48 protein-coding genes and 1 pseudogene are annotated in these 52,608 nt (G+C 44.0%); 42 read left to right on the top strand and 7 right to left on the bottom strand.

What is annotated here, in order from left to right:
• The first annotated feature begins 645 nt into the window (after window positions 1–645).
• From DW025_RS09630 to hisF, 19 genes and pseudogenes are all read left to right on the top strand, one after another.
• The gene (locus DW025_RS09630; RefSeq protein ID WP_119999684.1) at window positions 646–1,059 is read left to right on the top strand and encodes a hypothetical protein; all 414 of its coding nucleotides are present in this window, start codon (window positions 646–648) and stop codon (window positions 1,057–1,059) included.
• Between the two features lie 136 nt (window positions 1,060–1,195).
• Window positions 1,196–6,739 carry a DUF4132 domain-containing protein gene (locus DW025_RS09625; protein ID WP_119999682.1) on the top strand — a complete coding sequence of 1,848 codons (5,544 nt, stop codon included), beginning with the start codon at window positions 1,196–1,198 and terminating at the stop codon, window positions 6,737–6,739.
• Window positions 6,740–6,825: 86 nt separating this feature from the next.
• Window positions 6,826–7,071, top strand: coding sequence for a hypothetical protein (locus DW025_RS09620; RefSeq protein WP_330522047.1), 246 nt, complete (start codon window positions 6,826–6,828; stop codon window positions 7,069–7,071).
• A 218-nt stretch (window positions 7,072–7,289) separates the two neighbouring features.
• Window positions 7,290–7,508 (top strand): annotated as a pseudogene (locus tag DW025_RS09615) (ATP-binding protein); the annotation flags it as partial.
• A 188-nt stretch (window positions 7,509–7,696) separates the two neighbouring features.
• Entirely contained in the window at window positions 7,697–8,053 is a 357-nt protein-coding gene (ylxM, locus tag DW025_RS09605; protein WP_022059475.1) for a YlxM family DNA-binding protein, read from the top strand.
• A 30-nt stretch (window positions 8,054–8,083) separates the two neighbouring features.
• On the top strand, window positions 8,084–9,430 hold the full coding sequence (gene ffh, locus DW025_RS09600; protein WP_015534850.1) for a signal recognition particle protein: 1,347 nt from the start codon (window positions 8,084–8,086) through the stop codon (window positions 9,428–9,430).
• Between the two features lie 25 nt (window positions 9,431–9,455).
• Window positions 9,456–9,701 carry a 30S ribosomal protein S16 gene (gene rpsP / locus DW025_RS09595; protein WP_004851225.1) on the top strand — a complete coding sequence of 82 codons (246 nt, stop codon included), beginning with the start codon at window positions 9,456–9,458 and terminating at the stop codon, window positions 9,699–9,701.
• Between the two features lie 102 nt (window positions 9,702–9,803).
• A complete protein-coding gene (locus DW025_RS09590) occupies window positions 9,804–10,031 on the top strand; it encodes a KH domain-containing protein (protein ID WP_004851223.1) in 228 nt (75 codons plus the stop codon).
• Between the two features lie 223 nt (window positions 10,032–10,254).
• Window positions 10,255–10,797 carry a ribosome maturation factor RimM gene (gene rimM, locus DW025_RS09585; RefSeq protein ID WP_119999680.1) on the top strand — a complete coding sequence of 181 codons (543 nt, stop codon included), beginning with the start codon at window positions 10,255–10,257 and terminating at the stop codon, window positions 10,795–10,797.
• Window positions 10,798–10,846: 49 nt separating this feature from the next.
• Window positions 10,847–11,572, top strand: a complete 726-nt coding sequence (gene trmD, locus DW025_RS09580) for a tRNA (guanosine(37)-N1)-methyltransferase TrmD (protein ID WP_015534852.1) — start codon at window positions 10,847–10,849, stop codon at window positions 11,570–11,572.
• A 138-nt stretch (window positions 11,573–11,710) separates the two neighbouring features.
• Window positions 11,711–12,355: a hypothetical protein gene (locus DW025_RS09575; RefSeq protein ID WP_119999678.1), complete on the top strand. Its 645-nt coding sequence runs from the start codon at window positions 11,711–11,713 to the stop codon at window positions 12,353–12,355.
• A gap of 165 nt (window positions 12,356–12,520) precedes the next feature.
• The gene (locus tag DW025_RS09570; RefSeq protein WP_117874256.1) at window positions 12,521–13,198 is read left to right on the top strand and encodes a response regulator transcription factor; all 678 of its coding nucleotides are present in this window, start codon (window positions 12,521–12,523) and stop codon (window positions 13,196–13,198) included.
• On the top strand, window positions 13,198–14,808 hold the full coding sequence (locus tag DW025_RS09565; protein WP_117874255.1) for a sensor histidine kinase: 1,611 nt from the start codon (window positions 13,198–13,200) through the stop codon (window positions 14,806–14,808). The genes DW025_RS09570 and DW025_RS09565 overlap by 1 nt, the downstream gene beginning before the upstream one ends.
• A 101-nt stretch (window positions 14,809–14,909) precedes the next feature.
• Complete coding sequence (locus DW025_RS09560) at window positions 14,910–16,811, top strand: DNA gyrase/topoisomerase IV subunit B (protein WP_118017514.1); 1,902 nt, start codon at window positions 14,910–14,912, stop codon at window positions 16,809–16,811.
• A gap of 62 nt (window positions 16,812–16,873) precedes the next feature.
• Entirely contained in the window at window positions 16,874–19,150 is a 2,277-nt protein-coding gene (locus tag DW025_RS09555; protein WP_117549035.1) for a DNA gyrase/topoisomerase IV subunit A, read from the top strand.
• 130 nt (window positions 19,151–19,280) lie between these two features.
• A complete protein-coding gene (locus DW025_RS09550; protein ID WP_117549034.1) occupies window positions 19,281–19,547 on the top strand; it encodes a type II toxin-antitoxin system Phd/YefM family antitoxin in 267 nt (88 codons plus the stop codon).
• Window positions 19,540–19,803, top strand: coding sequence for a Txe/YoeB family addiction module toxin (locus DW025_RS09545; RefSeq protein WP_117874254.1), 264 nt, complete (start codon window positions 19,540–19,542; stop codon window positions 19,801–19,803). The genes DW025_RS09550 and DW025_RS09545 overlap by 8 nt, the downstream gene beginning before the upstream one ends.
• 69 nt (window positions 19,804–19,872) lie before the next feature.
• Window positions 19,873–20,484, top strand: a complete 612-nt coding sequence (gene hisH, locus DW025_RS09540; protein WP_119999676.1) for an imidazole glycerol phosphate synthase subunit HisH — start codon at window positions 19,873–19,875, stop codon at window positions 20,482–20,484.
• Between the two features lie 3 nt (window positions 20,485–20,487).
• Window positions 20,488–21,249, top strand: coding sequence for an imidazole glycerol phosphate synthase subunit HisF (gene hisF, locus DW025_RS09535; RefSeq protein WP_119999674.1), 762 nt, complete (start codon window positions 20,488–20,490; stop codon window positions 21,247–21,249).
• Between the two features lie 249 nt (window positions 21,250–21,498).
• Here the strand turns inward: hisF and DW025_RS09530 are convergent, their stop codons facing one another.
• Window positions 21,499–22,224 carry a hypothetical protein gene (locus DW025_RS09530; RefSeq protein ID WP_243104957.1) on the bottom strand — a complete coding sequence of 242 codons (726 nt, stop codon included), beginning with the start codon at window positions 22,222–22,224 and terminating at the stop codon, window positions 21,499–21,501.
• Window positions 22,225–22,227: 3 nt separating this feature from the next.
• Window positions 22,228–22,701 (bottom strand): RNA polymerase sigma factor, encoded by a 474-nt coding sequence (locus DW025_RS09525; protein WP_117874252.1) that lies wholly within the window; start codon window positions 22,699–22,701, stop codon window positions 22,228–22,230.
• Between the two features lie 276 nt (window positions 22,702–22,977).
• On the opposite strand from DW025_RS09525, the gene DW025_RS09520 reads away from it, so the two are divergent.
• The 3 genes from DW025_RS09520 (at window position 22,978) to DW025_RS09510 (ending at window position 24,994) form a co-directional block, all read left to right on the top strand.
• Window positions 22,978–23,928, top strand: a complete 951-nt coding sequence (locus tag DW025_RS09520) for a DUF1848 domain-containing protein (RefSeq protein WP_119999672.1) — start codon at window positions 22,978–22,980, stop codon at window positions 23,926–23,928.
• Window positions 23,929–23,963: 35 nt separating this feature from the next.
• Window positions 23,964–24,638 (top strand): hypothetical protein, encoded by a 675-nt coding sequence (locus DW025_RS09515; protein WP_117874250.1) that lies wholly within the window; start codon window positions 23,964–23,966, stop codon window positions 24,636–24,638.
• A gap of 143 nt (window positions 24,639–24,781) precedes the next feature.
• Window positions 24,782–24,994: a hypothetical protein gene (locus tag DW025_RS09510; RefSeq protein WP_119999670.1), complete on the top strand. Its 213-nt coding sequence runs from the start codon at window positions 24,782–24,784 to the stop codon at window positions 24,992–24,994.
• Between the two features lie 212 nt (window positions 24,995–25,206).
• Here DW025_RS09510 and DW025_RS09505 read toward each other — a convergent pair whose 3' ends face one another.
• On the bottom strand, window positions 25,207–29,427 hold the full coding sequence (locus tag DW025_RS09505; RefSeq protein ID WP_119999669.1) for a 2-hydroxyacyl-CoA dehydratase: 4,221 nt from the start codon (window positions 29,425–29,427) through the stop codon (window positions 25,207–25,209).
• A 214-nt stretch (window positions 29,428–29,641) separates the two neighbouring features.
• Here DW025_RS09505 and DW025_RS09500 point away from each other — a divergent pair, with 214 nt between their 5' ends.
• The 6 genes from DW025_RS09500 (at window position 29,642) to DW025_RS09475 (ending at window position 34,166) form a co-directional block, all read left to right on the top strand.
• Window positions 29,642–29,977: a LysM peptidoglycan-binding domain-containing protein gene (locus tag DW025_RS09500; protein ID WP_117549022.1), complete on the top strand. Its 336-nt coding sequence runs from the start codon at window positions 29,642–29,644 to the stop codon at window positions 29,975–29,977.
• A 173-nt stretch (window positions 29,978–30,150) separates the two neighbouring features.
• Complete coding sequence (locus DW025_RS09495; RefSeq protein ID WP_165854776.1) at window positions 30,151–30,996, top strand: hypothetical protein; 846 nt, start codon at window positions 30,151–30,153, stop codon at window positions 30,994–30,996.
• A 47-nt stretch (window positions 30,997–31,043) separates the two neighbouring features.
• Window positions 31,044–32,471: a hypothetical protein gene (locus DW025_RS09490; protein WP_119999667.1), complete on the top strand. Its 1,428-nt coding sequence runs from the start codon at window positions 31,044–31,046 to the stop codon at window positions 32,469–32,471.
• 24 nt (window positions 32,472–32,495) lie between these two features.
• Window positions 32,496–32,819, top strand: a complete 324-nt coding sequence (locus DW025_RS09485; RefSeq protein ID WP_015534869.1) for a hypothetical protein — start codon at window positions 32,496–32,498, stop codon at window positions 32,817–32,819.
• A 32-nt stretch (window positions 32,820–32,851) separates the two neighbouring features.
• Window positions 32,852–33,748 carry a DUF2953 domain-containing protein gene (locus tag DW025_RS09480; RefSeq protein WP_119999665.1) on the top strand — a complete coding sequence of 299 codons (897 nt, stop codon included), beginning with the start codon at window positions 32,852–32,854 and terminating at the stop codon, window positions 33,746–33,748.
• 1 nt (window position 33,749) lies between these two features.
• Entirely contained in the window at window positions 33,750–34,166 is a 417-nt protein-coding gene (locus tag DW025_RS09475) for a GerW family sporulation protein (protein ID WP_117549019.1), read from the top strand.
• Window positions 34,167–34,486: 320 nt separating this feature from the next.
• Here DW025_RS09475 and rpmB read toward each other — a convergent pair whose 3' ends face one another.
• On the bottom strand, window positions 34,487–34,672 hold the full coding sequence (rpmB, locus tag DW025_RS09470) for a 50S ribosomal protein L28 (RefSeq protein WP_015534872.1): 186 nt from the start codon (window positions 34,670–34,672) through the stop codon (window positions 34,487–34,489).
• A 224-nt stretch (window positions 34,673–34,896) separates the two neighbouring features.
• On the opposite strand from rpmB, the gene DW025_RS09465 reads away from it, so the two are divergent.
• The 7 genes from DW025_RS09465 (at window position 34,897) to DW025_RS09435 (ending at window position 42,601) form a co-directional block, all read left to right on the top strand.
• Window positions 34,897–35,256, top strand: a complete 360-nt coding sequence (locus DW025_RS09465; RefSeq protein ID WP_015534873.1) for an Asp23/Gls24 family envelope stress response protein — start codon at window positions 34,897–34,899, stop codon at window positions 35,254–35,256.
• A gap of 18 nt (window positions 35,257–35,274) precedes the next feature.
• Window positions 35,275–36,966: a DAK2 domain-containing protein gene (locus DW025_RS09460; RefSeq protein WP_055144575.1), complete on the top strand. Its 1,692-nt coding sequence runs from the start codon at window positions 35,275–35,277 to the stop codon at window positions 36,964–36,966.
• 42 nt (window positions 36,967–37,008) lie between these two features.
• Window positions 37,009–39,045: an ATP-dependent DNA helicase RecG gene (gene recG / locus DW025_RS09455; RefSeq protein ID WP_118757784.1), complete on the top strand. Its 2,037-nt coding sequence runs from the start codon at window positions 37,009–37,011 to the stop codon at window positions 39,043–39,045.
• 21 nt (window positions 39,046–39,066) lie between these two features.
• Window positions 39,067–40,659, top strand: coding sequence for a cellulase family glycosylhydrolase (locus DW025_RS09450; protein ID WP_119999663.1), 1,593 nt, complete (start codon window positions 39,067–39,069; stop codon window positions 40,657–40,659).
• 104 nt (window positions 40,660–40,763) lie between these two features.
• A complete protein-coding gene (rsmD, locus tag DW025_RS09445) occupies window positions 40,764–41,330 on the top strand; it encodes a 16S rRNA (guanine(966)-N(2))-methyltransferase RsmD (RefSeq protein WP_117874244.1) in 567 nt (188 codons plus the stop codon).
• Complete coding sequence (gene coaD / locus DW025_RS09440) at window positions 41,323–41,811, top strand: pantetheine-phosphate adenylyltransferase (protein ID WP_117549014.1); 489 nt, start codon at window positions 41,323–41,325, stop codon at window positions 41,809–41,811. Before rsmD ends, coaD begins: the two co-directional genes overlap by 8 nt.
• 46 nt (window positions 41,812–41,857) lie before the next feature.
• Complete coding sequence (locus DW025_RS09435; RefSeq protein WP_117549013.1) at window positions 41,858–42,601, top strand: hypothetical protein; 744 nt, start codon at window positions 41,858–41,860, stop codon at window positions 42,599–42,601.
• Window positions 42,602–42,626: 25 nt separating this feature from the next.
• Here the strand turns inward: DW025_RS09435 and DW025_RS09430 are convergent, their stop codons facing one another.
• Window positions 42,627–43,169 carry a hypothetical protein gene (locus DW025_RS09430; RefSeq protein ID WP_133302886.1) on the bottom strand — a complete coding sequence of 181 codons (543 nt, stop codon included), beginning with the start codon at window positions 43,167–43,169 and terminating at the stop codon, window positions 42,627–42,629.
• A gap of 115 nt (window positions 43,170–43,284) precedes the next feature.
• On the opposite strand from DW025_RS09430, the gene DW025_RS09425 reads away from it, so the two are divergent.
• A complete protein-coding gene (locus tag DW025_RS09425) occupies window positions 43,285–43,530 on the top strand; it encodes a hypothetical protein (RefSeq protein ID WP_133302885.1) in 246 nt (81 codons plus the stop codon).
• Between the two features lie 63 nt (window positions 43,531–43,593).
• On the opposite strand, the gene DW025_RS09420 is transcribed toward DW025_RS09425, so the two are convergent.
• Entirely contained in the window at window positions 43,594–44,838 is a 1,245-nt protein-coding gene (locus DW025_RS09420) for a tRNA(Met) cytidine acetate ligase (RefSeq protein ID WP_119999659.1), read from the bottom strand.
• Window positions 44,839–45,128: 290 nt separating this feature from the next.
• Here DW025_RS09420 and recA point away from each other — a divergent pair, with 290 nt between their 5' ends.
• The 6 genes from recA (at window position 45,129) to DW025_RS09390 (ending at window position 51,127) form a co-directional block, all read left to right on the top strand.
• The gene (recA, locus tag DW025_RS09415) at window positions 45,129–46,187 is read left to right on the top strand and encodes a recombinase RecA (RefSeq protein WP_022216537.1); all 1,059 of its coding nucleotides are present in this window, start codon (window positions 45,129–45,131) and stop codon (window positions 46,185–46,187) included.
• A complete protein-coding gene (locus DW025_RS09410) occupies window positions 46,180–46,800 on the top strand; it encodes a regulatory protein RecX (RefSeq protein ID WP_119999704.1) in 621 nt (206 codons plus the stop codon). Before recA ends, DW025_RS09410 begins: the two co-directional genes overlap by 8 nt.
• Window positions 46,801–46,874: 74 nt before the next feature.
• Window positions 46,875–48,428: a ribonuclease Y gene (gene rny / locus DW025_RS09405; protein ID WP_022216535.1), complete on the top strand. Its 1,554-nt coding sequence runs from the start codon at window positions 46,875–46,877 to the stop codon at window positions 48,426–48,428.
• 157 nt (window positions 48,429–48,585) lie between these two features.
• Window positions 48,586–49,140 carry an NUDIX hydrolase gene (locus DW025_RS09400; protein WP_117874241.1) on the top strand — a complete coding sequence of 185 codons (555 nt, stop codon included), beginning with the start codon at window positions 48,586–48,588 and terminating at the stop codon, window positions 49,138–49,140.
• 225 nt (window positions 49,141–49,365) lie between these two features.
• Window positions 49,366–50,244: a site-specific tyrosine recombinase XerD gene (gene xerD / locus DW025_RS09395; protein WP_119999657.1), complete on the top strand. Its 879-nt coding sequence runs from the start codon at window positions 49,366–49,368 to the stop codon at window positions 50,242–50,244.
• Window positions 50,245–50,278: 34 nt separating this feature from the next.
• On the top strand, window positions 50,279–51,127 hold the full coding sequence (locus DW025_RS09390; protein ID WP_055222574.1) for a formate/nitrite transporter family protein: 849 nt from the start codon (window positions 50,279–50,281) through the stop codon (window positions 51,125–51,127).
• Between the two features lie 195 nt (window positions 51,128–51,322).
• Here DW025_RS09390 and aroC read toward each other — a convergent pair whose 3' ends face one another.
• Window positions 51,323–52,420 (bottom strand): chorismate synthase, encoded by a 1,098-nt coding sequence (aroC, locus tag DW025_RS09385; protein WP_022216531.1) that lies wholly within the window; start codon window positions 52,418–52,420, stop codon window positions 51,323–51,325.
• Window positions 52,421–52,608 lie beyond the last annotated feature (188 nt).

The raw sequence follows: 52,608 nt of genomic DNA, 5'->3' as shown, positions 1-52,608 counted from the left end.
ATGTGTTCAGCCTAGTTCATAAATATGTGTCCAGGATTCTGGGTACATATCAATGATTGGGTGGAGTTTTATTTGTTTGCTTTTGATATTACGTGGTGTATAATTTATAGCATGATAAATAAGTGTTTATGATTATACTTAAATAATAAAAACGATATATTTGACATAAAAGCGGTTGAATGTTAATATAAGTGTAAAGAGGTGCTACCGATAGACGGTTAGCCCTGATATTGCAATTACAAAAAAGTAACCGCCAAGTTTTGTCAGGACAGGGCGGTTACTTTTTTGTCTTATTTCTTATCATTGCTCTTAGAGCCAACGGCATAACCAAGAGCAAAGCATGTTATGCATAAGCTGATGATGGCTATAAAAAGTTCCGTTGTAAGCATAAGCACAAACCTCCGTAATAGATTTCCGTAAATGGATGTATCTATGTAAACACAGGCTATAAACTCCTGTGGCGAAGGCTAACCGCCTACCGAATAGGGTAGCACCTCTTATATTATAACAAACATACGTTCGATAATCAATATACATGAAAAGATAAATTTTTATTTGCTCTACAAAACACTTAGACCATATAAGTTCAAAGAAAGTGCTAATGTGGCTTAACAGACACTAAGTAAAACTTTCGGGGGGAATCACATGACTTTATACATGAACATAAAACAGCTTGGCAAGCGGAAGAACACAGTGCACAAGGTCCCATTTGAATATGACACAGCACCGAGCACACTGCGGGAACTCATAACAGAGACTGTAAAGATCTGCGTAGCACAGTACATATCCCGCATGGAGCACGGCGATGCAGTGCTGACAGATGAACAGATCGATGATATGGGAAGAATAGGAAAGATAGCGTTCGGGATCGTCTATGGGGAGAAGAAACCAGATGTGGATGAGGCAGTGAAGACAGCCATTCAGGGATTTGAGGATGGGCTGTTCAGAGTGTTCCGCGGTATGGATGAATTAACGGAGCTGAACAGGAAAGAGGAGTTTAACGAAGGGGATGAGATCACATTTATCCGCCTCACAATGCTGGCGGGCAGAATGTGGTAAGTAAAAGATCGTAGATTCAAAGTATTGGTCAAAGACTACTAGCGAACAGGAACGCGAACAGTGTATGCGCAAAATATGGGAATATGCAAGGGCATGATTTGCGTAGATGATACGTGGACAAAAGAAAGGGGTTACAATGGCAGAGGACAAGAAGACAAGGCTTGAGCTTGAGGAGCAGAAGAGAATCGCAGATGAAGTGAGAGAGGTATTTGACGAGAATTCCACGAAGCTCAGAAAGAGCTACAGTGCGGATGCGCAGAAGCTTCTTAAGGAGATGGATAATTACTATGGAGATGTAAAAGAGTCAACGATCGGCAAGAGACTTGAGACATTTCTTGAGAATGAAAAGAATATACCCTCGGAATTCTTCAGGAAGGAGCTGAAGCATTTGCCGGGGTGGGTGCCGGATCATCTGATGGAGGATTTCTACACTTCTATAGACAGCATAATCAAGTGGCAGACAAGCCAGTATTATTACAGAAGAACCATGCGTACGAAGAGGTATGGGGCATTTCTTGACAGATATTTCAGGATCATGAATGAATATCACTCCATGGGGATATACGGATGCGACATAGTATCTCTCTACAGGGAGAAATTGCCGCAGGATATATTGTGCTATTACAGGGATGGCAACAGCAATGGGTATAGAATAGTATCTGAATATTGGATACAGGCGGAGCTCGACAGGGGGAATGCAGAGCTTGAGGAAGTGCTCATGGACATCATGTTCGGTGAGAGTGCGCAGTCAAGGCTCACGACAAATATCCTCAGGGGAATATATATGAGCTCCAACACAAGACTCCATGAGGCTGTAGGCAAGCTGCTCGTTGCGGCAAAGCTTCAGGAGGGGCTTAGGCAGGCGATATGTGAGAATATGGATTATGGAACGGCAGGTGCATTTATGACCCTGTTCCATGTAATAAAGGAGAATGATCTTCTGAGATTCTCGTCTGTCATGAGGGCTGTAGCCACCTGGACAGGACTTGTGGCTGACGAGGAGAGCAAGCTTGACCGCATACAGAAGAAACAGCTGCTTCTTATAGATACATATCTGAATGATGAAAATGCAAGGCGTGAAGCTTTATCCGGCGAGGATGCCATGCAGATCTATCTTGCGCTGTGGAGCTATGGTTTCTTTGATGTGGACGAGGCATGCCATGTGATGAACAAGCTGGCGCTTGATGGCAGCAGACACCAAAGACTGGTATTTGGCACATATATCAGGGCAATGAGTCTGGGAAAGGTGTACACACACAGCGTTGCAAAGGAATTTATCAAGAGATTCCCAGACGAGATGGACACCATGGCGGTCATCATGCCAAGCTTCATGTCGGATTACCAGCCTTATATGAATAGTCTCATATATAAAGACGGCAGATCGTACAACAATGAACTTAAGAAAATGACATTTGCCGAGGTGGACAAATATTTTGACAGCAGGAAAGAATGTCAGGAGATGTACGATATCCTCATGGGCATACTTGAGCGCATGCCAAAGAAGAGGCTTGAGTTTGATCCGTGTGTATTTCCATGGAATGCCGAATATCTGGACAGATCTGCAATCATCATGAGACTTGCGGTCTGTGCAAGCGCTCTCAGGGATGAGGACAAGATCACTTACATAGCGGAGATGGTTCCTGAGATAGATTCCGCAAGGTACAGCAGAGATGCGCTTTTGCTTCTGCTTGTAAGGCAGCCGGCAAATGACAGACAGCGTGCCATACTGGTGGATGCGGTTGCCGACAAGGAGACATATACCAGAAACAAGGCGGCGATGATCGTTAAGGATATGAAACTTTCGCCGGAGAATTATGTACAGCTTGAGAATATGCTCAAGTACAAGAAGTCAGACATAAGGGAGACTGTACTGTCTATACTTTATAAACTTGACGGTGATGACATGGACGATCTCATCGGAAGACTTCTCGCAGATTCCAAGGAGGAGAAGAGAACAGCGGGACTTGATCTGCTGCTCCAGCTCAAAAATGACGAGAACAGGCAGAACCTTTTTACAGATTGTGTTGGTCATATAGACGCTATGCAGAGGGAGTCTGCGAATGGAAGATCCAGTGTTACAACTAAGGAGCAGATTCTTATACGTGAGATAAAAAATGTTGGCACAGACCGGGCTGGTGCAGATGAGGGGTATGGACTTTATGATGTAAATGCGGACTATGAGCCGATATTTGACAAGAGTTATCTGGCTGAGTGCCTTGAGCTGTACAAAAAGTATTTCCCTGAAAGCGGGATTGCAAATGATAATCTGTGCAAGACTGCCAAGAGCGAGGGTGCATTTGCAAAACTCAAATCAAAGATTGTGCCTAAAAAGAAAGACACGACATCTGATTCAGAAGTTATAAATATATTAAGAAAATTTGATGCATTTGTGGATGAGCACAAAAATGATGAGTATGAGATGGCTGACGGAGAGATCGGCCTGCTTGGTGAGGCAGGTGGAAACATATATGTGAACCGTGACAAAGTGGCATGTGAGGAATTGTGGGTAGATTTCTACGAGAAAAATATTCAGACTCCGTATATGTGCATGCAACTCTATGTGTATCTGAATGGCTACAACAGTGACAAACAGGATTTCAAGAAGTACTGTGAGAGCTTTATGGCGGATATGTTTGGAAATATATATATAGAAGAATGTCCGGCATTCGGATATCTTGCCATTGTCAGAGCTGTAATTGGATTCCTGTATAGAAGATATGTGATGGATAGTGACAAGATGCGACTTGCCGTTGTGGCAGCAGACTATCTGCTTGGAAGAAACGATGAGCTCATATATACATTTGGCGGGAATAAAGGTGGCAACAGTATATCTGGTGATGATTCAAAGGTATATCACAGAAGTGTGCTCACAAATGAGCAGATCATGATAATAACAAGGTGGCTTGCGATCGATGGTGACAGCGATATATTGGACGTAAAAGAAGATTCTGACGAGGCAAGGCAGAATGAAGAGGATTTCAGGCATTTGTTTCCATACAACTATGCCCTTGCAAAGTGTCATAACTTTAATATACCTTCAGACGTTGTAAATGATAGAAATTCATATTACTGGGTACACACAGGAAGTGTCATGCCGGTTCCTGGTCTCCTGAACTATATTGCCGCATACAGTCGTGGCATTATATCCAGGGATTATATGTACAAGATGGCATTTGAGGGGAATTCCCTGGATAGGAGCCTCAAATGTGTATCTGACGTGATGCGTTTTATAACGGAGCGCAACAGGAAGGTGCAGACCAGAGGCTATGAGTGGGGATATACGGAGCGTGAAAGGCTGAGAAGTGTGCGGCAGATACTTCTTCACAGTCCGGAAGGAGAGTTCTCAGAGACGGACGAGAAAAGGCTGGATATAGCTAAGAAGCTGTACACTGATATGTCAGAGCTTGTGCTTTCTGCAGAGCTCACAAGGGGAGACACGGAGACAGAATTCTCTCCATATATATACGGGCTTACAAGAATATTCGGAGCGGAGTATTTTGTCAGGATACTGTCAGCCCTAGGCAAGGAGACGTTGGAGAGATCAACGTATTTCAATACCGGTTATTACTATAACCGTCAGAAGGTCAGCAAGAAGAATAGTATGTCGCATCTTCTTCAGGCGTGTGTGCCTGATGCAAATGACAGTGCGGAGACTCTCAAGACATATCTTACAGGTACGGATATAAGTGATGCCAGGCTTATAGAGGCAGCTATGTATTCTCCGGAGTGGATAGATATAGTTGGAGAGTATCTTGGATGGGATGGATTTACTGCGGGATGCTATTACTTCATGGCGCATATGAACGAGTCATTTGATGACAAGAGAAAGGCTATGATAGCGAGATTTACACCGCTTGAGGTGGATGAGCTGAACGACGGCGCATTTGACAGGACGTGGTTTACCGAAGTCTATGACAGATTGGGTGACAAGCGATTCCAGCTTATATACAAGGCGGCGAAATACATTTCAGATGGTGCAAAGCACACCAGAGCGAGAAAATATGCGGATGCGGCGCTTGGCAAATACAATGAGTCCGAGCTGGTGGCTGAGATCGAGGCAAAGAGAAACAAAGATCTGCTCATGGCGGTGGGAATCCTGCCGATAGAGAATGAGGAGCAGATAAAGGACAGGTACATGTTCCTTCAGAAGTTCAAGAAGGAGAGCAAGCAGTTCGGAGCACAGAGGAGAGCCAGCGAGGCGGCAGCAGTTTCTACAGCTATGCGCAATATGGCGATCAATGCCGGATATCAGGACGTGACGAGACTTACCCTACGTATGGAAAGCCTTGTAGTTCAGGGCATGAGGGAATATTTTCAGCCGCATGAGGTCGGAGAAGTGACCGTATGGCTTGAGATGGAGGACGGCGGCAAATGCGCTGTCATCTGTGAGAAGAACGGCAAACAGTTAAAGTCCGTTCCGGCAAAGATCAAGAAGGATGAGTATGTATTGGCTCTGATGGATGCCAAGAAGCAGATGGCGGAGCAGTCAAGGCGTACAAAGGCGATGCTTGAGGATGCGATGGAGAGTCAGGAGGAATACACCTGGGCTGAGATCAGGGGCATGCTGGAGAATCCTGTTATACATGACATGGTAGCTGCGCTGGTGTTCAAGGTGGCGGAGCCGGATGGCGTGAATGCGGAGCTGGGTAATACGGCTGATAACATTACATCAGTGGCAAGTGATCTTGATGATAGCAAGAATATTGATTTGAGGAATAACAGCGATGCTGGTGATGTGCAGTTAGATAATGCAGGAGGCGAAAGTGCTGGTGTACCTAGTCAGAATGTAGTTCTTGGATTTGCAACTGAGGATGGATTCAATGTGTTTGTTGAAACAACCGCTGGTGATGAAAACAAACATTTGTCAGACGACACCAAGCTCACAGTTGCACACCCATTCCACATGTATACAGCAGGCAGGTGGCACGACATACAAAAGTATGTATTTGACAACAAGATCGTCCAGCCGTTCAAGCAGGTGTTCAGAGAACTCTACGTGAAGACCGAAGAGGAGATGAACATGGAGCATTCTCTCAGATACGCGGGCAATCAGATCCAGCCGAAGAAAACTCTGGGCTGCCTGAAGTCAAGACACTGGGTAGCTGATATAGAGGACGGTCTTCAGAAGGTGTACTACAAGGAGAATATAGTGGCGCAGATCTACGCTCTTGCAGATTGGTTCTCACCTGCAGATATAGAATCACCGACGCTTGAATGGGTGGTATTTTCGGATAGAAAGACAGGAAAGGATATAAGTATCAAGGACATCCCGGATATCATATTCTCCGAGGTCATGAGGGATGTGGACATGGCGGTTTCCGTGGCACATGCCGGAGGCGTGGATCCAGAGACCTCACACTCAACTGTTGAGATGCGAAAGGCGATAGCAGAATTCACCATGCCGCTTTTCAGGCTGACAAATGTCACATTTACAAAGAACCATGCGGTGATAGAGGGCAAGCGCGCCAATTATACAGTCCACCTTGGAAGCGGAGTGGTGCATCAGGAGGCAGGCCCTATGATAAATGTACTTCCTGTGCATTCGCAGAGGCGAGGCAGAATATTCCTGCCATTTGTGGATGACGATCCAAAGACATCGGAAGTACTCACGAAGATACTGTTCTTTGCGGAGGACAATAAGATCAAGGATCCGTATATACTGGGACAGATCGAGCAGTGAGTGTGAAGATAATACTGCTGCCTGTGACAAGTAAGTGATGTGATGTTTGACAGACAGATTTCCGGACAGAGAAAGAAGATGACATAATGGGAATCAGGAATATAATAACAAGGCTTAAAATTGGACGTGGTGATGCAGATAACAGGTTCCCATATGATGAGAACATGCATGAGGCTGTCATCAGGTGTTCTATCTGCACCGGCGAGCAGGTCGCAGGTTTTAAGAACAGACAGGACGGCAGCTTTGTGGGTGTGATGGTGATAAAGTCGGATGACGATCTGGAATACTTCAAAGAGCTTTATGGCGTGGAGAAGGTTAGGAAGATATATTAAACAAATATTCAAACTATTCAATGTAGAATAGTTTGGGATGGCATGCAACATATCGTGATAGACACTTACATCAGCATATTAGTCAAGCAAAATAGTAGTTGGTATTTATTAAATAGACACGGAATAGTAAAACAAAATTACTAAAAAATGTGTCTATACACAAAAACAAGGAGTACAACGATGGAGATCAAGAGAGCTGCCTACCTTGAACAGCTGAAGATGAAGTACAGTTTATGCCACGATTTGAGGAAGTGCTGAATAGTTTGCTTAGGATTAGCAATATTGATGTATATGTGACCGGAAGTAAATCAAGATTCATATCCAGTGATATTGTAACTGAATTTAGAGGCAGAGGTGATGAGATAAGAATTTATCCATTATCTTTCGCTGAGTTCTATAGTGCGTATGATGGAGATTGTTATAGTAAATGGAACGAAAAAGCCGTATAGAAATGATGAAGGATTTGTGATTATGGGAATGAAATATTTTTTACTTAATGCAGATAGTTTAGAATTTTAGTGAGGTTGTCAAGAAAAAACACTTGACAACCCATCCCGCCTGTATTAGAATAGCCCATGGTAAAGCAAAAACACTTTACATGCAAGTGCGTTACGGAGAGTTTGTTATGGAGAAGATAGTCAGACAGTCTATGTTATATGATTTTTATGGTGAGCTGCTCACAGAGCATCAGAAGAGCGTGTACGAGGATGTCGTGAACAATGACATGTCTTACTCAGAGATAGCGAGACTCAACAACATAAGCAGACAGGGCGTATATGATATGGTAAGGCGCTGTGACAAGATCCTCGAGGAGTATGAGGAGAAGCTTATGCTGGTACATAAGTTCATGAAGGCACAGGAACAGGTTCAGAAGATCAAGGAATGTGCGGATGAGCTCAAGGCGATGAACTCGGATGAACGGCTTGCGGGCAGAATTGAAGATATAGTGAATTATTCAGATAAGATACTCGAAGATTTCTGATGATAGATAATATCAGAAGGGAGAATGTCTATGGCATTTGACAGTTTATCAGATAAACTGCAGAACGTTTTTAAGAAGCTGAGAAGCAAGGGCGTACTTACTGAGGATGATGTCAAGGAGGCTATGAAGGAAGTCAAGAGAGCACTTCTCGAGGCGGATGTCAACTTCAAGGTCGTAAAGTCATTTGTCAAGTCGGTGAGTGACAGAGCTGTAGGAGAGGAAGTTCTCAAGGGTCTGAATCCTGGACACATGGTCATCAAGATCGTTAAGGAAGAGATGGATAAGCTCATGGGCTCTGAGATGACAGAGATCAAGCTCAGACCATCCAATGAGATCACGATCATCATGATGTGTGGACTTCAGGGAGCAGGTAAGACCACAACGGCGGCAAAGCTTGCGTATCAGTTCAAGAACAAAGGCAAGAAGCCACTTCTTGTGGCATGTGATGTATACAGACCGGCGGCTATCAAGCAGCTGCAGGTGAATGGTGAGAAGGTTGGAGTTCCTGTGTTTGCCATGGGAGACAACAACAAGCCACTGGATATTGCGAAGGCGGCTGTACAGCATGCAGCCAAGAACAATATCAATCTGGTGTTCCTTGACACCGCAGGACGTCTTCATGTTGATGAGGACATGATGAACGAGCTTGCAGAGATAAAGGAGAATCTGGACATTGCCTACACCATACTGACTGTGGATTCCATGACAGGTCAGGATGCGGTAAATGTAGCGACAACGTTCAATGATAAGATAGGTATAGACGGTGTCATCCTCACAAAGCTGGATGGTGATACCAGAGGCGGTGCCGCACTGTCGATCAAGGCAGTAACGGGCAAGCCAATCCTGTACTCAGGTATGGGAGAGAAGCTTACCGATCTGGAGCCATTTTACCCGGATCGTATGGCGAGCCGAATCCTCGGAATGGGTGATGTAGAGTCACTTATTGAGAAAGCCCAGTCGGCCATTGACGAGGAGAAGGCCAAAGAGATGGAACAGAAGTTCCGCAAAGCAAGTTTTGATTTCAACGATTTTCTTGATCAGATGGCTCAGCTTGAGCAGATGGGCGGCATGCAGGAGATCCTTTCTATGATGCCTGGCATGGCAAGTCAGATGAAGAATGTTGAGATAGATGAGAACGCTGCTAAAACACCAAAAGCAATCGTTCTGTCCATGACACCTAGAGAGCGTTCACTCCAGGATCCGATATCGCCATCCAGAAAGAAGCGTATCGCAGATGGAGCCGGTGTCCAGATAGCAGATGTCAATCGTTTCCTTAAACAGTTTGAACAGTCTAAGAAGATGATGAAGCAGATGTCAGGCATGATGGGCGGAAAGAGAAGACGCGGTGGTTTTAAAATGCCTTTTGGCTTAAGATAATTAATATTTAGGAGGAACAAGAACAATGGCAGTAAAGATTAGATTAAGAAGAATGGGTTATAAGAAGCATCCTTTCTACAGAGTAATCGTAGCAGATTCAAGATCACCAAGAGATGGTAGATTCATCGAGGAGATCGGAACATATGATCCTAACCAGGAGCCATCTGTAGTAAAGATCGACGAGGAGGCTGCTAAGAAGTGGTTAGCTACAGGAGCACAGCCAACTGAGTCAGTTGCAAAGTTATTAAAGCAGGCAGGTATCGAGAAGTAATTTTACGGATGTATCAGCTTTTCTATGAAAAGCTGATATGCAGCGCCAGCCATCGACGAAGTCGATTTTGCATGGCTGGTGTTCCATTTGGGAGGTATAGAGATGAAAGATTTAGTAGAAATCATTGCAAAGTCCCTAGTAGATCATCCTGAGCAGATAGCTGTAACCGAGACTGAAGAAGACGGCATAATAAAGATAGACCTTACAGTCGCACCAGAAGACATGGGTAAGGTAATCGGCAAGCAGGGCAGAATAGCCAAATCCATCCGTACAGTTGTCAAGGCAGCTGCTTCAAAGGGTGATAAGAAGGTTGTCGTTGATATTAAGTAGAACTGCATAGGCAGGATAAGTGGTATTTCTTAATCTTCATATGACAGAGGATTTATTACCGAGTTAAGAGGGGGAGTTTATACTCCCCCTTATATTATATGTCACAGGCGTAGGCCTGATGACCTACGCGCGCCTCAGCGCGCTACCACTTAATATGTCACAGGCGTAGGCCTGATGACCTGCGCGCGCCTCAGCGTGCTACCATATTTATATAGGAGAGAGCATGGAACACAACACAGAAGACAGACTCAGAGTAGGAGTGATAACCTCAAGCCATGGTATAAAGGGCGAGGTTAAGGTATATCCGACAACGGATGACAATGATCGTTTCAAGACCTTGAAGAAGTGCTATCTGTCAAATGGCAGAGAGACTTTGGAGGTTAATTGTACATCTTGCAAATTTTTGAAAAATATGGTTATTCTTAAGTTCAAAGAATACGATAACATAAATGATATAGAGCGTTTTAAGAACTATGACATACTTGTTGACAGGGAGGATGCAGTTCCTCTCATGGATGGAGAGTTCTTCATCTGTGATGTCCTTGACGCTGATGTATATGATCAGAATGACGAGCGCATAGGAATCCTTGACGACGTGCTGGAGACTCCGGCAAATGATGTATTTGTCGTTAAGAAGGATGATGGCAGCGAGATCCTTATACCTGTAGTACCGGATTTCGTGTTCGATGTTGACACAGAGAATAAGAAGGTCAAGGTCAGAACATTTGAGATGGTAGAAGCAGATGATTCAGATGACGAGGATTGATCGCATACAGACGTTTGGTGAGATGATGAACATATACTAGGAGCGGACTATGAATTTTTATATTTTGACACTTTTCCCCGAGATGGTTATGAATGGACTTTCAACGAGTATCACGGGAAGGGCCATAGAGTCGGGAAAACTTCATATAGAAGCTATAAATATAAGAGATTACACCCAGGATAAACACAATCATGTGGATGATTACCCATATGGGGGAGGCGCAGGCATGGTCATGCAGGCGCAGCCTGTGTATGATGCATACACGGCACTGGTGGAGAAGCTTGGCAGAAAACCATGGGTCATATATATGACTCCGCAGGGAAGAACCTTCAATCAGGGTATTGCACAGGAGCTCTCGGAGAAGGAGGACATAGTTCTTCTGTGTGGCCATTACGAGGGAATAGATGAGAGGGTCCTTGAGATGATAGTCGATGACTATATGTCCATAGGCGATTTTGTGCTGACTGGCGGAGAACTTCCAGCCATGGCTATCGTGGATGCTGTGTCTCGTCTTGTCCCAGGGGTTCTGAATAACGAGGACAGTGCTGAGATAGAGACTTTTTATAACAATCTGCTTGAGTATCCGCAGTATACCAGACCTCCTGAATTCATGGGGAAGAAGGTTCCGGATGTACTGCTTTCGGGCAACCATAAGCTCATAAATGAGTGGCGACTTGAACAGTCTATCACCAGGACGAAGGAGCACAGGCCGGACATGTACGAGAAGTATATGATCGAGAATCCTCCTAAGGAGAAAAAGAAACGAAGAAAATAGCAGGTTGCCACCTGTGGTCTTAAGGTGGTATACTAAGAGATGGCAGAATTCGAGGTTATTCGAATTCTGCCATAACCTTGTGGAGACGCGACTGCAGGGCATACACAAATACAAGGAAGAACAAGGAGACAAAAGATTATGAAACGCAGATTACTTATGACTATGATGGCTATGGTTCTTGCATTCTCATTTACAGGATGTGGAAACAAGAAGGCAGACGAGACGACGGCAACCACAGAGGCTGCATCAGAGGTGAAGGATGAGTTCATCAAGTTTGTTGGAACAGATATCCCTAAGATGGATACAGAGGAAACGGAGATCATGAAGAAGTTCAACTCATATTTTGCTGAGGGAACTGCTGTTGATACAGATGCTCTGCTCAAGGATCTGACAGACAATCTGCTTCCAGATTATAAGACATTTCTTGACAACGTACAGGCTATAGAAGTCAAGACCGACGAGGTGAAGGCGCTCAAGGATCAGTATTATGATGCCATGAATGCACAGTATGAGGCTATGCAGAAGGTTGAGGCTGCTGTTAAGGATAAGAACAAGGACATCCAGACAGAGGCACAGAAGCTTCTCTCAGACGCACAGAGCAAGTATACAGCATACAATGACGCGGTATATGCACTTGCCCAGAAGGAGAATGTAATGTTGAACGGCGAGATAGCAACAACTGCAACCAGTGAGGCAGGAAGCACAACAGAGGCCAACACAGAGGCTATAGATCCAAGCGAGGCCATGACAGATGAGGTTGAGACAACAGAGGCAGCGCAGTAGTATTTAAGATATAGAAGAATATTTTGAAAAGCAGTGGATACATGAGTGTGTTCACTGCTTTTTGGCTGTGGTATACTGTAAAAAATATGCTCAGTTCACATTTTTTACAAATATCAATGTTATATTGAGATAAATTGGATATTATTCTATATGTGGAGGTACGATATGGATTCAATAAAGGTTCTTATGGTTGATGATGAGAGCAGAATGAGGAAGCTTGTCAAGGACTTCCTCACAAGAGAGGGGTATATGGTTCTTGAGGCCGGAGATGGTGAACAGGCCCTGGATATATTCATGAATGACAAGAATATATCTCTTGTAATACTTGATGTCATGATGCCTAAGATGGACGGATGGGAGACTCTTAAGGAGATAAGAAAGTTCTCACAGGTTCCGGTTATCATGCTTACCGCGAAGGCAGATGAGCGCGATGAGCTCCAGGGCTTTGATCTGGGAGTAGATGAGTACATAACGAAGCCGTTCAGTCCCAAGATACTTGTTGCCAGAGTTGCAGCGATACTCAGAAGAACAACGGATGCCGCTTCAGATGAGAAGCTTGTAGCCGGAGGTATTGAGATGGATCTGTCGGCTCATGTGGTGACTATAGATGGCAAGCCTATTGAACTCAGCTTCAAGGAGTTCGAGCTGCTGCAGTATTTTATCATGAATAAAGGTGTGGCACTGTCGAGAGAGAAGATACTTAACAATGTGTGGAATTATGATTACTTTGGCGATGCCAGAACCATAGATACTCATGTCAAGAAGCTCAGAAGCAAGATGGGCGATAAGGGCGAATATATCAAGACCATATGGGGAATGGGCTATAAATTTGAGGTGGAGTGATGACCGGATCAAAGAGAACTTCTATCAGAACAAAGATAACTTTATCGCTTGCGGCGACTATACTATTTATGGTTGTCATGTCGTGTGCCATAACCATGCTTTTTATCAAGAAGTATTTCTATCACGGCATGGAACAGATGCTGCTGGATACATACAATTCCTGCAATGAACTGTTCGGCCGGGATGAGGATATAGACAGTAAAGAGCTGGCAAATGATGTGATCAATCAGTCAGGTGCGATGATATTTATCTTCGACAGCGTGAATATGCATGTGTACACGACGGTGAACGAGGAGGCTGCGGTATATAACAACCTGTCATTTATAGCGGACTACTTCAATTACAGTGGTGGCAAAAATCCGGATAATCCGAAGATAAAGAGAAAGCAGATTGAAAAGACAGATAAATATGATATACAGATCACAAATGATAAAAATACCGGAAACAGCTATTATGACGTGGTAGGATTTCTTGACAATGGTTTTGTGGTTGTAATCAGAAAACCAATCTCCAGCGTAGACTCAACGATAATTATATCACTAAAGTTTTTCTTCTTTGTATTCTCGGTTGTTGCGATACTTGGATTTGCCGTGATCTATTTTATCAGCAATGCGGTTGCAAAGCCGATAAAGAATCTTGCGTTGGTTGCCAATCGTATGGCACAGCTTGATCTCGATGTGAAGGTGGATCACGCATCCAACGATGAGATTGGTGAGCTGGCGGACAGTATGAACGAGATGTCATATCAGCTGAGAAACACGCTGACAGAGCTTCAACAGGCAAATGCTAAGCTGCAGACGGATATTGATGAGAAGGTACAGATAGATGAGATGAGGAAGGAGTTCCTGTCCCATGTGTCCCATGAACTCAAGACTCCTATAGCTCTCATACAGGGATACGCCGAGGGCCTTAAAGACAATGTTATAGAGGATGATGAGAGCAAGGAGTTTTACTGCGATGTCATTCTGGACGAAGCTGGCAAGATGAATAAGCTTGTCAGACAGTTACTTGATCTGAATGAGCTTGAATTTGGGGTGGACAGGGTTCATCCTGTGGTATTCGATATAGATGCACTCATAAAGAATGTAGTGGATTCATCATCCATTCTGGTGGAGCAGAACCATGCGGAAGTTGAGCTGGCGGATGAGCTGAATGATGTGTGCAACGTATATGCAGATGAGTTCATGATAGAGCAGGTATTCACCAATTATTTTACAAATGCACTTCATTACTGCAACGATGGAGGCAAGGTCAGAGTGTGGACTGCGAATAAGGACTATGATCAGCCGAGGAGGACTGAGGATGGACTCGTCACAGGCAACTTGAGAGTATTTGTATATGATGAGGGACCAAACATTCCTGACGATGAGCTTGATAAGGTATTCATTAAGTTCTACAAGGTGGACAAGGCGAGGACGAGAGAGTATGGTGGAAGCGGTATTGGACTTTCTATAGTTGCGGCGTCCATGGCGGCTCACAACAAGAACTATGGTGTTTACAATGTGGAGAATGGAGTGGTATTCTACTTCGACCTTGATATCATACAGCAGGATGATGGCGAACCGGAAATGATACCGGAGAATAGCGCAGATAACACGTCAGAACAATAAATACTTTGCAAGAAGGAAACTTTTAGGCTATAATTCTAAGGGTTTCCTTTTTCTGTTGGATTCTGGCATCTGCAAATATATTTATAAAATGGGAGAAGATTATGTCATACAGTGCAAAAAACATTGAGGTGTTAAAGGGCCTTGAGCCGGTAAGACTGAGACCGGGAATGTACATCGGCAACACAGGGCGAAGCGGACTGAACCACCTCATACAGGAGCTTATAGACAACTCGGTGGATGAGCATCTGGCGGGGTATTGCAACAATATATGGGTGAGCATCAACGAGGATGGCTCGGCAACCGTGTCTGACGATGGACGAGGCGTTCCTGTCGATATACATGAGCAGGAGGGAATTCCTGCGGAGCGTGTTGTATACACAGTATTGCATGCAGGTGGTAAGTTTAACAGCTCCACCTACAAGATAAGCGGCGGACTTCACGGAGTAGGTTCTGCAGTTGTAAATGCACTGTCTAACAAGCTTATAGTAGATGTTGCCAGGGATGGCTATCTCTATCACGATACATACGAGAAGGGAATACCGACAACTGAACTTGTTGACGGTATGCTTCCAAAGACAAAACTCAAGGAAAAGAGAACAGGTACAACTGTGACACTCTATCCTGATGATACAATATTTGAGACAGTAAAGTTCAAGGCGGACGCCATCAAGCAGAGGATCAAGGAGACAGCATATCTGAATCCGAATCTTACGATCACATTCCAGAACAAGAGGGATGGCGAGGAGCCTATAGTGTTCCATCAGCCAGGGGGACTTGCAGCATTTGTTGAGGATATATCCCAGGGACTCACACATACATCACCGGTTGTCGCCATATCGGGTGAGAAGGACGGAATCGCCGCAGATATCGTATTTCTGATGACGGAGGACGGTGAGGAGAATATCATAGGATTTACCAACAATATCACGAATCCTGAAGGTGGAACCCATGTGACAGGATTCAAGTCAGCATTTGCCAAGCTTATCAATAATTATGCGAGAAATGAGCTTGGAACTCTGAAAGAGAAGGATTCCAATCTGACAGGTGCAGACATAAGATCTGGCATGCAGGCTATCATATCCGTGAAGCATCCGGATCCTCAGTTTGAGGGACAGACAAAGACAAAGCTTTCAAATACGGACGTGTCAAAGGCCGTTGACGATATCGTGAAGGAACAGCTCACAGTTTATTTTGACAGAAATTATGATGTGCTGAAGGATATAGTGGACAGGGCGGTGGCTCTCTCCAAGAGAAAGGCGCTTGAGAAGTCCAAGATCAATATAAACAAGTTTTCATTTGAGGGAAATGGCAAGCTTGCAAAGCAGGAGTCCTCAGATTCGTCTAAATGCGAGATATTCATAGTCGAGGGTGATTCGGCGGGAGGCTCAGCCAAGACCGCGAGAAACAGAAAGTATCAGGCAATACTTCCACTTAGAGGTAAGATACTCAACGTGGAGAAGAAGCCTGTTGCAAAGGTGCTTGAGAATGCCGAGATCAAAGCGCTCATCAATGCATTTGGCTGTGGCTTCATGCAGGGCTACGGCAATGATTTTGACATAAGCAAGCTGAACTATGACAAGATAATCATCATGACGGATGCCGATGTGGATGGTGCGCATATAGCGACCCTTCTGCTGACATTCTTCTACAGATTCTATCCCGACCTTATAAGCGAGGGACATATATACATAGCGATCCCACCCCTCTACAGGGTTGGCGAGGGCAAGAACATCAAATATCTGTACTCAGATGATGAGCTTGCAAAGTATAGAAAGACGCACACAAGCAAGTTTACGATACAGAGATACAAGGGTCTCGGTGAGATGGACGCGGACCAGCTCTATGAGACAACCATGAATCCTGAGACGAGACTTTTAAAGCAGGTATCAGTGAACAGCCGTGTTGAGGCAAATCAGCTCACACAGACGCTCATGGGAACTGAGGTTGCGCCTAGAAGAGAGTACATAGAATCGCATAGTGCGGACGCGGTGCTGGATATATAAAAGTTATATTGGAGAATACTTAGCAGTGTGTTTTCACAGTTGTATGATGAAAGGGATAGATCATGTCGGAAAAGATATTAAATGTAGATTATGAGAGCGAGATGGGGCAGTCCTATGTGGACTATTCCATGTCGGTTATAACAGAGAGAGCTCTCCCGGATGTAAGGGATGGATTAAAGCCGGTTCAGAGAAGAATACTTTACTCGCTGGATGGCCTTGCAGGCTCCGACAAGCCACACAGAAAGTGTGCGAGAATAGTCGGAGATACAATGGGTAAATATCACCCACACGGAGATAGTTCCATATATGAAGGACTTGTAAATATGGCGCAGAACTGGAAATTGCCGATACCACTTGTTGACCCACACGGCAACTTTGGTGCGGTGGACGGTTCCGGAGCGGCTGCCATGCGATACACAGAGGCGCGTATATCTAAGTACACAGAGGATGTGTGCATGAAGGATCTTCCGTTCTTCAAGGATCAGTTCATACCTAACTTTGACGGAACGGAGACAGAGCCGACTTTCCTGCCTTTCCAGGTGCCAAATATCCTGGTGAGCGGTTCAACCGGTATAGCAGTAGGTATGGCGACAAATATTCCTACACACAATCTCGGTGAGGTCATAGATGCCACAGTTGCATATCTGAATGATCCTGAGATACAGCTTGAGGATCTGCTTGCGCTCATGCCGGGACCGGATTTTGCCACAGGTGGAATCATCAATGCAACACCTGAGGAGTTGTATAATGTGTATGCCACAGGACTTGGCAAGATCAAGGTGCGCGGTAAGGTAGAGGTCAGGGATATCGGATACGGAAGAAAGAGTATCTGTGTCACAGAGCTTCCATATACAATGATCGGAGGCACTGCCAAGTTCCTTGATACTGTCGCAGAGCTTGTCAGAAACAGAGAGCTTCCAGCGGTCGTGGATATCGCGGACAGAGGAGACAAGAACGGTGAATGCCTGTGTATAGATGTGAAGAAGGGAACTTCTGACGAGGAGATACAGAACATCATCAATATATTATATAAGAAGGCAGCCCTTGAGGATACATTTGGCGTGAATATCAACTGCATCAACAACGGCAAACCGGAGGTCATGGGACTCAAGAAGATACTGAAGGTATACACAGATTTCAAGTACGGTCTGTATGACACGAAGTATAGAAAGCTTCTGGCACAGCAGGAGGAGATCAGGGAGATCAAGATGGGACTTCTCACAGCGGTTGACTGCATAGACCTGATCATAGAGATACTCCGCGGAAGTACAAAGGTTGCAGATGCAAAGGCGTGTCTCATGCACGGCGATACATCTAATATCAAGTTCAGATTCAAGGGCTCAGAGGCGGATGCGAAGTTCCTGTGTTTCACAGAGAAGCAGGCTGATGCGATACTTGCCATGAGACTTCAGAAGCTCATTGGTCTGGAGATCAATGCCTTAAAGAAAGAGCTGGCAGACGCTGAGAAGCTTATCAAGAAGTATACAAGACTCATGGAGTCCAGGGATGCTATGAAGCAGCAGATGATAGATGACATGCTTGAGATCAAGGCAAAGTATGCCATACCTAGAAGGACTCAGATCCATAACTATGGAACTGTTGTTGTGAAGAAGGCTGAGGTCGTGGCTACAGATGTGGCTGTACTTCTCGACAGATTCTATTACATCAAAGTTGTAGATGCAAATGTATACGAGAAGAACATCGACCAGATCACGAAGGATTACAGATTTGCTGTTAAGTGTCAGAATCTTGACAGAATAGCGGTATTTGCTGACAATAATCAGGTGTATACGATCAAGGTTGCAGACATCATTAAGCTTCAGGCGAAGAAGAACACCAGCAAGAAGGGTGGCGGAAGCCTCATAGGACGTCTTGCCGACAAGGGAATCCAGGTGTTCGAGTTCTGCAACATGAATGGTGACGAGAATATCCTGTTCATGGACTGCATAGAGCATTTTGTGACTGACAAGCTGCTGTTCGTCAGTAAGCAGGGTCTTGCCAAGGTTGTTGACGGCTCCGCATTTGACACCACAAGGCGTGCTGCAAATGCTTCAAAAGTCGGTGATGATATCATATATATCGGCAAAATCTCCGAGGGCGACTTCATAATCGCACAGTCAGAGAAGGGCTATTACATAAGAGTTGACGCAGCGGAGATTCCTGAGAAGGGCAAGGGCGCAGCGGGAGTTAAGCTCATCAACTTAGAGGGTGACGATGTCCTTGAGTCGGTATTTGTGGGAAGCACAAAGGATACCTTCAAGGTTGGAGATAACGAGATAATCTTTACCAGAGTTAAGCCGGGCAAGCGCGGCGGCAAGGGAAGCAAGCTGAGGTTCTAAAGAATTACATGCGAGAGCAGAATATCTATTATAACATAGGCATAAGATAATACAGGTACTTGACGTACAGTTTTATGTACAGTACAATATAAGTACAGAAAACTGTACATGAATTTAAGGAGGTGTTCTTATGTTAGCTGTTAATTATACAAACTTACGCGACAATATGAAAAAGTATATGGATAAAGTTACAGATGATTATGAAACCATGATTGTAACCCGTAAGGATAATAAAAATGTTGTTATGCTTTCAGAAGAGGCATATAACAATCTGATGGAAAATGTATATGTGATGGGAAACAAAGCAAACTATGACTGGCTTATGGAGTCAAAGACCCAGCTTGAGAAAGGAAATTTTGCTGTTCATGATCTGACGGAGGTATCTGCCGATGAATAAAGTCTTTACTGATAATGGATGGAAAGACTATGTCTATTGGCAGACGGAGGATAGAAAGACACTAAAGAAAATAAATAGTCTGATAGAAGATATATGCAGAAATGGAAATGAAGGCATTGGGAAACCCGAACCATTAACTGGAAATCTGACTGGCTTCTGGAGTAGACGAATAAATGATAAAGACAGAATAATATACAAGATAGATGATGATAACGTATATATTCTTGCTTGTAGATATCACTACAGTGACAGATAGAAGTTGTGTGCCAGTGGGAAGAGATATAATATAGATCAAAAGATGTTAGACTTGAAAGGACAGAGACAGATGATTTCAATTTTGGATTATGACGCAGGTAACATAAAGAGTGTTGAGAAGGCAGTCCAGTATCTCGGCGAGGAGGCTGTCATCACAAGGGACAGAGATGTGATCATGGCGAGTGACAAGGTTATCTTACCTGGAGTTGGAAGCTTTGGGGACGCTATGGGAAAGATCAGGGAGTACGGCCTTGAGAATGTCATCTATGATGTTGTGGATGCAGGCAAGCCGTTTCTTGGAATATGTCTTGGACTTCAGCTTTTGTTCAAGACCAGCGAGGAGTCGCCGGAGGCAACAGGACTTGGAATTCTTGACGGTGAGATACTCCGCATACCGGATGCACCGGGACTTAAGATACCACAGATTGGATGGAACAACCTTGAGATAAATCCAAAGGCAAGACTTTTTAAGGGGCTTCCTGAGAATCCATATGTTTATTTTGTTCATTCATATTATCTGAAGGCAAATAATCCTGAGGATGTGGCAGCGTCCACATTCTATTCAACACAGATTCATGCATCTGTGGAGCACGGCAATGTATTTGCATGTCAGTTCCATCCTGAGAAGAGCTCAGAGGTTGGACTTAAGATACTGAAGAATTTTATAGAGCTGGAGGTGTAGGACATGCATACAAAGAGAATAATACCTTGTCTTGATGTGAAGAACGGACGAGTTGTAAAGGGCGTAAATTTCGTAAATCTTATAGATGCCGGGGATCCTGTGGCAGTCGGTGCAGCGTATGACAAGGCGGGAGCTGATGAGCTTGTTTTTCTTGACATAACAGCTTCATCAGACCAGAGAAATATAGTTGTGGATATGGTTAGAAGAGTTGCAGAGACTATCTTCATTCCGTTCACAGTGGGCGGCGGAATAAGAACTGTCGATGACTTTAAGGCAATACTCCGTGAGGGCGCAGATAAGATTTCTGTAAACTCGGCAGCCATAGACAATCCGACACTTATAGCTGATGCCGCTGACAAGTTTGGCAGCCAGTGCGTAGTCTTAGCAATAGATGCCAAGAGACGTGATGATGGTTCAGGCTGGAACATATACAAGCACGGTGGCAGAATCGACTGTGGAATAGATGCAGTTGAGTGGGCCATGAAGGCCGCAGAGCTTGGAGCTGGAGAGATATTGCTTACCAGCATGGACTGCGATGGTACAAAGGCGGGATATGACATAGAACTCACTAGAACCATAGCAGACAATGTGAATATTCCAGTGATAGCCTCCGGCGGCGCAGGAACTAAGGAACATTTCTACGATGCCCTGACAGAGGGCGGAGCTGATGCAGCTCTTGCGGCATCTCTGTTCCACTATAAAGAACTTGAGATAGGAGATCTGAAGAGATACCTTCAGGACAAGGGAATTCCTATGAGACTGTAGAGAGAAATTCCTTTAGTGTATTTAGCTTGGAAGATTTTCTCTAGGAACATGATTTTCATAAAAAAGGATACATAATTATCGGCTTTTTGTTTCAAATCTTAAAAAAGATACAATTTCAAAATAAGTTGTATCTTTTTTTATTTTAACGTCAAATTGGCGATAATTTTGTGTCCTTATTTAAATAAAATACTCTTCAGGGGAAAGTTCCCCTGAAGAGTGAAATAGCTTAGATTAGACAATTTAAACTTATTACTGCTCAATATAAGTAGCATTTCCTGAGGCGTTGTCATCTACAGACTGGCCTACACTATATACGCTGTCAGAAGAATCCTCAGTTGTTGTGTCATCCAGATAAGGATTGCCTGTGTCAACACCCTCGGCATGCAGGGCGTCATTAAGCCATGGGTCGTTGTAGTCTTCAACGTTCATGTTGTTAAATACATATTTTCCATTCTTGTCGAAGAAGAGCTCGCACCAGCCGCAGCTATCAGGTGTACCTCCGATGAGAATGACGCTGTGTGAGCCGTCCGCATTCTTGATCTCATGACGGAAATATTTGTCAGGACCGCATTTGTCGGTGATATCTTCCTTGGTATCTCCGAGAACAAGGTAGAGACGGCCGTTTTCAACTTTCGTGTAACCGTTGACATCATCTGTAGATATGGTGAACTGTATGGAGTTTCCCTCACTGTTTTCCTCGTATGTCACTTCGGTACCATTTGCCAGGTGGAAGGTCTGCTTTATGTAGTCTATGGCTGCTGAGACGGTTGTTCTTGTCGCTGGGATGCACAGAAGAACTGCGCACACGGCAGCGGCGATGGCGGCATATTTGCCGACGCGGGCGAGTCTGTGACCAGATCTGCCGGTTTGAGCCTGTTCGGCAAGCTTTGCCCTGAGATCGTCTTTGTCATCCTGGGGCATGGTCACATTGTCCATGGTAGCTTTGTATAATTCGTTTATATCTTTATTATTCATGATCTATTCCTCCTTTAAAAATTCTTTTAGCTGATCCCTTCCGCGGGATATCCGCATGGAGACTGCTGAGACTGACAAATGAAGCATCTTAGCGATCTCCTTGAATGAATACCCCTCGTAATAGTGCAGATACAGGGCCGTGCTGTATGTATCGGGCAGCCTGTTTATGGCTGCAAACATTGACTGTTCCTCCATATTGAAGCCACTTGTGAGATCATCGTTTGCCAGCTCTTCATAGCTGCTGTTCAGTCTGTTTGCCGCTGATTTCAAATGGTTTCTGCACATATTTGCGGTCATGGTGAGAATATAGGACTTCTCACATCCCTTTGATATGTGAGGACTTTTTTCTATAAGCTTGGTATATACATTCTGGACAATGTCCTCGGAATCCACTATATTGCCAAGAAAACTCATGGCCAGACGGAATGCATTGTCCGAGTAATTGTCATATAGTTCAAGCAGTTGCTGCTGCTTCAAGTGTCATCACCTCCGTGGTTTGTATGTATGAGAGAATTAGGAATCTTGTTCCTTCTCAATTGAGTTCTCATATATAAAACAAATCAAAGTATCAAAATAGCACATGGATACGAAAATTTCTATCCAAAAATCAATATTGAAAATTGCTTCGTAATTTGTACGGGACAAAACATAATCAGGTGTAAAATCAACAAAAACATGATATTGATAACAGACGGGAAATTATATTATACTTTATTTTGTTGACAGAAAAGCTGTTGATCGGAGGAATTAAATATGATACTCAGTGCCAGTAGAAGAACGGACATACCGACATTTTACTCGGAATGGTTTTTTAATAGAATAAAGGAAGGATTTCTGTATGTGAGGAATCCTATGAATGCGCATCAGATAAGCAGGATAGACCTCTCACCTGAGGTGGTTGACTGCATTGTGTTCTGGACAAAGAATCCCATACCGATGCTTCCAAGGCTTTCGGAACTGGATGCTTACAAATACTATTTCCAGTTCACTCTGACAGGTTACGGCAAGGATATGGAGACGAATCTGCCTGATAAAAAGGGACAGCTCATTCCTGCATTTCAGGAGCTTGCCGGAAAGATAGGGAAAAAGCGGGTCATCTGGAGATATGACCCGATAGTATTCACGAAGAAATATACGCCAGATTACCACATAAGGGCATTTACACAGATTGCGGAGGCGTTAGATGGCTGCACTGAGAAATGCGTCATCAGCTTCGTCGATATATATGCCAAGAACAGGAAAAATATGCAGGTTGTGGACAGCTATGAGATGAGTCACGACGATCTGGAAGCATTTGCAAAGGCGATAGCGGACATTGCAAGATCACATGGAATGTCGATGGCTACTTGTGCAGAGGTGGTGGATCTGGAGAAGTGCGGAATTGAACACAACTGCTGCATAGACAAGAAGCTCATAGAGGAGATTATAGGTTGTGACATAAAGGTGGCAAAGGATAAGTCCCAGCGCCCTGAGTGCGGCTGCATGGAGAGCGTGGAGATTGGTTCATACAACACCTGTCTGAATGGATGCAAATACTGTTATGCGAATTACTCGCCGGATGCGGTGAAGGCCAACTGCAAATGTTATGATCCCGCGTCACCGCTTCTCTGCGGTTCGGTCTGTGAGTACGACAAGATCACAGAACGAAAAGTGAAGTCACTGAAGCAGACTCAGCTCAGCTTCAGATTTGACGGTCAGGAATAACAGAACGGATAAATATAATTAGGAGGCGTAGATAATTGAGGATATCTGAAAAGGAATGGGAAAACATTGATTTCAGAAAAAAGAAATACAGACAGCTCAAGGAGGCGCTCGATGAGGCTGACAAGATGTTCGAAGATGCAGACGACAGGCATTACAGCTACATAGTCCAGAATGAACTGCTGAAGGTTCTTGAGGGTGACCTGGTCCATTTCGATGGCAATCCATCGGGCAATGAACCCACCCTTGATATAGATACATCAAATGTAAGCTTTGTATTTCTAGGATCATTTGATTCTATGGTCAGAGCAAAGAATATGGCGGTGAACAAGAGCAGACCTATAGGGTTTGAATCTGCCCCCGCTGACGAATCATTTGATGGTTATAAAAGCACATTCACTCAGGAAGACCTGGTACAGTATGCAAATGTCAGAAGTGAGGTCGCGGGACGTATAGCCACTATAGTGCAGCTGCGTGAGATGACAGAAGATGATTTCTACGCCATCTTAAATACCAAGGGTATCAGCCCGGTTGACAAGCTTGCCGACTATTACGGGGTGCGGCTGAAATTGTCGGCAAAAACAAAACACAGGCTTGCAAAGGAGGCAGCCGAAAACCGGATGGGAGTACGTTTTATCCGCTCACAGATACAGAGAAAGCTTGATGACGAGCTTTTCAAGGATTGCAGCAGGAAGGAGTACACCATAGCATAAAATAATATATATAAATCTAGTATCAGTGGGAGAACTGCAATGTGATTATGCATTGTGTTTCTTTTTGTATAGTGTTTCATAAAATGGTCTGTAAGAAATCATATGAAAAACCTCCATTAAATGATAAGCTTAGAGATATGTTGATGATAGCTGGGGAGAAGCCGGATATATTTGCAAGGGCAGTCAGGGAATGCTTTAGATATGAAGGAGTGGTTTCTGTTTCTGATATATCTGCCAAATTCTACGACATGGGTTTCAGACAGATCAGGAGAGATGTGGGCACAGGACGTATCGATAATCACCCTGAGATAGAGAATCTGGTTCCCAGGAAAAGGATAAAAGCCTGGATCTTGTAGATCAGTTGTTCATGAACTAAGAGATTGAATAACCCCATTTACAGGAAGCTCGTGTAAAGGATCACAGCGGGATGAGAATAAGCTGGAGGAGGAGAGCGTAAAGCTTCTGGGTATAACTTGAATTAAAACGTGAAATGGCACATCGTATACGGAATATTATTCTGTATGTGATGTGCCATTTTAGCATTATATAAATTATAATATGAGATTATTTATTTCTTCATATTCTTATTTGCAGCGGCAAGCATGAGCTTGATTCTGTTGACCTGGTTGACCTCGGATGCACCAGGATCATAGTCGACTGCCACGATGTTTGCCTCAGGATATGCTTCACGCAGATGCTTGATAACACCCTTGCCTACGATATGGTTAGGCAGACATGCAAATGGTTGAGCGCACACGATGTTAGGGGCACCGCTCTTTATGAGCTCGATCATCTCGCCTGTAAGGAACCATCCCTCACCATTCTGGTTACCAATGGATACGATAGGCCTTGCATACTCGGCAAGTTTTTCAATATGAGCTGGGGCCTCAAAACGCTCACTCTTTTCAAGAGCATCCCTTGCAGGTTTTCTGAAGGATTCCAGAACCTTTATAACAGTGTTGCTGACTATGGCTCCTTTCTTGGTCTTGCCAAGGAACTCATAGTTGTAATTGTTGTTGTAGAAGCAGTACATGAAGAAGTCCAGGAGATCCGGCATAACAGCCTCTGCTCCCTCTGCTTCCAGCAGGTCAACTAAGTGGTTGTTGGCTGATGGCAGGAACTTTACAAGTATCTCTCCAACAATTCCGACTCTAGGCTTCTTGACATCAAGGAGTGGAAGAGTATCGAAGTCGTGGACGATTCCCTGTATATTCTTCTTGAATACTGCGTTGCTTCCGGTCTTTGTAAGGCTCTCCAGACAAATCTTCTTCCATTTCTCGTGGAGGGCATTTGCCGAACCCTTTTCCTTCTCGTAAGGTCTTGTCCTGTACAGACATCTCATGAATATATCACCGTATATCAGAGCCTGCATTGCACGCTTTACGACCTTGTAGCTTATCTTGAAACCTGAGTTCTTCTCAAAGCCCTGGGCTGACAGTGCTATTACAGGTATCTGACCGTAGCCTGCCTTGGAGAGGGCACGTCTGATAAATCCTACATAGTTTGTTGCACGGCATCCGCCTCCTGTCTGGCTCATGATGACAGCCAGCTTGTTCACATCGTACTTTCCTGAAGTGATGGCGCTCATCATCTGTCCGACAACGATCAGAGATGGATAACATGCGTCGTTGTTTACATATTTCAGACCAACATCTATCGTCTCCTTGGTTGCATCCGGCAGGATCTCAATGTTGATTCCCATGCACTTGAATGCAGGTGCAAGAAGATCGAAATGGATAGGAGACATCTGAGGTGCAAGAACTGTATAGTCCTTCTTCATCTCCTTGGTAAATTCTATTCTGTTGATGGCACTGCTTGACGGACATGTCTTGTAGTGCTGTTCATGTCTTGAGTTGACCGCGCTTATGAGGGATCTGATTCTGATCCTTGCTGCACCTAAGTTGCTGACCTCATCGATCTTGAGGACAGTGTATATCTTGCCTGACTTGGTAAGTATATCGTTGACACAGTCAGTTGTTACAGCGTCCAGACCACAGCCGAATGAGTTGAGCTGTATGAGCTCTAAGTTGTCACAGGTCTTGACGTAGTTGGCTGCCTTGTACAGTCTTGAGTGGTACATCCACTGGTCGGAGACAATAAGAGGTCTCTCGACCTTGCCAAGGTGTGCGACTGAATCCTCGGTAAATACAGCAATCTTGTATGAGTTGATGAGCTCTGGGAGACCATGGTTGATCTCAGGGTCCAGATGATATGGACGACCAGCCAGAACTATGCCGAGCATATCGTGTTCATCAATGTATCTGAGAGTTTCTTCGCCCTTAGCACGCACATCCTCCTTGACCTTCTCTGCCTCTGCGTACGCCGCATGTATGGCGCTTCCAATCTCGTCCATTGTCACATCATAGTACTTGGACATCTCACGGTACATACGTTTTACGAGAGCTTCCTCGTTGTCCAGGGCCACAAATGGTCTGATGAATGTTATGTCGTCAGCCTTGAGCTCCTCCATGTTGTTCTTGATGTTCTCAGCATAAGAAGCAACGATAGGACAGTTGTAGTGGTTGTTTGCCTCCGGAGTCTCGTTCATCTCGTAAGGTACGCATGGGTAGAAGATGGACTTGATTCCGTTCTTCAGCAGCCACATTACGTGTCCGTGTGAGATCTTTGCAGGATAGCACTCCGACTCACTAGGTATGGACTCGATACCAAGGCTGTATATAGCCCTTGATGACTTCGGTGAGAGTACGACCGAGAATCCAAGCTTTGTGAGGAATGTGTGCCAGAAAGGATAGTTCTCGTACATGTTGAGTACACGAGGAACACCTATCACGCCACGCTTTGCCTCCTCAGGCTTAAGTGACTCATAGCCAAATATTCTTCCAAGCTTATATTCAAAGAGGTTAGGAATGTTGTCTGCGTTCTTCTTCAGACCGACACCCTTCTCACATCTGTTTCCGGTGATGAACCTCTTGCCGTTTGAGAATTTGTTTATTGTAAGGAGACAGTTGTTTGTACATCCTTTACATCTTGTCATGGAGCTCTCATATGTGAGCTTTCTTATCTCCTCGATAGGGAGCATAGTCGTGACAAATCCCTCTTTGTACTTGTTCCTAGCGATGAGGGCAGCACCAAAAGCACCCATGATACCTGAGATGTCAGGTCTTATGGCTGTTCTTCCTGATATGACCTCAAAGCTCTTTAAGACAGCATCGTTGTAGAAGGTACCACCCTGTACCACAATGTTCTTGCCGAGATCCTTAGGATCTGTGAGCTTTATAACCTTGAGCAGGGCATTTTTGATGACGGAGTAGGCAAGTCCGGCGGATATATCAGCCACGGATGCTCCCTCCTTCTGGGCCTGCTTAACCTTTGAGTTCATGAAAACAGTACATCTTGAACCGAGGTCTATAGGGGTTTTTGCTGTTATGGCTATATGTGCAAAGTCCGCAATATCATAGTTGAGTGACTTTGCAAATGTCTCTATGAATGAACCACATCCAGATGAACATGCCTCGTTCAGCATAACGTTATCTACGACACCGTTCTTGATCTTGATACACTTCATATCCTGACCGCCGATATCGAGGATACAGTCAACCTCCGGGTCAAAGAATGCAGCAGCGGTGTAATGGGCGATAGTCTCAACCTCACCGAAATCCAGTGAGAGAGCCTGCTTGATAAGAGCCTCACCGTAACCAGTAGAACATGAGCCTGCGATCACTGCGCCCTCAGGAAGCTTGCTGTATATATCCTTTATAGCTCTGATGGTGGTGTTAAGTGGACTTCCGTTGTTGCTGCTGTAGAAGTCGTAGAGCAGTTCACCGTCAGAACCGACAAGTGCAACCTTTGTGGTGGTTGAACCGGCATCGACACCGATGAAACAGTTTCCTTTATATGTTGCGAGATCACCGCGCTTTACGGCGTACTTGTTGTGATCTGCCTTGAATTTCTCGTAATCTTCATCGCTCTCAAAGAGTGGCGCAAGTCTCTCTACACCTGAGGAGAGGTTGAGCTCCTGTGAGAGTGCATGTATAAGCTCTGAAAGTGTCATGGATACCTCAGGCTTGGAGTTCATGGCGGCACCTACGGCTGCAAACAGATGTGAGTGTCCCGGATCTATGATGGCATCACCTGTCAGGTTAAGAGTTCTGATAAATGCATTCTTCAGCTCCGGGAGGAAGTGAAGAGGACCGCCCAGGAATGCAACATTGCCCTTGATAGGTTTACCACATGCAAGACCGGATATAGTCTGGTTGACAACGGCCTGGAATATGGAAGCGGCCAGGTTTGGCTTTGTAGCTCCCTCGTTGATGAGTGGCTGTATATCTGTCTTGGCAAATACACCACATCTTGCAGCGATAGGGTAGATGGTATCGTAATCCTTTGCATAGTCGTTAAGACCTGATGCATCGGTCTGCAGAAGTGTAGCCATCTGGTCGATGAATGAGCCTGTACCTCCGGCACAGACACCATTCATACGCTGCTCTATTCCGTTTGTAAAATATATGATCTTGGCATCCTCACCGCCGAGCTCTATGGCAACGTCGGTCTGTGGTGCATAGTCCTGCAGTGCCTCTGATACACAGACTACCTCCTGTGTAAATGGCACACCGATGAGCTGGGCGAGAGCCAGTCCACCTGAACCGGTTATACATGGATTGACCTCGTTCTCGCCGAGGGCATCCTTTGCTTCCTGTACAAGATCTTTAAGTGTTTCTTTGATATTTGCAAAATGTCTTTTGTAATCGGAGAAAAGTATCTTGCCCGCCTTATCAAGGACAGCAACCTTAACTGTTGTTGATCCAATATCAATTCCTAATGTGTACATAAAACAACCCTTCCAATTTCTTTTGTGTGTTGAATGTGTTTGATTTCGACATTTCTGCCGATAAAGCTACTTTATTATAGTGTAGGGTTTAAAAAAATACAATGACTTTATAAAAACTTAACCATTACCAGAAAATGTAAAAATAAAAGTTTTTTGCAGGTAACTATATCATCGGAGGTGAATATATTATAAAAAAGCCTTTCAGGGGTAAGCTATGAATTTTGATACCTGTAACGGAGTTATCCATGTAGTGAAGAGAGGGGACACACTGTATAAGCTGTCCAGGATATACAAGGTAAAGCTCAGCGACATCATATCAGCAAACCCGTACATCAACGTATACAATATGCAGCCGGGGGATGAAGTGTGTATTCCCGTGATCATGGAGGAAGATTTTCTTATATATACAGTGCAGGATGGAGATACATTTGAGGATGTCCTTAAGAATACCGGAGTATCTCCGGATGATCTGTTCAAATTCAATCCGGATCTCTACAAGATGGCCATTGCCGCGGACATGGAGATAAAGTATGTGGACTTTCAGAAGTAGATGGATGCACATGGCTGTATGATATCTGTCCTGGCTGCCGGTTTATAGCTGGCAGCTATTTTGCTGTTATCCGCCAGGTTAGAAAAACTTAATTATTCTACTGTTGTAAACTCATTTTTTATATTATATAATTCAAAAGGTGTAGTTTAAAAAAGTATGACAGGAGTTTTTCTATGAATATAATAAGTAAGATCGAGAAGAAGTTTGGCAGATACTCCATTCGAAACCTCACATTATACCTCATCATAGGCTACGGTATAGGATATCTGTTGTTCATGTTCCAGCCAAAGATACTGTTCATGTTGACACTTGATCCGGCGGCGGTAATGCATGGACAGGTGTGGAGACTTTTCACATGGATAATCACACCACCGGTATTCGGTGTCGATATATTCACGATAATCATGCTGATATTTTACTACAGTCTGGGATCTCTGCTGGAACGTACTATCGGAACATTCCTTTATAATCTGTACATGTTCAGCTCCATGCTGTTTACCATGATCGGTATAATGCTTGCACACATATTCTGTACCTATATCATAAGGTATGATTACGTGAGCTCGACAGGTTATTTCGCATATGCATCGACATATTATATATTGATGTCCATATTCCTTGCTATAGCGGTATGCTATCCTGACATGAGCGTGTTATACGCCATGATCATACCGATCAAGATGAAGTATCTCTCGATACTGTATATCGTCATTATAGCGTATTACTTCATCAATGAGACATTTATGGGAAGAGTGAACATAGCCATGTCACTTGTGAGCTTTGTGATATTCTATCTGAGCACGAAGAACTTCAGAAAGTTTTCGCCAAAGCAGATGAAGAGGCGGCGGAATTATAACAGGCAGGTGCGGACAGCAAAACAGGGGAATATCGGACACAGATGCGTTGTGTGTGGAAGAACGGACAAAGATTATCCTGATCTGCAGTTCAGGTACTGCTCAAAGTGTACAGGTAACAAGGAGTATTGTCAGGATCATCTGTTTACTCATACACACAACTAGGATATATGATCAAAGATTTATAAAGAAGATAAAAGAGGAAGTTTATTATGTATAATGAAGAGAAGAAGCTTATAACCGATATACAGAGAAAGAAGGATCTGGACAGGAATCTTGCACTGTTTGCAGGGGTGGCATCGAAAGCAAATTATGAATATGCATGCCACAAATTCACCTTGAATTACCTGACACTCAAGGACATGCATATGGATGGGGATGTCCCTGATGATCCATATATCGCTCAGTGCCAGGCTGTGATCGACAAGCTGATAGGCGACTTTGTTGTGGGAGATAAGACGGTGTGCGAGGATGCTGACATGAAGCTTATATCGGATGTCAGGAACACCATAACAGCCAAGATGAAGGTGCTCACATCATACACGGATGCATTTGAGATGTATGAGTATATTTTAAACAGGAAAGAATACAGTTATTCGGAGAATGTTGACGAGGAGATACAGAAGGAGCTTAAGGAGCTCGATGAGGCGGGCGTCAGTGACTTTGCAGAAGAGATATACAGATTTGTGTTCGCAGATCAGGACAAGGTTGCCATCAACTCCAAACTGCAGTCCATCATAGGACAGCTCCCGATACGTATGACAAAGAACAGATTCTATGACATTCTGGGAGAAACGCTTGATATATATAATGGAGTGGAGAAGGAGTCTCTTGACCAGTTTATTGAGATGATCGAGAATACTGCTCTCATAAGACTTCCAGAGGGATTTGAGACAGAGTACCCTGAACTATATGAGGCGCTTGAGGTCTTAAAGGCCGGTGATTACACTGCTCTTGATTACGATGGTTACAGAAAGCTCACTGATGTGCTGGACAGAAGTGCAGCATTCCTGAATTCGGTTGTGACTGAATATATGCTCATCATAGAGCTTGTAAACGATCTCTATGTTATGATGCTTGCGCTGGATTCAAAGGAAGGCGTATCTGAGAGCTGTAAGAAAGCGATGACTGTCATAGAGAAGGCTGTCGCTGACGACGGAGAGCATCTTGAGGATGTATATGCACTCCTTGACGATATCGTCGGAGAACAGGAGCAGGCAGGAGAGCATAAGGTAATGCTTGAGTCCGCTGTGTACGACATCTCAACCGGTTACACCGATGATATTGCCGCAAATGAGCTTCAGGATACATACAGAGATCTGGAGATCATGGATAAGCTTCTCTCGGGAAGTATGTTTGTGGATATAGACAATATAGCTGTGATGGGCGTACTCAATGTGGATACTGATTATATAGCTGCATGTAAGGAGAAACTGACAAATGAGTTTGCAGATCTGTTTGCTGCCAACTCAATGACAGTCAACAGAGCCATCATGGCAAAGATACTCTCCAACATACCTGTTTTCTTCAACACCACTGATGAGATAAGGGAATATGTAAACGGATCTCTTTCGAGATGCAGGGAAAAGAGTGAACTTCTTGCGGACTATATTGTTATAAAGCAGATGATGGAAGAATAAACTGTTTATTACAGGTGATTGAATATGGTCATTGATGATAAGTTTTATGTTGGTGGAGCCCGGGACCGGCAGATCATAAGGATGGTCAGAGGAATAAGGCGCTTCCACAGAGTAAAATATGTGCCTGGAGTGTTCGTTATCACACTTCCGTTGTTTGGAGATGGGATTCTGGAGATATATGAGTTGAATGAACTCAGGCAGAAGATCTACACTGACATGGGCGATGCTATACATATTGTCGGTGCAGCTCCAAGCAGATTCCAGGCTGTACTGCTTGTCAGGGATATAATAGATGATATATATAAGAAGACCGGGGATGTTGATGTGGAGAGATTTTTTGCATCGTGACCAGATAGTCTCTGGGTCTAAGGGGATGGAGCATGCATATTGTTTGGTTGATATTGAAGATACTGCTCATAGTTATCCTGTCGCTGGTGGGACTGGTAGTGCTTCTTGCACTTCTCGTATTGTTTGCGCCGGTGAGATATAGGGCGTATGTGAAGAAGGATGATGACATATTTGCGAAGTTCTCTGCCAGATGGCTTGGTTTTGTCCTGTGTTTTAAGGTTTTGTATGATTCGGACGGCCTTCGGTACAGGCTGAGGCTGTTTGGCGGAACCATCATGGGCAGCGAAAAAAGTGCCATACCAGAGCCGGAAGAAGAGGTATATTCTGAACCCGGGGAATACAGTCGGGCTGAGACAGAGGAAGAGGCTTCTGACAGTCCGGGATATGAAGACTATCCATCGGTGGAGCCGGAGGACAGGCAGTTTCTTCTTGAAGACAGCGAATTTGAGGAGCCCGTACCGGGGCCGCTCATCAGGCTGGGCAGAAGGATAGACAGTATGGCAAAGACGGTTGTATCGAAGTTCAAAGATCTGTCAGAGAAGTTTGCCAGTCTGAAAAAGAAAAAAGATGGCTATACTAAGCTTGTACACAATGTCAGAACAAAGGAAGCCATGAGAGTTTTCAAGGTTGAACTGATAAAGGTGTTAAAGCATCTTAAGCCCACAAAGCTTAAGGGGCAGATCATATATGGTGCGGATGACCCGGCAACAACAGGTGAGCGCCTGGGGTATATGAGCCTGCTTTTCCCGCTATACTATGATAATATAGATATAACACCGGATTTCTCTGAAGCCCGGCTGGAGGGAGACCTGTTCATGAAGGGCAGGATAATACTTGGAACAATCGGCTGGAGCGCGCTGAAGGTGATCTGGAACAAGAATGTCAAGATAACTATTGCTCGATTTAAAAAGATATCAGGAGGAAATTGATATGGCAAATATGAATATTGAGGGAACACTTGGTTCTATGTTTAAGGGAATGGATGGCTTTATATCATCGAAATCGGTGGTGGGAGAGCCTGTGTATGTCGGTGACACGATCATTATTCCTCTTGTAGATGTCAATTTTGGTATGGCTGCCGGAGCGTTCAATAAGCAGGACGGCAACAAAGCTGCCGGAGGAATCGGAGCAAAGATGAGCCCGTCTGCTGTTCTTGTCGTCTCAGGAGGAAATACGAGACTTGTAAATCTCAAGAACCAGGATGCCGTAACAAAGATCATAGACATGGCCCCAGAGGTCGTAGATAAGGTCGTGGGTCTGTTCAAGAAGGACAAGACAGAGGAAGAGAAGAATGTTGACAAGGCGATAAATGATGTCGCACAGTCAGAGGAATCTGTCACAGAATAATAAATATCAGAATATATAATATAAGTAAGATTCAGTGCGTTGGGAAATGCATTATTAAAAAGTCACCACATATAATGATAATAAATCATTATGGTGGTGATTTTTTATCTGGAAAAAATTCACAGGATTTGCGTTTTTCTTCACAGCGGTGGGAGTGGTTATAGGATATTTCATAAGTGGATTTGTGGAATTTCTCATAATCGTTATATTATTGCTGTTATCTTATATATTCTCCTGCAGATAAAAAAATAAGAGTGATGATCCTTGAGGATCATCACTCTTATTTATACCAGAACTGAATCGGTGATATTATGCAAATATTATGCACGCTCGACCTTACCAGATCTTAAGCAAGATGTACAAACATAGATCTTCTTTGGTGTACCATCAACTACAGCCTTAACAGACTTAACATTTGACTTCCACATCTTGTTTGCTCTTCTATGAGAGTGGCTCACTTTGATACCGAAATGAGCACCTTTATCACAAATTGAACATTTTGCCATAATAGCACCTCCTTCAATGAATAAACTAACTTTCTTCCTAAGTTCACAACAAGACATATAATAGCAGATTATTTTTCCATATGCAAGCAAAATATTTATTTTTTATTGGAAATGAAGAAATACTATAGAATAAAATTAGATTTATGCTATAATTGATGAGTAATTGTGTTTATAAGTCGGTAGATATGATGAACACTGGTGACTTTGTTAGAAAGGAGTCGTGTATGAAGGAATATATTAATAGCGATAACGGTAAAGTAAGTATAGATGAGAGTGTTGTTGCACAGGTTGCAGGACTTACAGCCCTTGACTGTTTTGGAATAGTAGGAATGGGAATAGTCAGTGTCAAGGACGGAATTGTAAAGCAGCTCCGCAGAGACAATGTTTCTAAGGGCGTAAATGTACGTTTTGATGAGAATGGTGATATAGTCATTGAGCTGCACATAGTTGTTGCTTATGGCGTTAGTATAAAGGCTGTCACAGACAATCTTATGCAGTCGGTAAAGTACAAGGTAGAGGATTTTACGTCGTTTAAGGTCAGCCATATCAATGTCTATGTTGAAGATGTTAAAGTACTTGATTAGTTTGGAGGATAGAGTAAAGTGAGTAATACGATTGATGCGCTTGCACTGAAGAAAGCATTTATTGCCGGTGCCAATAACCTTGATAAGAACAAGGAATATATCAATGAACTTAATGTGTTCCCTGTGCCTGACGGAGATACAGGAACCAATATGACGCTGACAATCCTGTCTGCAGTGAAGGAGGTTGAGGCGGCACCTGATGATATGAAGTCCATAGCAAAGGCCATGTCCACAGGTTCGCTCAGAGGCGCCAGAGGTAACTCAGGTGTAATTTTGTCACAGCTTTTGAGAGGCTTCAGCAAGAAAGTGCAGGACGCAAGGACCATAGATGTTCACGTTATAGCAGACGCTTTTCAGAAGGCTGTGGAGACTGCATATAAGGCTGTCATGAAGCCTAAGGAGGGAACGATTCTCACAGTTGCCAAGGGCGTGGCGTCCAAGGCAAGGGAGTGTGCTGATGCAGATATGTCCCTTGCACAGTTTTGTGACGAGGTTATTGAATATGGAGATGCCGTTCTTGATTCCACTCCTGAGATGCTTCCGGTTCTGAAGGAAGCCGGCGTGGTCGATTCAGGTGGACAGGGACTCATGGTGGTGCTCAAGGGTGCTGTCGACTGTCTCATGGGCAGAGTTACAGTTGAACTCAGCAAGAACACAGGAACAGTGAATGTGGCAAGAACATCCACAGGCGCAGGCAACGATTCCATATCCACAGCGGATATAAAGTTTGGATATTGTACAGAGTTTATTATCAATCTTGAGAAGCCATATGGCGAGGCTGAGGAGGATGATCTGAAGAGCTTCCTCGAGTCTATAGGTGACTCGATAGTATGTGTATCTCTTGATGATATAGTTAAGATACATGTGCATACCAACCATCCTGGTCAGGCATTTGAAAAGGGTCTTACACTTGGATACCTTACTAATATGAAGATAGACAACATGAGGATAGAGCATCATGAGCGTGTTATCGGTCAGGCAGAGCGCGATGAGGCCGAGAAGCAGGAGGAAGAGAGACAGCACAGAAAGCAGGAGCATAAGGAGCCTCGTAAGAAGTATGGATTTATTACGGTATCCATGGGTGATGGTCTCAAGACTCTTTTTGAAGAGCTTGGAGCAGACCGTGTTATAGAAGGCGGACAGACCATGAATCCAAGCACTGAGGATATGCTCAATGCGATCGATGATGTGAATGCCGAGAATATATTTATACTCCCGAACAATAAGAATGTTGTTCTTGCGGCTAATCAGGCTGCAACTCTGTGTGAAGATAAGAATATAATTGTGATTCCAACCGCGAATGCTCCTCAGGGCATAAGCGCCATGATCGCATTCGACAGTACAGTCGATGTGGACGAGAACAGATCTGCCATGAAGTCGGCTGTCAAGAATGTCAAAAGCGGACAGGTAACTTATTCCGTAAGAGATACCTCGATCGATGGAAAGGCCATCAAGGAGGGCGATATCATGGGTATCGGCGATAAGGGGCTTGTCAGTGTTGGAAATGATATAGAGAATGTAACATTTGAACTGATCGCAGATGCGGTCGATGAGGATTCAGAGGTTATAAGCATATATAATGGTGCTGATGTGTCTGAGGAGGATGCGCAGAAGCTTGCTGGCAGAGTGGAGGAGGCATATCCGGACGTTGATGTGCAGTGCTACTATGGCGGACAGCCGATATACTATTATATAGTATCTGTGGAATAACTTTCTGTGTATCTGTGAGATCCGTTGTGAAGAGGTGTATGTATGGAATTGAATGACTCCATAAAGACAATAAAAGGCATAGGTGACAAGACTGCGTCGGCATTTGCCCGGCTTGGGATAGAGACGGTGAACGATCTGCTTCTCAATTACCCCAGGACATATGTCACCTATGAGGATCCGGTGGATATATCAGATCTGCAGGCGGGAAGCAGGCAGTCCGTGAGGGCTGTTGTGAACAGCCGTGCGGAGGTCAGAAAAGTACATGGACTGACCATAGTAATATTGTACGCAAAGGATTTCTCTGGGACAATTAAACTTACCTGGTTTAATTGTCCTTTTTTGCGTAATTTCTTTCATATAGGTCAGGAGTTTGTGTTTGTAGGAAATGTGGCTTATAAGGGCGGTATGATGACCATGACGCAGCCGGAATACTACACTGATGATAAATACGGCGAACTTACGCATGTTTGGCAGCCGGTGTACACGGTAACGCCCGGTATAACCTCAAAGACCATACAGAAGGCTGTGAGAGGCGCAGAGGAAGCCATAGACAGGCTTGAGGATTACCTGCATGACAATGTGCTTGATGAGTACCATATTATGGGTATACAAAAGGCTATCCACTCGATTCATTTTCCTCAGGATGAGCAGAAGCTCAAGGGGGCTGTGAAGAGGATGGCATTTGATGAATTTTACAGCTTTATATCAAACCTTCACAGGATAAAAGACGACAATGTGTATGCAGAAAATACATGTATAATAAACTGTGATGAGGAGGTCAGGACGTTTATTGAGAACTTGAGGTTCAGGCTTACCGGGGCGCAGATGAATGCGGTGCGTGATATGCTTGACGATATGCGCTCTGAACATGTCATGAACAGGCTGGTTCAGGGGGATGTCGGATCAGGAAAAACCATAGTTGCAGCAGCCGGATTATACGCAGTGGCTGCAAGTGGCTATCAGGGAGTGATCATGGCACCGACTGAGGTTCTGGCGGTTCAACATTACAAGGAGCTCAGTTCGCTGTTTGAGCCATACGGAATATCTGTGGGACTCCTGACGGGTTCCATGACAGCGAAAGAGAAAAGAGAGATGTACAGCCGTATCAAGAATATGGATGTGCAGGTTGTGGTCGGAACACATGCCCTCATACAGGACAAGGTGGAGTATGGAAGACTGGCGCTTGTTGTAACTGATGAGCAGCACAGATTCGGTGTAAAGCAGCGCGAGAGACTTGCGTCAAAGGGAGAAGCTCCGCACACGCTTGTTATGAGTGCCACACCTATTCCGAGAACCCTTGCGATCATCATGTATGGCGATCTTGACATTTCAGTTATAGATGAGCTCCCGGCGGGAAGAATCCCGATCAAGAACTGCGTTGTGGATGAGAGCTACAGGAAGACGGCTCTCGGCTTTATCATGAAGGAGGTCTCACAGGGGCATCAGATATATATAGTCTGCCCGATGGTGGAGGCCAGCGAAGTTCTGGACGATGTTGCAAATGTGACTGAGTATACGGAGGAGCTGAAGAAGTCCATCAGGGATGGATATGGCGCTGACACTTCGGTGGTATGTTTGCACGGTAAGATGAAGGCGGAGGAAAAGAACAGGATACTCCAGGACTTTGCGGATGGTAAGATAAGCATTCTTGTCTCAACTACGGTCATAGAGGTTGGAATAAACAATCCAAATGCCACAGTTATGATGGTGGAGAATGCAGAGCGTTTTGGCCTTGCGCAGCTCCATCAGCTCAGGGGACGTGTAGGAAGAGGAAATCTCCAGTCGTACTGTATTTTCATGAGCGGAAAAAAGGATAAGGATACTATGGAGAGACTGAATGTTCTGGAGAAGTCAAATGACGGCTTCTATATAGCCGGTGAGGATCTCAAGATGAGGGGCCCGGGCGATTTCTTTGGAATAAGACAGAGCGGGGAGCTGATGTTCAAGGTTGGGGATATATACAATCATGCTGACATGCTTAGGGCGGCGCAGGACGTATACGACCGCTATGGACAGGAGATAGATGCGAAACTGATAAACAAAGGGGATGACAGGCTGTACACTATGCCTGTATTATAAATAAAAAAAAGGGGGTATACCATGAAAAATAAGAAAACGATAGTTATGGGAATAATTATTGGCATTTTGCTGATAATTATAGCGGTTATGGGATATGTGATCGCTTCGGGAAAGAAAGGTGATTCCGTTAAGAAAGAAACGCTGCAGGAGACTTCTGCAGGCACAGAAGAAGTGAAAAGTGCTGACAATACGGGCGATACAACTGAGTCGTCAGAAAAACAGGATGACCAATCCTTGGATATTGCAGGCGATTTCTATGCTGAGATAGGACATGATACAACGTGGGAGGCAGATGGCAAAAAGTGTGCTACAGAGAGCATCAACATATATAACAACACATCTGCGTCTGCAAAGGATTGGAAGCTTGAGATTACATATAAGGGAACTCCGGCTGTAGATCAGATATGGGGCGGAGAGTACAAGATATCAGGCAAAACAGTGTCAATAAAGGCCGTGGATTACACCCAGGAGATACCGGCTAAGGGCAGTATCAACCTCGGATATAATTTCTCTTCAGATGACCTCGACGTTGAGAAATACGTGCTGTATGTAAATGACACACAGTACAGCGGAGATGGTCTTAAGATGGTAGCTTCAGCGCCTGAGAAGACCGACAGCAATGAAACAAGCGGAGGCGGGAAAAATACAGAATCCGCTGCCACTGAGAAGAAAAACAATACAAATGTTCCGGGAGAGATCCCATTTGAAACACATGGAAAACTTTCGGTAAAAGGAACGGATATAGTGGACATGAATGGAGACAAATATCAGCTTAAGGGTGTCAGCACCCATGGAATCACATGGTTCCCTGATTATGTGAATAAGGAAGCCTTTGAGACTCTGCGGGATGACTGGGGTGCAAATCTTATAAGACTTGCGATGTATACGGATACAGGAGACAGCTACGGATACTGCAGTGGCGGAGATAAGGACGAGATACTTGCTCTTGTCGACAAAGGAGTTAGTGCAGCGACTGAGCTTGGCATGTATGTCATAGTTGACTGGCACATACTAAGCGACAGTGATCCGAATAATCATATAGATGATGCAAAAGAATTCTTTGACAAGGTATCTAAGAAATATGCGGCACAGGAGAATGTCATATATGAGATCTGCAACGAGCCGAATGGTGGAACCCAGTGGAGCAGTGTCAAGTCGTATGCCGAGACTATAATACCGGTCATCAGGGCAAACGACAAAGATGCTCTGATAATCGTGGGAACTCCAAACTGGAGCCAGGATGTCGATATTGCGTCACAGGATCCGATAACCGGTTATGACAACATCATGTACGCAGTGCATTTTTATGCGGCTACCCACAAGGATGACCTGAGAAATAAGGTTAAGACGGCTCTGGACAACGGACTTCCTGTATTTGTGAGTGAGTTCAGCCTGTGCGATGCATCGGGCAATGGAGGTATTGATTACGATTCATCTGACGAGTGGTTCGAGCTTATAAACGAGAATAATCTCAGCTATTCATCATGGAGTCTGTGTAACAAGAATGAGACATCGGCACTTATAAAGTCTGATTCAACAGCCACGGGCAGCTTTTCCGATGGAGATCTGTCGGATACCGGAAAATACGTGAGAGACAGAATAATGGGAAAATAGAGTGAAGATTGGAAGCTCTTCTTGTAATTTCGCAGAAGGCATGGTATAAGAATGTCTGGCGGAGAACGTTTACAATAAACAGTACATATAGATAGGAGATTAATATGAGGGTTATTGCCGGTAGTGCAAGAAGTCTGAAGTTGGTGACGGTTGATTCGATGGATACCAGACCGACAACGGACAGGATAAAAGAAACCTTGTTTAATATGCTCTCAAATGATATTCCGGGATGTCGGTTCCTTGATGTGTTCAGCGGAAGTGGAGCTATTGGAATAGAGGCGCTCAGCCGTGGGGCAGACATGGCAGTATTTGTTGAGAACAGCAGAAAGGCAGTAGAGTGTATCAATAAAAACCTTGCGTTTACAAAGCTTGCCGACAGGGCGCAGGTATTGTCAGCGGATGCTGTTCAGGCAGTGGGGATGCTGGGGAGACAGGGGAAGGCATTCGATGTAATATTTATGGATCCTCCATATGGAAAGCTTTTGGAAAAGGCTGTGCTTGAAAGGCTTGCAGGTTCACCTCTGATGGATGATGACACAATGGTCATTGTGGAGTCGGATCTTGACACGGATTTTGATTATCTTGATGATCTGGGACTGGAGCTTTATAAGACGAAGAAATATAAGACCAATAAACATACATTTATATATAGGAGACTGGAAGATGAGTAGAGCTATTTATCCGGGAAGTTTTGATCCGGTGACACTTGGCCACCTGGATATAATTAAGAGATCTGCGGAAATGTTTGATGAGCTTATAGTCGGGGTGCTCAATAATACCGCAAAATCTCCATTGTTTTCTTTGGAAGAACGTGTTAATATGTTAAAGAATGTAGTCTCAGATATCCCGAACGTGAAAGTTATGGGTTTTGGAGGACTGCTGGTGGATTTTGCAAGACAGAACGACGTGAAGGTCATAGTGAGAGGCCTTCGGGCTGTGTCGGATTTTGAGTATGAATTACAGATTGCCCAGAGCAACAGGAAAGTTGCCCCGGATATTGACACGGTTTTTCTTGCAACCAGTATTGAGTATTCGTACCTTAGCTCAAGCGTGGTCAAGGAATATGCGAGCTTTGGTGTGGATGTACATGATTTTATCCCGGAGGAGATCAGGGATACATTGAGAGACCGATATTCGACAGACAGAGACTGACAGACGAAGGAAGAATTTTTGGATAGATTATTAGGAGGAGAAAAACATGGCAAGAAAAGGTATTGAAGAGATGATCAGTGAGATAGAGATATTTATTGACAATTGTAAGTATCAGCCATTGTCATCCAGTAAGATTATTGTACCAAAGGAAGATCTGGAGCAGATGGTGGGCGAACTCAAGCTCAAGCTGCCTAATGAGATAGAGAGATGTAAGAAGATCATGAGAAACAAGGAGGCTATACTTGCAGATGCAAGAGCGAGAGCTGATTCTATCATCACAGAGTCTGTTGCAGAGGCAAACAGACTGGTTGATCAGAGCCAGATAGTTGAGCTTGCCAACATCAGAGCGAATGAGATAACAGACATGGCGAGAAGTCAGGCTGAACAGATCATCGCTGAGGCGAATGCAGATGCCAGGGAAGTCAGAGCAGGTTCTATGTACTATTCAAAGGACAAGCTCACAGAGATCAGCCAGTATATAAATGCAACACTTCAGGCAGAGAGAGCAAACTATGAGAATCTCATTAAGTCTCTTGAGGACAATGCGGCAAGAGTTGCTGACAATATGGCAGAGCTTGATTCAAGCATAGCTCAGATCAATGGCGTTCCTGAGCAGGTACAGCCAAGTGCTGACGATTCAGCATTTGCTGATGATGACAACACAGATTACAATGTATACGGCAAGACAGAGTATTCATCAGACGACTCTGACGATGAGGATTATGATGACGAGGATGATGATGAATATGACGACGAGGATGAGGATGATGAGGAGTTCCTCGACGAGTAATCACGCCAGATGATACAGGATGTATTTACAGAAACATCATATAGAAAATGAAACACAGGAAGGCACATACTGTTTTCTCTGTTGTGTATTTTATGAATGACAGCCCGGATATTCTTATCATATCACGGCTTTGGAACAAGGCTGATAGCCCTCCAAAGGCAGTGAGTGAGAGAATGAGGGCTGTCTTTATTTTTGTGGAAATATCCATGCCGTATAATATTGGAACACCGCTGCCTATCTCCAGATATGCGGATATGATGGTGCATGCATCGCCTGAAAAGTATCTGCACATAAGATTTCCTGCAATGGCAAATATGACCATGTACACACCGATCACAGTTATATTGTGTACCGAGCTGCTTATTATGTCAGAATACGTATTTTCTGGATTCCCTGAATTGGGGCTCTGGTTGTCTGATGATACCTGGACTGTTGCGGCAGTAAGCAGCTCCGTGGAAGTGCTGGAGCGGTGGGATGACATACATGACAGAGTAAGCGCTATTACAGTATAAATGATCTGTGGAAGATATACAGCCTCGATCAGCCGTGCAAACGATATATATTCCATCAAATGATCCCTGTATATGTAATTGTAAAGAAACATCGGACTTATATTGTTGCACATCGGGAGTAGGCTCTGACATACGTTTTCAGAGATGATCCTCTTTCGGTAAAAGAAAGCTATGATGATCGTGCCTGTGGGAAAACCGCATAGCAGGCCTATTATAAAGATGATCGCATATGCGCAGCATTTTGATACCTGTATCGATCTGAGAAAGCTGGTTATAACACCGGTCAGCAGCATAAAGGGGAGCAGAATAGGCACAATGGATGAGTACCATAGCTGTAACCCCTGGGTGCATCCGGATCTGATGATGTCTGAATTTAAACATGCAAATATTATAATTGAAGCTGTTAGAATTATATAACATACGTTCTTCATATGCCAATTGTATTCATTTTATAGAGCAAATATGATAAATAAGAATATGTCATATAACTATGACAGGTTGTTCAAAATCGGTCTTTATACTGATTTTGTATTTGTTGTATACCATGTTTCTGTATATGTCTGCGGCTTTTATGTCGTATGAGAACATGGACAGACCTGTGGAATCTGTATTTTTGTATATCTCGGCTGAACGGGTTATGATCGGTACCTGCGAAGCCTTTTTCATGCTTTTTATCACGGCACCTGCATCTTTTTTTAGTCCAAGAAGCTTGATGTAGGCTATCCAGCCGTTTTCTTTAAAATGGGAATAGTCATCACATCTCAGGTCTGTGATGGTGTGCAGCAGACCTCTCTGAATGTGCGTGAGAGTATAATTCCTGCATTTAAGTGCTGTTGCGGTCTCAGTAAAGGATAGATTTGTGTCAAGCCTGGAGAGACGGTTGCAGAGATCTCTATCCATATCAACGATGTCATCCGTGCGCGGAGCAAGTATCCTTCGTGCTGACAGGAGATGAGACAGGTCGTCGTCGAACATCGGAAATGACTTTCTGTACGCGTTTTGCAGGATGTTGTAGCAACTGTCAGGAATGTGGCGCCTTAAGCTTTCAACATCACTTGACCGGAGTAGCTCACGTATGGCTGAGGCCGAACAGATGTCGTTGTCGGTGGCAGTGCTGTTGTATTCTGATAAGATCCTTCTGATCGGGACAGTTTTGATCCTGGAGTCTGTCTGTATAAGAGTAGCAATATACTCTATGGCCAGAATGTTGTTCGGGCTTGCCAGGATACGGTCAAGATCAGCGCTGGTATAACCGGTAAGGTTCTGGTTCTGCAGATACTCGGAGATGGCGGCTGCTCTGGCTGATCCATATGAGATGCCCGAAGATACGGATTTTTTTATGGATTCCGATACCTGTGGCGGTTCATTGACGGTGAGTTCGGCAATTTTTTGCAGAAGATCAATGTCATCACATTCTGCGCCGAATGAGATATAGTCTATGCCATCAAGAGCGTTCATCATGCAGACTGCGGCATGTGCATAGTCTCTGGCACTTGATGATGCGTATACAAATGGAATCTCGAACACAGCGTCTACACCGCATCTCAAAGCTATCTCGGTTCTTGTGTGCTTATCTGCTATGGCAGGAACGCCTCTCTGAAGAAAATTGCCGCTCATAAAGCATATGACATGTTCGGCACCAGTTAGAAGCTTCGCCTGCTGTATCTGATATTCGTGTCCCTTGTGAAATGGATTGTATTCGCAAACTATGCCTACTGTGCTCATGGCTCCTCCTTGAAATGCGTGTTTTATAACCTGTCACGATTTATAATGCCTTTGTCGGTAAAGTTTATTCTATCTTAATAATTAATGGCTGTAAAGTGTGTTATAATGACGGGCATAAAGATGTTAAGTGAAAAATTCAAGATGCGGCATTGTTCTGATGCCGATGATCCCCACATACCAGACAGATATTGATTAATTAAGTTAAGGCAGCCAATTTATGGTTGACAAAGTGGCAATAATCTAATACTATATTAAAAGATAATCGAACATATGTTTAGGAGGAAGATACAATGGCGAATAATTCCGGTAATGTAAATATTGATGATAAGAGAAAGGCATTGGATGCCGCTATAGCACAGATAGAGAAGCAGTATGGTAAGGGTTCGGTGATGAAGCTTGGCGATTCCAATGCGAATATGAATATAGATGTGATCCCTACAGGATCCCTCAGCCTTGATATAGCACTTGGACTTGGCGGTGTGCCTAGAGGAAGAATCATAGAGGTGTTCGGACCTGAGTCGAGTGGTAAGACGACGGTAGCACTTCACATTGTTGCTGAGATACAGAAGAGAGGCGGAATCGCAGGCTTTATAGATGCCGAGCATGCACTTGATCCGACATATGCCAAGAACATAGGTGTAGATATAGACAATCTTTACATATCACAGCCTGACTGCGGAGAGCAGGCGCTTGAGATCACAGAGACCATGGTCAGATCGGGAGCGGTTGATGTCGTTATCGTGGACTCTGTTGCTGCACTTGTACCAAAGGCAGAGATAGACGGAGAGATGGGCGATTCGCATATGGGACTTCATGCCAGACTTATGTCACAGGCGCTCAGAAAGCTCACTGCTGTTGTCAGTAAGACCAACTGTGTTGTCATATTTATCAATCAGCTTAGAGAGAAGGTTGGAGTTGTGTTCGGTAACCCTGAGGTTACAACAGGTGGTCGTGCACTTAAGTTCTATGCTTCCGTAAGACTTGACGTAAGAAGAATTGATACGCTCAGACAGGGCGGTGAGATCGTAGGTAACAGAACAAGAGTTAAGATAGTTAAGAACAAGGTGGCTCCTCCATTCAAGGAGGCTGAGTTCGATATCGTGTTCGGCAAGGGTATATCTAAGGTTGGAGATATTCTTGATCTTGCTGTTGCGAACGACATAGTGGATAAGTCCGGTGCATGGTACGCATACAACGGCAATAAGATAGGTCAGGGAAGAGAAAATGCGAAGGCATATCTTGAGAACAATACAGCTATCTGTGATGAGATAGAGCAGAAGGTAAGAGAGGCGGTTGGTGTTGCCGGAGAGTCTGCCGAGAACACTGTAGATGATGGAGCAGATGAGTAGGATCGCAACTGTCACTGATATCAGGAAGATCGATGATAAAAGGTTTTGTCTGTTTGTGGACTATGAGCCTTTTTCATCGGTCTATGCATCGGATATACGAAGATTACATCTTGCCTGTGACGGTGAGATAGAATGGAGTAAACTTGAGGAATTCAGACGGGACTATCTGTTCAAACGTGCCATGAACAAGGCTGTGAACTCCATAAAATTTTCGGACAAGTGTGAATACGATATCAGGCAGAAGCTTAAGGATCTGTATTACGACGAAGAGATCGTGGATCAGACCATCGACAAACTGAAGTCGTATGGATATATAGATGATTACAGGTATGCATGTGGATATATACGCAGAAACTCCGCTAAAAAAGGCATTCGTGTCATACGATTTGAATTGCAGGCAAAGCATATAGGCCAGGATATTATCGATCTGGCTGTGGAAGACTCAGACATATCAGACGAAAGCGACAGGATAACACACATTTTACAAAAAAAATACACTGTGGAAGAACTGACTGAAAAGCGTGATAAAGTCTATGCATACATGTACAGCAAGGGTTTTGACAGGCATAAGGTTTCTGAGTGTATACGAAATATTGTCTCTGATATTACTTGACATAACATCTTAAAAATATTAAACTTAAATAGTTGTATTCTTGTACAATGAAAACTTAATAAGGAGGTGCTCCTGTGAATTCACCAATAGTATGGGGAATAATCGCTGTTGTTGTAGTTGCACTGCTTGTTGCTACATGGTTTATCGCTATTGCATATCGCAAGAACATAGTAGAGACCAAGATAGGAAGAGCAGAGTCACAGGCAAGAGAGATTATTGACGAAGCTCAGAAGACCGCCGAGGCTAAGAAGCGCGAGATACTGCTTGAGGCAAAGGAAGATTCCCTTAAGACACGTAATGACCTTGAAAAGGAAGTAAAGGACAGACGTGGAGAACTTTCACGTATGGAGAAGAGAATTCTTGCACGTGAAGAGAATCTTGATAAGAAGACTGAGGCAGTTGAGAAGAAGGAAGCTAGTTTAGCTAACAAGGAAAGCGCGCTGGACAAGCAGAAGGCTAAGGTTGAAGAGTTACAGGCGAAACGTTTACAGGAACTTGAAAGAATTTCAGGCTTGACCTCTGAACAAGCAAAAGAATACTTATTAAAGACTGTTGAAGATGAAGTAAAGCATGAAACAGCAGTTATGGTCAAGGAATTAGAAACCAGAGCTAAAGAAGAAGCGAACAAGAAGGCGAAGGAGTATGTTGTCAATGCAATACAGAGATGTGCGGTTGATCATATCTCAGAGACAACGATCTCATTAGTTCAGTTACCTAACGACGAGATGAAGGGTAGGATAATTGGTAGAGAGGGTAGAAATATTCGTACCCTTGAAACTCTCACAGGCGTAGATCTTATCATAGACGATACTCCTGAGGCAGTTATCTTATCAAGCTTTGATCCGGTAAGACGTGAGGTAGCAAGAATTGCACTTGAGAAACTCATCGTGGATGGTAGAATCCATCCAGCCAGAATCGAAGAGATGGTTGAGAAAGCGCAGAAGGAAGTTGAAAACATGATGCGCGAGGAAGGTGAAGCTGCTACTCTTGAGGTAGGAATTCACGGAATCCATCCAGAGCTGGTAAGACTTCTTGGAAAGTTGAAATTTAGAACAAGCTACGGACAGAACGCATTGAAGCACTCTGTTGAGGTAGCTCAGTTGTGTGGTTTGTTGGCCGGAGAGATAGGTGTCGATATCAAGGTTGCAAAGCGTGCTGGATTACTCCATGATATAGGTAAATCACTTGATCATGAGATGGAGGGTTCACATGTTCAGATCGGTGCAGATCTTTGTAGAAAGTACAAAGAGTCAGCGCTTGTTGTCAATGCGGTAGAATCACATCACGGTGATGTTGAGCCTGAGTCATTGATAGCACTTCTGGTACAGGCTGCAGATACAATTTCTGCTGCAAGACCGGGAGCAAGAAGAGAGACCTTGGAGACTTATACTACAAGACTTAAGAAGTTAGAGGATATTGCTAATTCTCATAAGGGTGTAGATAAGACATTTGCTATTCAGGCAGGTAGAGAAATTCGTGTAATGGTAGTTCCTGAGCATGTAAGCGATTCTGATATGGTATTGCTGGCTAGAGATATTGCAAAGCAGATCGAAGACGAGCTTGAGTATCCTGGACAGATTAAGGTAAATATTATAAGAGAGTCACGCGTGACAGATTACGCAAAATAAAAATTAGGGTTTGTAGAGATGATCTACAAACCCTTTTTATGATTTGTCATATAATGAAGATAACATCAAGCCGGTGCTTGAAGATAATTGAGGTGTATATGTTTCGTAATTTGTATGCATGATGAACTATGAAAACGGGAAGATAGGTGATCGATAAATGGAGAAATTTAAGAAAATAAAAACTGAAGTGGCTTACAGGGCGCATGTGTTTGATGTATATAACGACTATCTTGAACTGCCTGACGGCAGAAATGTTGTATATGATCTGATAAAGCATCATCCGGGAGCGTGCATCCTTCCGGTGAAAGACGATGGATCGATCATATTGATAAAACAGTACAGGAATTCTATTGATGATATAACCTACGAGGTTCCGGCTGGTTTTATCGATGAGGGAGAGGCTCCTGAAGATGCAGCCAGAAGAGAACTCAGGGAAGAGACTGGGTTTACTGCGAAGGTCGTGGAATATGTGACAAGGACTGTTCTGGCTATCGGTACAAGTGATGAACAGACTTACGTGTATATAGGCATGGGACTTACCGGAGGAACATGTGCATTGGACGAGAATGAATTTATAGAGACCGAGGAGATAGGTCTTGATGATGCACTCAATATGATAAGAGATGGCAGGATAGTGGATTCCAAAACAATAATTGCAATCTACGCATATTGGGGTAAGAAATGCTCCCAAACAAGCAATCACATAATTTGAAACATAGAAAATTCAACTGAAACATTGTCGGAATTAAAAAATGTGAAATATTTTTGAAAAGAATTATGTCAATATCTAGTATACATAATTTGATCGCGCACCGCATTTTGTACTTTTGCTAAAAATGCCGTGAAGCCTTGATTTTACTTGTTAAAATAGTGTTTGATTTTATTTACATTTATATTTATAATATAATTCAGTCTACATAACTAAGGGGATAAATTAGTGGAACAATACATAGACAGATATGTTGATTATTTAAGAAATGTAAAAAAATCCAGCGAGAATACTGTTGCATCATATCGGAGAGATCTGATAAAATTCTACAGGTATTTTAACGAGAAGGGCATAACGAGGATTGATGATATTAATGAAACTTATATCACTTCGTATGTGTTGGAAATGGAGAAACAGGGGATGTCCATGGCTACGGTGTCACGTAACATTGCATCCATAAAGTCATTCTATGCCTATCTCATGAGGGAGAGGATTGTGAATGAGGATCCAACGGAGAATATCAAGCCTCCGAAGATCGTGAAGAAGGTTCCTGAGACGCTTACCATAAGTGAGGTGAACAAGCTTCTCGACCAGCCTACCAACAAGACTCCAAAGGAGATCAGGGATAAGGCGATGCTGGAGCTGTTGTATGCTACAGGAATACGTGTTACAGAGCTTGTGACATTGAAACTCACGGATGTCAACATAAAGCTTGGGTTCATTGAGTGCCACGACGGCGACAGGGTGAGGACTGTTCCGGTTGCGGAGGTTGCTCAGAGAGCCCTCAGCAGATATATTACTGAGGTGCGCGATGATATGAGTGGAGGCAGTGATTATCTGTTCTTCAACTGCAAGGGTGCACCTATGACGAGACAGGGATTCTGGAAGATAATAAAGTATTATGCGGCTAAGGCCGGCATAGATAAGGATATAACACCTCATATGATAAGGCATTCATTTGCCTCGCATATGTTGGGGAATGGAGCGGATATAAAGTCTGTTCAAGAGATGCTTGGACATGTGGATATTGCGACAACCCAGATATATCTTACAAATAAGCAGAGTAAGCTCAAGGAAGAATATGCAAAGGCATATCCGAGGGCCTAACAAATAACTTATAAACTAAGGAGACAATTAAATCATGGAAAACAATTACTACGTTCCGGCACAGATCATTGAGAATAATCTCAAGGGTGCTGTTGGAAAGGCAAATCTCAAGCTGTACAAGATGATTATGATGGGATTCTTTGCAGGAATGTTCATTGCGATAGGAGCTGAGGGATCAAACCTTGCGGTGCATACGGTGGACAATTTCGGACTTGCGAAGACTCTTGCAGGATGTATATTCCCTGTAGGACTCATGATGTTATCGATTATCGGTGCAGAGCTGTTTACCGGAAACTGTATGATGATAACAGCGGTTATTGATGGTAGGATAAAGCTTGTGCAGATGCTCAAGAATTGGGTTATTGTATATCTCAGCAATATGCTTGGATCAGTTGTGACTGCAGCTCTTATATATGGAAGCGGTCAGTTTGATAATTCAGCAGGCGGCCTTGGCGCTTATACCATCAAGGTGGCTATGGGTAAGACAGGCCTTGATTTTTGCAATGCGTTCATGTCGGGAATAATGTGTAATGTTCTCGTGTGTATCGCGGTTCTCATGTCATCTTCGGCTAAGGATATAATTGGAAAGCTGTTTGCATGCTTCTTCCCGATAATGGTATTCGTCGTGTCAGGTTTTGAGCACTGCGTTGCAAATATGTACTATATACCTGCAGGTCTGATGGCTGCATCAAACAGCAAGTACGTGGACAAGGCATGCGAGCTCTATGGATATACCGCACAGCAGATAAGTGACCAGCTCACAGTGGGACATTTCTTCAGTAAAAATCTCCTCCCTGTAACGCTTGGTAATATCATCGGCGGTGGTCTGATAGTGGGAATTGGACTTTACATCATCAACAAGCCTAAAAAGGTGGAAGAGTAGAATTTGGCGCCAGACTTATAGGCAACAAGGTCAGAATGATGGACTGAATAAATGATGGATTGAAAAATAAGATAGATAAATAAAAAACAGATGTGGCATGATTTGAGGAATCACCCTGGATCATATCACATCTGTTTTTTATTACTTACATTTTATCGCATTATTGTTTGTCGCAATTTTCAGTTTGTTTGACAATTACTTATAAAAGTCAATTATCTTGTCCATTCTGGATGACATATTCTCAAATATAAGATCAAGGATCGTCAGGGCGGTCATGGCCTCGACGACCACAACAGCTCTAGGCCCAATGATAGGATCGTGGCGGCCTCTGATCGAGACCTCTATGTTATCCCTGGACTTGTTAACGGTTTTCTGTGTGGATGCGATGGATGGGGTCGGCTTGAAATGCGCCTTGATGATTATGTCTGAACCATCGCTCATTCCGCCGAGAATACCTCCGGCGTGATTGGTCTCCTTGTCTACGTTATAACCGTTCATGACAAATGCATCATTGTTATATGAGCCTCTTGCAGTGGATACCTCGGTGCCGTCGCCAATCTCGACAGCTTTCACAGCTCCGATGGACATAACTGCCTTTGCGAGGCATGCATCCAGTTTGTCAAATACCGGTTCACCGATACCTGCCGGCATTCCATGCACGATACATTCAACACCAGAGCCTATGGAATCGTTCTCCGCCATGCAGTCTTGAAGAAGGATTGATGCCTTCTCGTAGGCATCCGGGTCCGGCATGTTGAGGTCGTTCTTAAGTATATAGTCAGCGTCAAAATTGTTCCTGTCTATATGTACATCACCGATGGAAGATACGTAGGTAGTTATGGTGATACCGAGTTCCTTCAGTATCTTTGAGGCGATCGCACCGGCTGCAACTCTGCCGATGGTCTCTCGTCCCGATGAACGGCCGCCGCCTCTGTAATCCCTGAAGCCATATTTTTCATCAAATGTATAATCTGCGTGGCCTGGTCTGTAATATGTGGCGATATCTCCGTAATCCCCGGAGCGCTGGGATGTATTTCTCACCATCATGGATATAGGAGTTCCGGTTGTCTTTCCCTCGAAAATTCCTGACAGTATCTCTATGGTATCGGATTCCTTTCTAGGTGTTGAGAACTGTGAAAATCCGGGTTTTCTGCGATCCAGAAATACCTGTATATCTTCCTCACACAGTGGAAGACCGGCAGGGCAGCCGTCAACGACAACTCCCAGAGCCTTTCCGTGGGATTCTCCCCATGTGGTGATGGTAAATTTATTTCCTATGGTGGAACCTGCCATAATATATCTCCTTTCAAATGCGGCGAAACCTGCCGCTCTCTATTCGGCAAATGAACTGCAGAATCCTGCAGCGCAAATGTCCGCGCGCACTATTATAGCATAGATAAGTTTGTGATAACAAGAAATAAGTTGGGATGCTGTAAAGTGTGAAAGCGTATAAGGTGAATGTCAAACCGGGAATATTACCG

This window comes from Coprococcus sp. AF38-1 (genome assembly GCF_003603945.1).
In the GTDB taxonomy this organism is placed as follows: Bacteria; Bacillota; Clostridia; order Lachnospirales; family Lachnospiraceae; genus Coprococcus; species Coprococcus aceti.
Note: the sequence above shows the minus strand (reverse complement) of the source record. Positions and strands in the feature narration are given on the sequence as shown.

Excerpts from the sequence above, each read along its gene's own strand:
- DW025_RS09630 (WP_119999684.1), top strand. The coding sequence starts at position 646 with ATGACTTTATACATGAACATAAAACAGCTTGGCAAGCGGAAGAACACA.
- DW025_RS09625 (WP_119999682.1), top strand. The coding sequence starts at position 1,196 with ATGGCAGAGGACAAGAAGACAAGGCTTGAGCTTGAGGAGCAGAAGAGA.
- DW025_RS09620 (WP_330522047.1), top strand. The coding sequence starts at position 6,826 with ATGGGAATCAGGAATATAATAACAAGGCTTAAAATTGGACGTGGTGAT.
- ylxM (WP_022059475.1), top strand. The coding sequence starts at position 7,697 with ATGGAGAAGATAGTCAGACAGTCTATGTTATATGATTTTTATGGTGAG.
- ffh (WP_015534850.1), top strand. The coding sequence starts at position 8,084 with ATGGCATTTGACAGTTTATCAGATAAACTGCAGAACGTTTTTAAGAAG.
- rpsP (WP_004851225.1), top strand. The coding sequence starts at position 9,456 with ATGGCAGTAAAGATTAGATTAAGAAGAATGGGTTATAAGAAGCATCCT.
- DW025_RS09590 (WP_004851223.1), top strand. The coding sequence starts at position 9,804 with ATGAAAGATTTAGTAGAAATCATTGCAAAGTCCCTAGTAGATCATCCT.
- rimM (WP_119999680.1), top strand. The coding sequence starts at position 10,255 with ATGGAACACAACACAGAAGACAGACTCAGAGTAGGAGTGATAACCTCA.
- trmD (WP_015534852.1), top strand. The coding sequence starts at position 10,847 with ATGAATTTTTATATTTTGACACTTTTCCCCGAGATGGTTATGAATGGA.
- DW025_RS09575 (WP_119999678.1), top strand. The coding sequence starts at position 11,711 with ATGAAACGCAGATTACTTATGACTATGATGGCTATGGTTCTTGCATTC.
- DW025_RS09570 (WP_117874256.1), top strand. The coding sequence starts at position 12,521 with ATGGATTCAATAAAGGTTCTTATGGTTGATGATGAGAGCAGAATGAGG.
- DW025_RS09565 (WP_117874255.1), top strand. The coding sequence starts at position 13,198 with ATGACCGGATCAAAGAGAACTTCTATCAGAACAAAGATAACTTTATCG.
- DW025_RS09560 (WP_118017514.1), top strand. The coding sequence starts at position 14,910 with ATGTCATACAGTGCAAAAAACATTGAGGTGTTAAAGGGCCTTGAGCCG.
- DW025_RS09555 (WP_117549035.1), top strand. The coding sequence starts at position 16,874 with ATGTCGGAAAAGATATTAAATGTAGATTATGAGAGCGAGATGGGGCAG.
- DW025_RS09550 (WP_117549034.1), top strand. The coding sequence starts at position 19,281 with ATGTTAGCTGTTAATTATACAAACTTACGCGACAATATGAAAAAGTAT.
- DW025_RS09545 (WP_117874254.1), top strand. The coding sequence starts at position 19,540 with ATGAATAAAGTCTTTACTGATAATGGATGGAAAGACTATGTCTATTGG.
- hisH (WP_119999676.1), top strand. The coding sequence starts at position 19,873 with ATGATTTCAATTTTGGATTATGACGCAGGTAACATAAAGAGTGTTGAG.
- hisF (WP_119999674.1), top strand. The coding sequence starts at position 20,488 with ATGCATACAAAGAGAATAATACCTTGTCTTGATGTGAAGAACGGACGA.
- DW025_RS09530 (WP_243104957.1), bottom strand. The coding sequence starts at position 22,224 with ATGAATAATAAAGATATAAACGAATTATACAAAGCTACCATGGACAAT.
- DW025_RS09520 (WP_119999672.1), top strand. The coding sequence starts at position 22,978 with ATGATACTCAGTGCCAGTAGAAGAACGGACATACCGACATTTTACTCG.
- DW025_RS09510 (WP_119999670.1), top strand. The coding sequence starts at position 24,782 with ATGATAGCTGGGGAGAAGCCGGATATATTTGCAAGGGCAGTCAGGGAA.
- DW025_RS09505 (WP_119999669.1), bottom strand. The coding sequence starts at position 29,427 with ATGTACACATTAGGAATTGATATTGGATCAACAACAGTTAAGGTTGCT.
- DW025_RS09500 (WP_117549022.1), top strand. The coding sequence starts at position 29,642 with ATGAATTTTGATACCTGTAACGGAGTTATCCATGTAGTGAAGAGAGGG.
- DW025_RS09495 (WP_165854776.1), top strand. The coding sequence starts at position 30,151 with ATGAATATAATAAGTAAGATCGAGAAGAAGTTTGGCAGATACTCCATT.
- DW025_RS09490 (WP_119999667.1), top strand. The coding sequence starts at position 31,044 with ATGTATAATGAAGAGAAGAAGCTTATAACCGATATACAGAGAAAGAAG.
- DW025_RS09485 (WP_015534869.1), top strand. The coding sequence starts at position 32,496 with ATGGTCATTGATGATAAGTTTTATGTTGGTGGAGCCCGGGACCGGCAG.
- DW025_RS09480 (WP_119999665.1), top strand. The coding sequence starts at position 32,852 with ATGCATATTGTTTGGTTGATATTGAAGATACTGCTCATAGTTATCCTG.
- DW025_RS09475 (WP_117549019.1), top strand. The coding sequence starts at position 33,750 with ATGGCAAATATGAATATTGAGGGAACACTTGGTTCTATGTTTAAGGGA.
- rpmB (WP_015534872.1), bottom strand. The coding sequence starts at position 34,672 with ATGGCAAAATGTTCAATTTGTGATAAAGGTGCTCATTTCGGTATCAAA.
- DW025_RS09465 (WP_015534873.1), top strand. The coding sequence starts at position 34,897 with ATGAAGGAATATATTAATAGCGATAACGGTAAAGTAAGTATAGATGAG.
- recG (WP_118757784.1), top strand. The coding sequence starts at position 37,009 with ATGGAATTGAATGACTCCATAAAGACAATAAAAGGCATAGGTGACAAG.
- DW025_RS09450 (WP_119999663.1), top strand. The coding sequence starts at position 39,067 with ATGAAAAATAAGAAAACGATAGTTATGGGAATAATTATTGGCATTTTG.
- rsmD (WP_117874244.1), top strand. The coding sequence starts at position 40,764 with ATGAGGGTTATTGCCGGTAGTGCAAGAAGTCTGAAGTTGGTGACGGTT.
- coaD (WP_117549014.1), top strand. The coding sequence starts at position 41,323 with ATGAGTAGAGCTATTTATCCGGGAAGTTTTGATCCGGTGACACTTGGC.
- DW025_RS09435 (WP_117549013.1), top strand. The coding sequence starts at position 41,858 with ATGGCAAGAAAAGGTATTGAAGAGATGATCAGTGAGATAGAGATATTT.
- DW025_RS09430 (WP_133302886.1), bottom strand. The coding sequence starts at position 43,169 with ATGGAATATATATCGTTTGCACGGCTGATCGAGGCTGTATATCTTCCA.
- DW025_RS09425 (WP_133302885.1), top strand. The coding sequence starts at position 43,285 with ATGATGATCGTGCCTGTGGGAAAACCGCATAGCAGGCCTATTATAAAG.
- DW025_RS09420 (WP_119999659.1), bottom strand. The coding sequence starts at position 44,838 with ATGAGCACAGTAGGCATAGTTTGCGAATACAATCCATTTCACAAGGGA.
- recA (WP_022216537.1), top strand. The coding sequence starts at position 45,129 with ATGGCGAATAATTCCGGTAATGTAAATATTGATGATAAGAGAAAGGCA.
- DW025_RS09410 (WP_119999704.1), top strand. The coding sequence starts at position 46,180 with ATGAGTAGGATCGCAACTGTCACTGATATCAGGAAGATCGATGATAAA.
- DW025_RS09400 (WP_117874241.1), top strand. The coding sequence starts at position 48,586 with ATGGAGAAATTTAAGAAAATAAAAACTGAAGTGGCTTACAGGGCGCAT.
- DW025_RS09390 (WP_055222574.1), top strand. The coding sequence starts at position 50,279 with ATGGAAAACAATTACTACGTTCCGGCACAGATCATTGAGAATAATCTC.
- aroC (WP_022216531.1), bottom strand. The coding sequence starts at position 52,420 with ATGGCAGGTTCCACCATAGGAAATAAATTTACCATCACCACATGGGGA.